The sequence below is a fragment of the Actibacterium naphthalenivorans genome (assembly GCF_014196965.1).
GTDB lineage: Bacteria > Pseudomonadota > Alphaproteobacteria > Rhodobacterales > Rhodobacteraceae > Actibacterium_A > Actibacterium_A naphthalenivorans.
Genome location: NZ_JACIEQ010000008.1, coordinates 1 through 52115, shown reverse-complemented (window position 1 = coordinate 52115; position 52115 = coordinate 1). Strand labels below are relative to the sequence as shown.

Below are 52115 nucleotides of genomic sequence, written 5' to 3'. Positions count from 1 at the left end.
TAGGTGCCGAGGACAACGACTGCGCTGCGGTTGCAGTCGCCATCTCGCCCGGATTCGTGCTGTCGTGCATACCGTACATCGAAGACGCGGATGGACCGCACGAAATTGAACTCTGGCCCGCTGATATCGATGTCCGCGCGGTCCTGAACGAGCCGCAGGGCGAGGTCGGTGGGAACGAGATTATCTACTGGCAAGGATTGAAGCGGTCGACGGCTGTCGGTTCGGTACAAGGCTTCAAAGATGCCGCCAGCGTTGTTTTGTAACCGATCGTTCTCGTAGGAGGCGCCCATGGGACAGCGCCAGATTTGCAGCGGTGGTTCGACCGGCCAAGGTGTAATCCGCCGGATAAATTCGGCGCGGGCTCGGGCGCAAGGGACGGAAGCAGGCCAGCCGCCAGACAGGCACAAGAGGATCGCGCAATCGATCGGGTATGTCTGCGCGCGGGCGGGTATTGGCAGCGAAGAACCTGTCACGGTCAAAGCGACTGCGACCGAGGGGAGGAGCTTCTTGAGTAAATGGCGCATGCTGTGGAGCCTCCGTGATAGGAGTTCAGCATACATACAATAATATACTATCGCAACGCTAAGTATAAATTCGCATAATGAAGTTTATGTTAACCAACTGGCGCCCTGAGCCGCTAAAACATTACGATTTGATAATGCCCCGGCAAGGGCAGTGCCACCGTACCAAAGTTACTCCTTTGCGAAAGGAGCGACCATGTTCAGAACTTTCGGATTGCTCTTGGGTCTCGCAACTGCTGTAGTTCTTTTGTTTATGGTTTCGAACAGATGCTGTCTTCTGCGAAGGCATCTGATTGAAAGCTACTCTACCTTTCACTTGCCCAGGCGATTGCCGCCTTCATTTCCGCCGGGTCGAACTAACGGAGTTCTGCCGTGGTCAGCACGTCGGCGAACCTGGTTCCCCACTCCAACAAAGCCCCTTCGCCCACCACAGCGACGCGGCGGAAGTCATTCCTATGGGCTGTGTCGATTTTCAGATCTTCGAGCAGAGCGGACGGCCCATCGTAGCCTTCGAACCTCGTGAGATCGAGAACCAGGCCGGGCTTACTTGTCTCTTGCAGGCGCTCATGAAGCAGGGCGTGCATCCGTTTCAGGTCGCTTTCGCTGAGCTTGCCCTCGCAGGCGAGGCCAATCGTGTCGTCATGAGCTGTCAGTGTCTCGGTGAACATGGTTTTCCTCCTCTTTTTCCGGTTTGCCGTGACCGTAAAGGTCAGCGTTTTCGTGTGCGCGGTCTTCGTGCTCAAATTCCAGACTCGAATGACCGATGCTGAAATCGTCCTTCAGCCGGTCCTTGATCGCGGCCTTGATCTTTTCGATTTGACCCCAGCCGTCCGCTGTCAGCACGACGTGGCAGTCCAGAGCCGCCTCGTGCTCCTGCATCTGCCACAGATGCACGTGATGAACGTCCGCGACACCATCCACACCCCGCATCGCCTGAACGACGGTTTCATTATCGATGTCCGGTGGACTGCCGAGCATCAGCGTCCGAATCGGACCGCCGATCTCGGTAAATGCGAGGTAGAGGATGTAGAGAGCGATGCCGATGGTGATCGCCGGGTCGACCCACCGCATGTTGTAGAGGAGGATGAGCGAGCCGCCGATGATGACCGCCACGGAGGCCAAAGCGTCCGATAGGTTGTGCAGGAAGAGCGCACGGATGTTCACGCTGCCTTTCTGCATCGAATAGGTGAGCAGCGCCGTCAACGTGTCGACGACCAGTGCCACACCGCCCAGGATCACCACCGTCCAGCCCTGTACCTCTGGTGGGTCGATCATGCGCATGCCACCCTCGTAGATCAGGTAGAAGCCGATCAGGATAAGTGTCGTGTAGTTGATGAGCGCTGCGACGATTTCTACCCGCCCATAGCCGAAGGTCATGCGCTTGTCCGCCGGGCGGCGAGCGATCTTACGCGCGAAGAAGGCGATCACCAGCGACGCCATGTCCGAGAAATTGTGGAGGGCATCCGCGATCAGCGCGAGGCTGCCGGAAAGGATCCCGCCGACGATCTGCGCGACCGTCAGGAGGCCGTTGGCCCAGATGGCGATGGAGACGCGACGATCACCGGATTGAGGATCGATGTGGGCGTGGCCGTGATCATGCGGCACGGTTCGTCTCCTCATGGCGGTGGTTCGGCCGATCGAATCCGGGGACCGGCGGCAAGATTCCGCGGCGGATGCGGCGAACCCTGGCATTCATCCAGTGACGGATGACGTGGCGATAGAGCAAGTCGCGCACAAATCCGAAGTTCTGGCGGTGATTGACCCATCCGTCGCCCAAGTCCACCTCTACCCAGGAGTGGAGGATTTCGGACGGCGCGAGGGGATAGACGAGTTCCGGAACGACGCCTCTCTGAAGCGCCTTGTGGATTGTGAACCCGTGCAGTCGGCAGCGAACTCCCACGCCACGCAGCAGGGCCATGAGGAGCGTGCCCTTGGTGTTGCACTGCCCGTGGCCATCTGCGAGGACCTCGGACGCCGGAATGTCGTCGGCGCGGTTGTAGCCGAAGGTAATCTCGTTCCTGACGAAATCGTAGATGGCCCCAATTCGGTCGTCGCTGGGAAGGTCTGCCCAGCCGCGCTCCTCGATCAGTTTTGCAATTGAGGTCGCGTCAAAATCCAGCAGCCGGGTTTTGGCCAAATGAGGGTCGGCGGGGTTCACGGGATACCTCCTCGAATCGTTCACGAGAATATGTAGTTGCTACAGTCACTGTAGCTTCAAGCCCCGATTTCAGGCCGAGTCCTTGGTTACCTGATCGTCATTGTGCACCGCCTTGTGGTGTTCACCATGCGCGTCTCTCAGGATTCCGACGCCACCCCAGGCCGCGATGCCGGCGACAATCACGCCCACGACAAGGTCCGGCCAATTCGTTCCGAGCCAGGCTACGAGCCCGCCTGCGACGACGATTCCGAGATTGGCCGCGAAGTCGTTCCAGCTGAACGTATTCGCCGCTCGGATGTTTACGTCTGGATCGCGAAGCCGTGCCAGCAGCCAGACGCAAAGTGCGTTGATGGCCGCCGCTACCAGCGCCATGACAATCATGATCGTGCCAAGAGGATCCGATCCGCCGACGTAGCGGCGCCACGCGTCATACAGGATTCCAAGGGCGAAGAGGATCAGCAGGCCGCCCGAAACGTTCGCCGCTCCGCGCTTCCACTTGGCGGAGCGGGACAGCGCGAAGAGGCTGATCGCGTAGACGAAACTGTCCGACAGATTGTCGAGGCCATTGGCGATAAGCGCGCTTGACTCGCCGAATGCGCCCGAGGCGAAGAAAGCGACTGCCAGCCCGATGTTGAGACCCAGCACGATCCAGAGTGTGCGTCTTTCCGTTGCGTTTCTCTGCTCCGCCATGCCGGGTATCCAAATTAGTGAATTGCCAATGAGTAACTAACACCGGGCTTTTTGCGTTCCGATCAAAGGTCGTCGAAATTGCTCAGGCGCCGATCTCTTCATGGTCGGTCAGGCATTCGGAATGGTCGCGCAGTACCTCGAGCACACGGCAATCAGAAGTCTGTCCGCCGCTGCACTCATGCACCATCCGCTTCAATTCCGTCCGCAGCGCCTCGAGCCGCGCCAATCGTTGCTCGACCTGTTTGAGTTGCCGACGGGCTATTGCATCCGCCTCAGCGCAGGACTTTCCCGGATGATCGCTGAGATCGAGGAGCTCACGGATCGCGTCCAACGAGAACCCCAGTTGCCGTGCGTGCCGGACGAATGACAAGCGGTCGAGTTCGGCGTCGCCATAGCGTCGTTGGCCCCCCTCGGTCCTGCCGGGCTCAGGCATAAGTCCGATCTGCTCGTAATACCGGATGGTCTGCACCTTTGTTCCGGTCTTCTTCGCCAGCGTCCCAATCGTCAGCATTTCCGCTCCCCACATTACCTACAGTGGGTGTAGCTTTATGCGGTGCGCATCACAAGCTTCACCCGAGTTTCACAGATCGGTGATTGTTGGCCGATCGATGACAATCACGCTTGAACCTACAGTAGCTAGAGGATGTAAACGCACACAAAATATAGAATCAGGTTCGGGCGGAGCGGCGTGAGGCTTTCAGGTCTTCAGAAGGTATTGTGGGTGTTGGCGGGCGCGGCGGCGTTCGTTTTCATCTGGCTGTTGCTATGGTCCGACTACCGTGCCGATCTTGCCCGCACCGAGAGTGAACCACCGTTTCTTGCTGATTTCGAACTGACCGATCATCGCGGCATGGTCCAAACGGACGAAGATTTCGCAGGGCGCTGGATGCTGGTCTTCTTTGGCTTCACCAATTGCCCCGACGTCTGTCCGACAACACTGTCCGAAGTCGCGGCCGTGATGGAGGGCCTGGGCGATGAGGCAGCAATGGTTCAGCCGATTTTCATAACGATTGATCCGGAGCGGGATACGCCGACTGCACTTGCCGAGTATGTGCCCCTGTTCGACGCAGGGATCATCGGGCTGACCGGTACACCGGAGCAGATCGCCGCGACATCCGAAACCTTTCCGATATTCTTTGAGCGGATCGAGCAGGCGACTGCGCCGGGCGGATACACGATGGGTCACACGTCGCATCTTTTCCTTTTCGACACGCAAGCAGGCTTCGCGGACTCCTGGCCCTACGGCACGCCCGCCGAAGAGATCCTCGCCGATCTGAGACAGAGGATCTGATCGTCATGACCCGACTTTCCGGAGAGACGGCCCTTGGCCTGGCCTGGATCATCGCGCTCACCGCGTCGCTTGCCGTGCTCTTCATCGGCGAGGTTCTGGGGCAGACACCTTGCGTGCTCTGCTGGTTCCAGCGTGCCTTCATGTTCCCCTTGGCCATCATCCTCGGGCTTGGGCTGTGGTGGCAGGATCGGCGCGTGGGTCGCTACGGGATCGCGCTGGCTTTGGGCGGTGCCGCCGTCGCGCTTTGGCACTTGGGCCTCTATGTCGGCGTTATCCCCGAGCGTATCCAGCCCTGCACGGCGACCGGCCCATCCTGTACCGACGACAATCAACTGGTCTTCGGCATTCCGATTCCTTTGATGGCGCTCGTCGCCTTCGCGATGATCGGTCTGCTGTCGGCTCTCTCACTGAAGGAAACACAAAAATGAAACGACGCGGCCTCATCCTGTCCGTTCTCGCGCTCGGGGTCGCCGGTTTCGGCGGTGCCGCCTGGTATGCCACCCGCCCCGACCCGATTGCCGCGTCCGATCCCATCGACCCTGAAATGGCCGACGCGCTGATCCGACCCTATTCCCCGATCCTCGGGCCCGAGGATGCGCCCGTAACCATCGTTGAATTCTTCGACCCGGCCTGCGAGGCATGCCGCGCTTTCTATCCGGTCGTCGAGGATATCATGGCGGAGCACGGAGACGCGGTGCGCGTTGTAATCCGCTATACGCCTTTTCACGGCGAGGCGTCGGTAGAAGCGATCCGTGTGCTCGAGGCGGCGCGCATGCAGGACGTGTTTGAACCTGTGCTCGAGGCAGTCTTGCGAGAGCAGCCCAGATGGGCGTCTCACGGGACCCCGGCACCCGGATTGATCCTTGAGATTGCAGCAAGCGGAGGTCTGGATGTCGAAGCTGCCCGGACACAGATGCTGGCCCCCGGTGTTGTGGCGGTGCTCAACCAGGACCGCGCCGATGTCGAGACAGTCGGGGTCCGCCAAACGCCCACGTTCTTCGTGAACGGCAAGCCTCTCGATCCGTTCGGTGAGGCCGAATTGCGGAGGCTGGTGGCAGTGGAAGTTGCGGCAAGCCAAAGCTGATTTGCGGAGGCAGGAGAAACGAGTGGTGAAGAAGTTGAGATATACCAATGCATTGGCCGTGCTTTTGACGGTTGCAGGGCTGTCGGCCCCCGCACTGGCCGGTTCGGAGGATGTCGTGGTCGAGAATGCGTGGTCCCGCGCCTCGATCGGCGTCAACAGGCCAGGTGCCGCCTATATGACCGTGCGCAACACGGGTGAAGACGCCGTTACGCTGACCGGACTTGCGACACCGCTGGCAATGATGCCCGAGATCCATGAGTCGAAAACCAACTCCGATGGCGTCAGTTCCATGGCGCCTGCAGGCGAGATCACGATTGAGCCCGGCCAAAGCGTGGCATTGGAGCCGGGCGGGTTGCACGCCATGCTCATGAAGCTGCAAGAGCCGATGACCGAAGGCGAGAATTTCCCGCTGACACTGACCTTCTCGGATGGCGGCAAGGTGACGGTCGAGGTCCCAATCCTCGGAATCGCCGCGCGTGGACCGGAGGGCTGATGCAACGTCGGCAGCTCCTTCTATACGGCGCAGCCGGTGCCGGCGTTCTTGGCCTGACGCTCTTCGTGGGCTGGTGGCGGGTGGACGGGCCCGGTGCGCCTGAACCAAAAGGGCAGCGGCCCCTGCCCCTATCGGCGATGGAGTTCCGGCTGACCGACCACGAGGAAAATGAGGTAGGGCCTGGCAACCTGATCGGTCGTCCCACAATGGTGTTTTTCGGGTTCACCTACTGCCCGGACGTCTGCCCGACGACCCTATCGGATATTTCCGGCTGGCTTGAGGAACTGGGCGACGAAGCATCAGAGATGAACGTGGTCTTCATCACGGTCGACCCGGAGCGGGACACGGTCGAGGCCATGGCCGAATATGTCGGCTATTTTCATCCGGTCATTCGTGGCTGGACGGGGCCGGAAGACCAAATTGCCCGCGCTGCAGAAGGGTTTCGTGCCTCATTTGAGCGCGTCCCGACTGAGGGCGGCGGCTATACGATGAACCATACGGCAAGCGTATTCCTGTTCGATGCCGAGGGTGAGCTCGTCACCATGATCGACTATCACGAGCAAAGAGAATTCGCGGTGCCGAAGATCCAGCGCGCACTGACAGAAGACGTAGAGGGGGCAACATGAAGATAAGAACTGTCTTGGCGGCCGTTGCGGTCGCAGGCGCATTTTCGGTGACCGCCATCGCCATCTCTGGCGTTCTGTCCAAAGAACCGGTGCCCCCTGCGATTGCTGAAGCGACCCTCTGGACTCCCAATCCGCTTGCGCCGCCTCGGATTACCGAAACCAATTCGGTCCGCCCTACACTCGCCCAGGCGGATATCGCATTCGAGTTCAGACCCCGGCCGCTCCTGACCGTTTCCCCCGCTGATACCTCCTTGCCATCTATCGAGCCCCCGCTGGTCACCTGGTCGCGGGAGATTGCGTCCGGCGAGACGCTTGATGCGGTCCTTTCCGATGCGGGGCTGGATGCTTCGGATCGCGCCGAAATCGCCTTGGCGATTGGCACGGAATACGATCTGCGCCGTCTGCGTCCGGGTCACATCATTACGGTGGTTTCCACAACGGACGACAACCCGCGTCGTGTAGAGCTCGCCGTCGAAGACGGTGTCCGGATAGAGGCGGTCTTCGGCGAACAGCTTGCCGCCCGCGTGTTGGACCCGGATCCCGAATTGGTGACTTTCGCCGGCGAGGCGGTGATCGAGAGCTCGATTTTCGCCGCCCTGAACACGGCAGACATCCCCGCCCGTTTTGCGGTGGACCTGGCGCAGATGCTGGGCGGCACCGTGGATTTCCGTCGTGATCTTGCGGGTGGCGAGACGATGCGCCTCCTTTGGCGCGAGGCCCGAGACGGGAACAAGAGGATTGGTCAGTCCGAGCTTGCCTTTGCCGCACTGGATATCGATGGCTCGGTCTATGAAATCGTCTGGCCGAACGACGGCAGCGGCCAAGCGACGATCTATGTCGACGGAGAAGTCCTGCGCGTGTTTGCGCAACCGGTCGAAGGTGCACGGCTGAGTTCTGTGTTCGGGCGCCGCACCCATCCGGTCTACGGCAATGTACGGATGCACACAGGAGTCGACTTCGCGGCGGCGCGCGGCACGCCGGTACAGGCGACGGCGCCGGGCCGCGTTAGCTTCATCGGCCGACGCGGTGGGTATGGCCGGGTCGTCGAGATCGCTCATGGCTCCGACACCCTGACGCGCTATGCGCATCTGAGCGCCGTACCGGACGGGCTCACACAAGGGCAACGCGTGATGGCCGGAGATATGATCGGGCGGGTCGGTGCGACGGGTACCGCGACAGGCCCCAACCTACATTACGAAGTGCTGGTGGACGGTCGCCCAACCGACCCTCTCTCTGACGACCGATTGGCAGAGGCGGCCGAGCGTGAAGCGGACGACACGGCCGCGCTTGAGCGACTGCGTGAGGCGCGTTCACTTCTTGCTGAGAGGCTCGCCAGCGAATTTGCACAGACGACAACCGAAAGGCTTTGATCCATGAAACGATTTACTCCCGCCCTTGCCATCGCATTTGCCTTGCTTCCTGCGGCGCAGGCCGTCGCAGAGGCGATTCAGATCGACGTCCGGAAGACAAACGGCTGCGGCTGTTGCCTGTCCTGGATGAAGCACCTCGAGGAGAATGGCTTCGCGCCGATGGGCGAGGACATGTTCGGAGGATCTCTTGTGCGCTTCAAACTCGACAATGGCGTGCCGCAGCGCATGGTCTCCTGCCATACGGCTTTGGTCGACGGCTATGTGATCGAGGGCCACGTGCCGGCGGCTGACATCCAACGCCTGCTGGAGGACCGGCCAGACGCGGTAGGCCTGGCGGTGCCGGGAATGCCCTACGGGTCGCCCGGCATGGGACCGGAGGACGACCGGGAGGCTTACGATGTCTTCCTGATCCACGAAGACGGATCGACCGAGGTCTACACCAGCTACTCGGCTCCTGACTGAACTCGCGGCAGAACCTTAACAATTGGAACCCCTCTCCCCCATAGCGCTTGGCTTTCTTGGAAGCCTGGCCGCCGGATCGCTGACCGCGGTCGGGGCGGTCCCCGTTCTTTTTGGGCGCATCCCGTCCCGGGCCACGCGCGATCTGCTGCTTGGCTTCGCGGCGGGTGTCATGCTCGCGGCTTCGTTCTTCTCGCTGATCATCCCGGCTCTCGACGCAGCTGAAGGACAGTTCGACAACGGTGCTCTCCCGGCGGCCATCGTATGTGTTGCGATCCTGCTTGGCATGGGCGCGGTCGCTCTGATGAACGAACGGCTACCGCATGAACATTTCAAGACGGGGCGGGAAGGTCCCGACGCCGCATCGCTGCGGCGCGTCTGGCTTTTCATCATCGCGATCACTATCCACAATTTTCCCGAAGGGCTTGCCGTCGGCGTCGGGTTCGGGGCTGACGGTTTGTCGGGCGGGTTGCCACTTGCGATCGGTATTGGATTACAGAATGCCCCCGAAGGTCTGGCGGTGGCGGTTTCGTTGCTCGGCGAGGGCTATTCCAGGCTTCGCGCCTGGGGCATCGCCGCTCTGACCGGTCTCGTCGAGCCCGTCGGTGGACTTCTCGGCGCAGGGATTATCAGTCTTTCGCAACCGCTGCTGCCCTGGGGTCTCGCCTTCGCAGCAGGTGCGATGCTCTACGTCATCAGCCACGAGATCATTCCGGAAACCCACCGATCCGGCCATCAGAACAGGGCGACGCTCGGCCTCGCCGTTGGTCTTGTGATCATGTTGTTCCTCGACGTCTGGCTGGGATAAGCTGATGAGAACTTGCCTCTTCGTCGGTCTGCTTGCTGCGCTGATCGCCTTTCTTGTCGATCAGGCAACGAAGGCAATCGTTGTGTCCAATGCGACTGTTCTTAGTTCCGGCGTATCGGTCTTTCCCGGCTTCAATCTCATCTACCTGCGCAATGACGGAGTGACCTTCGGGCTTCTCGGCGGCGCGCCGTGGTGGAGCCTTGTCTTACTGGCGCTTGGCATCTGCGTCTGGCTGGCGTTCATGCTGGTCCGTACCAGCAGCCGGGTCGAGGCCATTGCCTATGGTGCGATCATCGGCGGTGCACTCGGCAATATTCTGGACCGCCTGCGCTATCGTGCGGTGACGGATTTCCTCGATTTCTACATCGGGACGGCGCACTGGCCTGCCTTCAACATGGCCGATGTTTTTGTGGTTGGCGGCGTGATGCTGCTGCTCATTGCGCCGTGGGTTGGCGCTCGACTTCAGACCGATTCATGAAGCCGGGATTGCCGCAGTTCGTTAGTGAGGACCTGAACCTGTTCCAGCGCATGGGTCTTGCCCTTGCTGCCGGCGGATTGACGGTTTTGACTCTTCCGCCGTTTTCTTGGCTCATCGCGGTCCCTGTCGCCTTCTCCGTGCTCTTTATCGTTCTCCGGAACATCTCAACCTCGCGCGCTTTCCTTGTCGGTTGGGCTTTCGGACTGGGCCAATTCGGGATTGGAATTTCCTGGATCGCCGAGAGCTTTTACGTCGATGCCGAACGTTTCGGCGCACTGGCGATTCCGGCGGTCGCGGGTCTGTCCGCCGGACTTGCCATCTTCCCGGGCATGGCGGCGATGCTTTTTGCCGCCATCATGCAGCGCCGAGCTGTCGGCGGCATTGCGGCGGGCCTGCTGTTTGCAACCTGCTGGGTGGCCACGGAATGGCTGCGGGGTCATGTCCTGACAGGGTTTCCCTGGAACCTTGCCGCTTATGCCCTTGTCGACTATGCCGCCCTGCGCCAACCCGCCGCCTGGGTCGGAAGCTACGGTTTGGGCTTTCTCACGGTCTTCATCGGCATATTGCCAGGTGTGTTGACTGTGGCGGCGCCAAAGAGACGCGCGCCTGTTCTCGTGCTCTTCGCCGTTGCTGTGGCGGGTTTCTGGGTTGGCGGTGCGCTTCGGTCAGGGCAGGACGTGCCGCCGACAGACGTTGCTTTGCGCATCGTCCAAGGCAATGTGCCACAAGTCGAGAAGTGGGTACCGGGCAGCCGCCAGCGAACCTTGGAAAAATACCTGGGCTTGTCCGCGCAACCCGGACGTTTCGATTTGCTGCTTTGGCCGGAAACGGCCTTCCCCGGCTTTCTGGACGAAGATGCTGCGGCACGCGCGCGGATATCTGCAGCTTTGCCAGACGGCAGGATCCTACTGACAGGTGCGCCTGACCGAGTGGAGGGCGATGGGGGAACCAGATATTTCAACACGGTTCAGGCCTATGACGGCAGCGGCGAGGTTCTGACGGGGTATGCAAAACATCATCTTGTTCCGTTCGGGGAATATGTGCCCCTGAAAGGCTGGCTGCCCATCGAGCGGCTGACCGAAGGGTTGGGCGATTTCACGCCGGGACCAGGGCCGCGCACGCTGGCGATCCCTGGCGCGCCTCTGGTCGCGGTGGCGATCTGTTACGAGATCATCTTTCCGGGCCACGTGGTCGATGACCTTTTCCGCCCCGACTGGATATTCAACGCCACAAATGATGCCTGGTTCGGAACCAGCATCGGACCCGAGCAGCACCTCGCCTCCGCGCGGATGCGCGCGGTCGAGGAGGGACTTCCCGTGGTCCGGGCGGCCAACACTGGGATATCCGCGATCATCGACGCCAATGGAAATGTCGTCGCGCGTCTTGATACCGGGGAAACAGGCACCATTGATGCCGGCCTGCCGGGCGCGCGTACTCCAACGCCCTATGCGCGGTTCGGCGACTGGACCTTGTTGGTTCTTGTTTTTGGGTGCTGGGTCTTCGGCTGGCTGGCCAGTTTGCTCGGACGAGATCCCGATGCGCGGCATTTTGGAACGGAGGTATCCTGATGCTTGTGATCGTGAGCGCTATCGGAGGCGCGATCTGGGGTGGCTATCTGGCACGACGGAGGAGGGGGAATCACCTGGATATCCTCCAATATGCGGTAGCGTCTGCGATCGCCTTCGGACTTGTCGCCCTGTTTGCAACCATCGTGCTGTCGCGGGTTCTCGGCTAGCGAGCTTCGAAATTGCGCAAACGTGTCAGCGGCTTGAAGACCTGATAGCTCGAGGTCCCGATAGAGAATCGCGCGAATGTGCATCTAGGCGAGCTCATTTCTGATTGAGCCGTCGCTCGAACGCCTCCAATGTCGTCCCGCTGACGTGATGCTCGATCCCTTCCGCATCGCGTTCCGCGGTCTCTTCGTCGATTCCCAGGCTCAGAAGAAAGGCGACGACGACCCTGTGGCGGCGTCGACAGATCTCCGCGAGGTCCTGCCCGGCATCGGTGAGGAATATCGCGCGGTATGGCTCCCGCCGGACCAGACCAGCAGCCTTGAGCCGCGAGATGTTCTTGGTCACGGTCGGCGGCTTCACGCCAAGCCGCTCGGCGATCTCGACCGGTCTGGCCTCCCCGCGCGTCTCGATCAGTTCCGCGATCAGTTCGACGTAATCCTCCGCCATCTCGCTTTCATGTGCCTGACGCACGGTCGCAAAGCCATCGGCCTGCGCCTCGGGAGCCCGGTCGACCGCTTCGAATGGCTCACGCCCTTGTGATTGTAGCTTTGTCATACTCGGGACTTTGCAGCGAAACAGCGGGATTGACAACTTGTTTGCTTCGGGTAGATAAGTTAGCCATGTCTAACTTTTTACTTTGGAGGCCGTGGTGATGCGAAATATTATGAGAGTGCTGCTCGCCACACTCGCAAGTGCGCTCCTCCTGTCCGGACCTGTCGCCGCGACGCCGGCCAAGGAGGCGCCTTGGCTTCCCGAGGCAGCGGCCTACCGTCTGACGCTCTTTCTTGGAAATCTCGAGCCTCTGCCCTGGGACGACATCGAGACCGCCTGGACGGAACCCTACCGGGGTTCGGAATTCTCTGTCGGGGCGCTGGCGTGGCTGGACCGCAAAAGCGATATCGAGCTACCGAAACCGCCGGATCAATGACCGTGCGCCAGTGCTCCTTTCGCCATCTGCTCGCCCACCGGTTCTCCGCCTGAAGGCCCGGCCTCAACCTGATGGCCGTTCAGGAGCCGAAGTGCGTTGGCGACCACCAGCAGAGACACGCCTACATCCGCAGCAATGGCGCCCCACATTGAGGCCATACCGAACGCGGTCAGCCCGACGAACAGCGCCTTGGTCGCCAGCGATATGCCGATATTCTGGTGGATGATCGTCATGGCACGGCGCGAATGGCCGATAAGCCAGGGTACCTTGCCGATGTCGTCGGTCATCAGCGCGATGTCGGCCGTCTCGATCGCGGCATCCGATCCGACAGCGCCCATGGCGATGGCATAATGCGCCCGCGCCATGGCCGGTGCGTCATTCACACCGTCGCCGATCATCGCCACCATGTCGTGGCTTTCGACGAGTTCCTCAATGGCCGTCACCTTGTCTTCTGGCAAAAGTTCGGCGCGCACCTCGTCGATGCCGACTTCGGCTGCCACCGCGCGCGCGGTGCGTTCGTTGTCGCCCGTCAACATCACGATGGTCTTCACACCCTGCGCATGCAGACGCGCAACGATCCCCTTTGCATCTGGGCGGATGCGGTCGCGAAGCTCCAGTACGCCGGTCACGCCGGTCTCGTCACCCACGGCAACGAGGGTGCTCCCTGCCCCTTCGATCCGATCCCGCAGATCCGCCGGAATGGCATTGCCGAACCCCTTCTCTTCGGCGAAGCGATCCGAGCCGAGCCAGATAGCGCGCCCGTCGGCGCGTCCTTCCAGACCGCGCCCGGGCACGGTACGGGTGTCCTCTGCGGCAGACACGGAAACACCATCGGCTTCGGCGCGCGAGAGGATGGCGCGTGCCAGCGGGTGTGAAGACCGCGCCTCCAGGCTTGCTGCCAGCGCCATGAGATCGCGTGCGGAAACGCCGACCAGTGGGTGAACCGCCGCCACCTCAGGCTCGCCCATGGTGATCGTCCCGGTCTTGTCCATCGCCAGTGCCGTGGTCCGCCCCGGCGCCTCGACATAGGCGCCGCCCTTGATGAGCACCCCCGCCCGTGCCGACGCGGTCAGCGCTGCCACGATGGAGACCGGCGTAGAAATGACCAGCGCGCAAGGACATGCGATGACCAGAAGGACCAGAGCATTGTAGAACCAGTAGTCCCAGGCGCCGCCGAGCAGCAGTGGCGGCACCAGCGCGATGGCGATCGCCAAAGCCATCACGATGGGTGTGTAGATGCGCGCGAACTTGGCCACCCACTGTTCGACCGGCGCGCGGCGGGCATGGGCATCGCCCACCATGCGAATGATTTTCGCGAGCACCGTGTCCGAGGCGGCCTTCGTCGCCCGCACCGTCAGTGTGCCCTCGCCGTTGATCGTGCCGGCATAGACCTCGTCGCCTGGTTCCTTGGGCACTAGCGCGCTTTCCCCAGTAATTGGGGCCTGATCGACGGCCCCTGCCCCGTCCACGACCTCACCGTCGAGGGGGATCCGGTCGCCGCCGCGCACGATAAACCTTGCATTGACTGCCACGGCCGCGGCCGGAACGTCGGATTCAGATCCGTCGTCGTAAAGAACCCGCGCCGTTGGCGGCGCCAGATCGAGGAGCGCGGAAACCGCATTACGCGCCCGCCCCACGCTCCAGCTCTCAAGATAAAGCGAAAGCGAGAAGAAGAAGGCGACCGTCGCGGCCTCAAAAAACTCGCCGAGGCCGATGGCGCCCGCGACGGCCACCACCATGAGCAGGTTCATGTCGGGGCTAAGCCTCCGCGCCGAAGACCAGGCCTTGGGCGCGACAAGCCAGACGCCAAAAAGAATCGCGACGGCGAAGATCCCTGCTTCCACCATAGGCATAGGCACCTCGCCATGGCCCGCAAAGAGCCCGAGCGCGCCGCCCATGCCGGTCTCGACAATGTGAAAAAGGAATCCCGCCGCCCAGAAGCCGCCGCTCAACGAGGTAAAGCGCTTCTGACGTGCCAGATGCGCCGCCTGGTCCTCTGCTGCGTTGTCGGCATCCCATGGCTTGGCGCTCATGCCGGTCGTTGCGACCAACTGCGTGACTTCGTCGTCTGGTATCCTCTCGGCGCTATCGAGGATGGTCATTCGCCCGTTGATCACGTCGAATGCCAGGTGTTCGGTTCCGCCCACTTTCGGCCCGACAACCCGGTTCAGGATCGCCACCTCTTCGGCGCAATCGAGCCCGGAGACCTGAAAGCTCCTTCCGCCAGACGGCGCTGGCGCCGTGGACGCGACGTCCTTGCTGGCGTCGCAACAGGAGTTGCCTCTTGGGTCAGAATGCTCTTGATCACCCGGATGGCCGTGATCGTTGCGGTTGCCGTCGGAAGACATGGATTGACCTCAGGATTCATTGATTCCACATTGACATAGCCCCTACAGTAACTAGAGCTTCAAGGGCAACAAGTGGATATTCGTCCAGCAAGAAAGGCGCCCTGCGGAGGCTTGAAGCTAGCCGCCCCCTTGAAACGACGCGGTTGGAGCAACGCTTGCCGGTACGAAGCGATCAGAATGAGTGAGGTAGACATGCAGAAACGAAACGCGCCGATTATCGCAGCGACATTGGTGCTTGCTGGCTGCGCGGTGCCAACGCTGGACGACGGCGGCGCTCGCAACGAAGTGGGAAGTGTTCCCGAGGCCGTCATTGCCCTTGCTGCGCCTGGTCAGGATCTCACCACGGCGCGGCTTCGTCCCGAGGATGGCTGTTATTGGTATGAACACAGCGGTCCGGTGGAAAACACCTTGGTTCCGCTACGCTCGGCAGGTGGCAACCCCATCTGCACTTCGCGCCAGTCCTGATCAGCCCATAGATGCGTCAAGCCCACGCGTAACACATGATGCGCCAGTCAACTTCTCGGGGTGACGCTGTCTTCCGCCGAGTACAGGAATGCCGTCGAGCCAATCTCGACGTTGGGATAGAGATCATTGATGTGTGCCATGACCATTCGGACGCAGCCGGAACTCGCACGGCCGCCAATGCTTCTTGGATACGGTGTCCCGTGAATCCTTAGATAGGTGTCTCGGTCGCCGACGAAGAGATAGAGGGCTCGCGATCCGAGCGCGTTTTCAGGTCCGGGTTCCATACCGTCAGCGATATCGGCGTAGAGCTCTGGGTCGCGGTCGATCATGTTTTGTGTCGGCTGCCAATGCGGCCACCTGACCTTGCGCTTGATCGTATAGGTGCCCGGTTCGTAAAGTTTACCGCGCGCGATCGCCACGCCATAGCGCATCGCCGTGCCGCCTTCTTCGATGTGGTAGAGATAGCGCGCAACAGCATCGACATGGATATCACCGGGTACAAGTCCGTCCTTCGCGAGGACCCGCTGTGGCAGGAAGCGAGGGTGAAGGCCCCAAGGGTTGGACGTGGCCGGGTCGTAGCCGGGAGGTGTAACCTGTGCGTCCCAAGCTGCCTTCTGCGCATCGGTAGGCCACGTGTCTGCAAGGAGCGGGCTGGATATCGATGCCGAAAACAGCGCGGTGGTCGTCTGGATGAAATGTCGTCTTGTCAGCATATAGATTGCTCCGTTCACGCATTGGACGGCAAACCGAACCTTACCCCGAACGCAGTGTTGTTCGCCCGGGAAGGAGTGAGGCGTTATTGGCAACTTGCTCCATGGTGCCGTTCTTTGTCGGTGGCTTAACTCCTAAAGCTACTAGAGGTTCAAGAAAATTTTCTGTTATCAATAGACGCTGCTACTAATGGAGCTATCCGATCCGTCCCAGAACCGGAAATACGTCGAGCATCCAGTATGACAGCGCGCTCAACTGCCCTGTCATCATCGCCAGCCCCATCAAGATCATCACTATGCCCGCAAGCTGGTGGAGGCGGCGGCCAACCCGGCCGATGGCCCGCAACCGTCCCGCGATCTGGTCGGTGAATCCGGCCACGATCAGAAACGGTATTCCAAGGCCGGCGGAATAGACGGCAAGCAGCATGATACCTTCGCCCATCGTGGCACTCGCCGCACTGGCTGTCAGGATCGCGCCGAGGATCGGGCCGATGCACGGAGTCCAGCCGAAACCGAAGGCAAGACCGAGGACATAGGACGCAGCGGGTTGGCCCCCGGGGATGTTGAGATTGAATCGGAAGTCGCGTTCCATGACCGAAACACGCGCGGCTCCTATCATGAAGAGCCCGAAGAAAATGATGATGCCGCCCCCAACGAGGTTGAGTTCATACCGCCACCGAAGCAGGGCCTGACCCATTGCAGTCGCGGATGCGCCAAGTCCCATGAAGATGGTGGAGAAGCCGAGGACAAAACACAGGCTTAGCCAGACCGCGCGCGACGGCGAAGCGCCGACCACCCCGCCCTCAGCGGCTGTGCGCCCGGTTACGTAGGAGACATAACCTGGCACAAGAGGTAGCACGCAGGGGGACAGAAATGATATCGTGCCGGCTAGGAGGGCGGCGGTGAGGGCGCGCGCCAAGTGATGTCTTCGTCGACCCAGATCAGCAGGGACCCCCGCTTGCGCAGCGATGCGTTGTAGCTGGACCAGTTGGTCGTACGATAGCGGGCGGGAGATGGGTTGCTCATGGAATGCGGCTAACAGCATGGGTTCGCGAAGGGAATCCTGAGGCGTCAGACTTGTGCAACAACGCCCCGTATCATCGACCTAGTGGTGCCCACATGGCAGGCTATTTCAATGGATAGATTTTTCTCTATCAGTATGCCCGCGGCTCAGTTTGTTAGAAATGTCCTGCTGTTCAGCTTCGCTGCATTACTGCCGGTCCTGTTGTTCTACGTCTTACTGGCTCCGGGCTTTGCTCCGGCTCTTGCTGCCGGCGGACCGGCACTCATGCGCTTTCTAAGGCAGGTTGCGACCAACGGTTTGCCCGTGGTTTTTGCCGTCAACTATGTCAGTTTTTTCCTTTTCGCTATGACAAAGCAACCAAAGGCGGGCTCAAGAGACACGGCGTTTTTCGTGCTGGTCGATGTCTTGCTCAGAGCCCTTCTCTTTCCAGGTCTCCACGTGCTGATATACGTTCTATCTGCCGACTGGTTCGGGTCATTCGGCGGCAATCGTTCAACCGCTTTGGCGGTTGTATCCCCGACTCTTGCGCGTTCGGCGTTTTTCGAGAACATCTCCGGCGTTTACCTCTATGCGACTATGATAAGCGCGTTGCCGCTCTACGTCTCGGCTTTCGGGCGGTCGGAATTTCTTGGACCGGTTGTACGTCGCTTGCCCATGAACACGGGCGTGATGCTGCTTGCCCTGGCTGCGTTTGCCTTGTCGGTCGGGCTGATCACGATCGGCGCACAAGGCATCGCATCTCTTCAGGCCAGGTGATGGCAGGCTAATCACCGTGGGCGTGGGCGGGGGCGGGGGCGACTTGCGGTGCCACCCATTGCGACAAGTAAACGCGCTCGAAGGCGAACACAGCGATCATCCCGACAGCGGCGTAGAGAACGATCATCGGGTCGCTTTGAAGCTTCATCACGGTGAAAGCTGCCAGTACTATCGCATCGAGCGCCAGGGCAGTCAAAAGCACGATACCGAAGGCGCCGACGTCTGCTCGACGATAGCGGAACACGCCCCAATGTATGATCATGTCCATGACGAGGTAAAAGAAAGCACCGAGGGATGCGATCCGGCCTAAATCAAAGAGCACGGCCAACGTCGCGGCGATGACGACAGTATAGACCAGGGTGTGGCGTTGGATGGGACCTGGCATACCGAAGTGGCTGTGCGGGATCATTTCCATGTCGGTCAGCATCGCCAGCATACGCGACACCGCGAAGACGCTGGCCAGAACGCCGGACGCCGTTGCGACAGCGGCCAGGATCACCGTGAGTATGAAGCCGGTTTGTCCAAGGGCGGGCTGCGCCGCTTGTGCCAGCGAATAGTCACGCGCTGAGATGATCTCCTCGATCGTGAGACTCGAACCGACCCCGTAGGCGACCAACAGGTAGACGACGACGCAGATTCCGATAGAGAACATGATCGCTCGGCCAACATTGCGATTTGGTTCAGTGATCTCGGCTCCGCTGTTGGTGATCGTGGTGAATCCCTTGAACGCAAGGATGGCCAGCGCCGTAGAGGCGATGAACCCCGTGAGCCCGTAGGATTGTGAGGTCTCGGACGCCGCGGCGAACGCAAAACCACTGGACCACAGGGCCGCGATGCCAAACAGAGCTATGCCTCCGATCTTGATCGCGGCCATGATCAACGAGAACAGCCCGACCGAGCGGTTTCCGGCCATGTTCACCAAAAAGGCGAAAACGATCACGGCCACAGCCAGAGCGGGGACCAATGGGCCACCTTCGATATCGAAAGGGCGCAGGACATAGGTGGCGAAGGTTCGCGCGACGAGGCTTTCCGCGATCACCATGCTGAGCGCCATCAGCAGTGCGGCCCCGCCCGCGATGGCTCCGGGGCCATAGCATTTCTGCAGGATCATGGCGATGCCACCCGAGGACGGCCATTTGTTCGACATCCTGATGTAGCTGTAGGCGCTGAAGCTTGTGACGACCGCGCCGGCGATGAATGCAAGCGGGAAAAGCGGGCCGGCGAGCTGCGCGATTTGCCCCGTCAACGCAAAGATTCCAGCGCCGATCATCACGCCTGTCCCCATCGCAACGGCTCCGCCCAGACTGATGGAATTTTCGCGGTACGTTTCTTTTTCGCTCTGCATAAATGGCCCCCTTTTAATTTTGGTTCATCCGAACGCTGTTGCGCGCTTCTAGATACGAACGCCGCGAAGGCGCAGCGAATTGAGCACCACCGAGATTGACGACGCGCTCATGGCGAAGGCAGCAAACATCGGACTGATGAGGATGCCAAAGAAGGGAAACAGAACTCCCGCCGCGACCGGCACGCCGGAGGCGTTGTAGATCAGCGCGAAGAACAGGTTCTGGCGGATGTTGCGCATCGTGGCCCGGGCGAGCCGCCGCGCACGCACGATACCATCAAGGTTGCCCTTGACCAGCGTGACGCCCGCGCTTTCGATGGCCACATCGGCGCCGGTGCCCATGGCGATGCCGACATCGGCCTGCGCGAGCGCGGGGGCGTCGTTGACGCCATCCCCGGCCATGGCGACCTTGTGGCCCGCCTCTTGCAACTCAAGGATGATCCGCGCCTTGTCCTCCGGCAGCACGTCGGCCCGGATCTCATCGATTCCGAGCCGCGTGCCGATGGCCTTGGCCGTGCGTTCGTTGTCGCCGGTCGCCATGATGACGCGGAACCCCAGTTCATGCAGATCCTCGATGGCTTCTGGCGTGGTCTCCTTCACTGGGTCGGCGACAGCAACTAGACCGGCGATCTCGCCATCCAGCACAACGAACATGACCGTCTCGCCTTCGTCGCGGCGGGCATTGGCCTTGGCGGTCAACGCGCCCGCCTCGAGCCCCAATTCGCGGATCATCGCCAAATTGCCGAGCGCGACCGCTTTGCCGTCAACGACCCCCTTGACGCCCTTGCCAGTGACCGCCTCGAAGTCCCGTGCCTCGTCCATTTTGACATCTCGCTCCTCCGCACCCCTGACGATCGCTTCGGCCAAGGGGTGCTCCGATCCGCGCTCAAGCGATGCGGCGAGACGCAAGACCTCGGCTTCGTCGTGGCCGGGTTGCGGGAGTACGTCGACAAGCCGCGGCTTGCCTTCGGTCAACGTGCCGGTCTTGTCGACGATCAGGGTATCGACTTTCTCGAACCGCTCCAGCGCCTCGGCGTTCTTGATCAGCACCCCTGCCTGAGCGCCCCGTCCTGTCGCTGTCATGATCGACATCGGTGTCGCCAGGCCAAGCGCACAAGGACAGGCGATGATCAGAACCGCCACCGCCGAAATCAATGCGTAGGAAAGCGCAGGCGCGGGCCCCCAGATCGCCCAGGCGATGAAGGACAGGACCGCGATACCGATGACGGCCGGAACGAAATATCCCGCCACCTTGTCGGCGTATTTCTGGATCGGGGCGCGCGAGCGCTGCGCGTTCGACACCATCTCGACAATTTGAGCCAGCATCGTGTCGGACCCGACACGCGTCGCCTCCATCACCAGACTGCCGGTGCCATTGATCGTCGCGCCGGTCAGCGGGTCGCCCTCGGTCTTCTCGACCGGCACGGGTTCACCGGAGATCATGCTTTCGTCGACCGAGGACCGGCCGTCCAGAACCACGCCATCGACCGGCACCTTGTCACCGGGCCGCACGCGCAGCCGGTCCCCGACTTGCACGTCCTCCAGCGGGATTTCCTCCTCGGATCCGTCGTCCCGGATGACCCGCGCGGTCTTTGCCGCCATGTCGAGAAGCGCGCGGATCGCCTTGCCGGTCCCCTCGCGGGCGCGTAGTTCCATCACCTGGCCGAGCAGCACCAGCGTCACGATCACCGCCGCCGCCTCGAAATAGACGCCGACATGGCCTTCGGAGTCTCGGAACCCATCAGGGAATATGTCCGGTGCGAGAACGGCAACGACGCTGAAGAGCCAGGCGGCAAGAACGCCCATGCCGATCAGGGAGAACATGTTGAGGTTCAATGTGCGGAACGAAATCCATCCGCGTTCCAGAAACGGCCAGCCGCACCACAAGACCACTGGCGTTGCCAGGATCAATTCGATCCATTGTGTGGTGCTTTCGCCAAAAAAAGTCCGGACTGCGGGGAAACCGACGAATGGCCCCATCGTGAGGACAAGGAGCGGGATCGTCAGGACTGTGCCGACCCAGAACCGCCGTGTGAAATCCACCAGTTCGGGATTTGGACCTTCATCGCCCGGCACACCGGATTCCAGTTCCAATCCCATACCACAGATCGGACACGCGCCCGGATCAGGCTGCCGCACCTGAGGGTGCATCGGGCAGGTGAAAATGGGACCATCATGTCCTGTAGGAACCAGATCATATCGGCCATCGGCCGGCGTGGCACCCGCGTGGTGTTCGTGATGATCATGTGCTGAATGGACCTCGAGCTCCGATTCCGGCACGAGGTGCATCCCGCATTTCGGACAATTGCCGGGCTCGTCCTGCCGCACCTCAGGGTGCATGGGGCAAACGAATACCGAAGAAGCTGCTGTGGTTTCAGAACTGTCGGGAGTGCTCATTTTGCGGTCCTTTCCGAGAATGCTTCTCTTGCCTAGGGCTTCCATCCGCGGGAGGGTCAAGAGAGATCAGTACGGCGATTACATTGCGGCTCTGCGGGGTGGCGCTGTCCGGCCCCGTTCCCGCCGGGCGAACACGATCAACGCCAGCCCGACCAGCGCCATTGGCATGGAGAGCAACTGGCCCATGGTCAAACCCCACTCACCAAAATGAAGCGCATGGCCGATCGGGTTGTCCGCCGTCACAAATTGTTGGTCCGGTTGCCGGAACATCTCGACGAAACTTCGGGCAAGACCATAGCCGGTCAGAAACACGCCAGCCAAGGCACCGGGCATTTTCAGCCAGCCCCGGCCCCAAGCGAGATAAATGAGCAGTATTCCAAGAATGAGCCCCTCCAATACCGCCTCGTACAGCTGGGACGGGTGTCGGGCGCAGAGGCCGCTAACCCCTGGGCAGGCCTGCGCGACTTCGCCGGGAAAGATCACCGCCCAGGGAACGTCCGTTGGACGCCCCCACAACTCATTGTTGGTGAAGTTCGCCAGCCTTCCAAGAAACAAGCCTGGTGGTGTTGCCAAAGCCAGCAAGTCGCCAGTGCTGAGCAATGACGCGTTCTGTCTAAGGCAGAACAGCAAGGCCGCGATGACAACTCCCGCGAACCCCCCGTGGAAAGACATGCCGCCTTGCCAGACCATCAGAATTTCCAAGGGATTGGCGAGATAATATGCGGGCTGGTAGAACAGTACAAAGCCCAGGCGACCACCAGCAATCACGCCGATGATGATCCACGTCAGAAGATCTTCGATCTGCGTTCGGTCAAGCGGCGGTCCAGCTGACGTCCAGAGCGCGGGACGGCTTATGGCACTCGAACAAATGCGCCAGCCAATCAGGATACCGAAGATATAGGCTAGCGCGTACCAGCGGAGTGCGAATGTGACCCCCCCGATGTCGAAGGAGAAGAGGTCGGTTCCAATATCCGGAAATGGCAATCCCGCTGGCAGCACTGGGTGAGTTCCTCATCAGGAATTTACGTGGGGATTAGATGGCATTGATCGAGCACCGCTAAAGGCGCTCGATCTGCGACAGGGCATCCAACGCCCATCCCGCCATCACGCGGTGTCGAGGGCGTCCCGAAGGAGATCGCGGACTTCGCCGGCGACCGCGTCCAGGTCTTGGTTCTGCACCGCCTGCATCGAAGCGACAGGATCGACCGCGCTGACCTCGGTGTCGCCGTCCAGTTGCCGCAGGATAACATTGCAGGGAAGCATCGCACCGATGCGAGGCTCGATCTCGATGGCTTTGTGCGCCATGCCCGGATTACAGGCCCCCAAGATGCGGTAAGGCGGCATGTCCGCATCAAGTTTCTTTTTCATCGTCGCTTTGACGTCAATCTCAGTCAGAACGCCGAAGCCCTTGTCTGCCAAAGCATCCCGAACACGCATCTCTGCGTCATCGATTTTGGTGTCTTTCAGGACGCGATCATAGGTATAGGCCATGGGAATTTTCCTTTCCGTGTCTCTATTTGTTGGCATACCGAGGCTAAACGGTTCAGGTCGCGGTTCGGTTCAATGTCCCGACCGCGAATGGTTTTGGGGTTGTGAGGACGGGTGCCGGAAAAAAACCGGCACCCATTGGCTCAGTTGTCCTGCATCATGGAGCCGTTGCCCATGCCCTGACCGTTGCCAGGCCGCGCAGGCGCATCTGCCATATTCGACCGCATCATCTGCATCCGCTCCATCCTATCGGCAGGAGCGGCCATCTCTTCCGGCGTCACCGCGCCGTCGCCATCGGCATCGAGGTGTTGGAAGCGATCCACCATCATTTCGCGGATCATCGCGCTGTGGAGAGCTTCAAATTCAGTAATCGAGAGGTTTCCATCCCCGTCGCTGTCAAACTCGGAAAGCTTGGCCTCCAGCTGCGTGCGCATTTCTTCCGGCGTCGTTGTGCCGTCTCCATCAGTGTCGAACATTTGCATCATGCCGCCAGCCATGCCTGGGCTCATCATACCACTGCCCATGCCTGCGCCCATCATGCCTGCGCCCATCATGTTTCCGTGCATGCGCTTCATCATGTCCATCATTCCGCCCATGTTCCCCATCATACCGGGACCACCGTTCTGCATCATGCCTGGTCCGCTCTGGGCGCCAAATTGTCCCCCACGCCCGTGGTTGGCGTCCGCGAATGCGGCACCGCCAAGGGCGGTTGCAGCCAGGGTCATTGCAGCGAGTAAAGTGTTGCGTTTCATTTCGATCACCTCGTGTCAGTGTTGCGATACCCAGCATATGGGGGGCACCTGCAGATGCGGAATGCCACGCGAGCCGGTGTTTTGTATCGCGAGGTCACAAAGGCGGGGTCTGTTACAAATTGCGACAAATCAATTCGGGGCGAACGCTCCTCTTCATCTGAAACATGCGATATCCAGAAAAAAAGGTGTCGAGGATCCGTATACCAACCGAAACCGAACCCATGTTTCGGTAGAGGTGAAATCCGGAAGAGTTGATGTCGAGATTGCTAGAGGCCCTGAATATCCCGAAAATTCAATCATTCAACTCATGGCAGGAGGCTGCAAGGTGCGCTTTTCCAATCGCATTTTCTCAGTTCTAACCGTGGTGATTTTGGCGGGGTGCGGTGCAGGAAACGACATGCGCCCTGATGCTTCAGCCGAAGTCATCAGTAGTGCATCCTACCGTCACGACGGACCGGCCGCGCTGACGCTGTACACCATGATCAGCAACAGATCCGGGGCGGGTGCGCATAGCAGCGTCATGATCAATGGGTCGCAGCGCGTTATCTTCGATCCGGCAGGAACGGTCCGGCTGAGCGCGGTACCGGAACGGGGAGATGTGCTTTATGGCATTACTCCACAAGTGGCCGATTTTTACGCACGGGCTCATGCACGGGAGACCTACCACGTCGTCATACAAGAGATCGATGTGTCCCCCGAAGTCGCGGAGCAGGCCTTGCGGCTTGCAATTGCCAGCGGCCCAGCCGCTTCCGGTTTTTGTAGTGCCAGTACCTCCGCGGTACTCAGACAATTACCAGGATTTGAATCCATCGGACGCACATTTTTTCCAAAGCGCCTGATGGCGGATTTTGGCAAGTTGCCGGGCGTGCGAACCACAAAGCTGTTCGAGAACGATGAGGACGACAAATCCGTAGCGATCGCACAGTTCGAAAGTTCACTTGCGACACAGCCGTGAGTGTTCGTCCAACAATTCATTGGAAGATGTCCCTGCACGACGCAGTCCTCGGCGTGTGAGCCAAAGATGCAATAGGTTAGCTTCGAGCGGTAACGCTGTCTTCGGCCGAGTAAAGAAACGCCGTCGATCCGACAGCGACATTCGGATAGAGATCATTGATGTGGGCCATCACCATGCGCACGCATCCCGAACTGGCCCGGCCGCCAATGCTGCGAGGGCTCGGCGTTCCGTGAATTCGAAGGTACGTATCCCGATCTCCGACGAATAGATACAAAGCCCTGCTGCCCAAGGCATTGTTGGGGCCGGGCTCCATACCGTCGGCAAACCGCTCGTAAGCCTCCGGATCGCGTTCGATCATCGACTGCGTTGGCGTCCAGTGCGGCCATTCGACCTTTCGGCGGATCGTATAGGTGCCGGGTTCATAGAGATCGCCCTTGGCAATCGCCACCCCGTATCGCATCGCGGTGCCACCCTCCTCGATATGGTACAGATAGCGCGCGATCGCATCGACGTGAATGTCACCCGGGCGCAAACCTTCATTCGCCAACACGCGTTGCGGCAGCAGCCTGGGATGCAGCCCCCATGGGTTGGTTGTTGCCGGGTCATAGTTGGCGGGCGTGACCTGCGCATCCCAAGCTGCTTTTTCGGCTGTTGTCGGCCAGGTCTTTGCGAACGCGGGTGAACTCAGAGACGCTGAAAACAGCGAACCGGAGAGTGCAAGAAAGTGTCGTCTTGTAACCATGAAACGAAGCCCTATGTTTGTTTACGATGAATGCGGGACGATTCAAGAAACGTCCGCGACCCCATGCCACCGAACCTTTTGATGTCTTGCGATCGCGACCAACCAGAGGCAAGCAAGGACACCGCTCAGGATCGCGTTCCAACTCGCCATGGACAACGTCAGAAATTCCCAGACAACCTCATCGCACAGAACAAGAGTGGACGCATTTGAACTGGCAGAGGGCAGCAATTCCGATACCGACATTTGGGAGACATCGAGGCCGGATCCCGTGCAAGAAGTCGGTCCCTCCCACCAGCCGCGCTCGACACCGGTATGAAACACTCCCAACGCGGATGTGCTGAGTGCCGACAGGGCACCGATTATCAGGATTGGCAAAATCGGCAGAGCAAAGAGCAACATAGCGCCCGTTCCAATGGCGATTGCGTGTGGGTAGCGTTGCCAGATGCACATTGCGCACGGCGCGTAGCCAAGAGCCTGGAAAACGAAGGCCCCTAACAGCAAGGCGGCTGATCCTGCCGCCGCAGTCATGCCGAGAGATTTTGGTGTCAGGGTCAATGAACGCTCCCGTTGGCAATCGATGGACCTGTTTCTCGCTTGTCAGGTTACGTAAACGGCAGAAGGGCTGTTATCATTCAGAGATTTGTAACGGTATGTATCCGTCGCGACCCTCAGCCGACTCTGATCCACGTTGCCATACCGTCGGCTTGATGGCTCAACATGTGGCAATGAAGCATCCAGGATCCCGGATTGTCCAGGACGACGAGAATATCCCGCGTCTCGCCGGTATCCAGATAGGTCGAGTCCCGGTATGGACCGGCTTCACCCGCCGCATCGAGTTCCCAGAAATGGTGGCCATGCAGATGCATGACGTGTGGAAATCCGGTTTCGTTGCGGATCGAAATGCGCGCGGTCGTCCCCTGCGCGACAGATAGGAAAGGGGTTCGAGGCAGGCCCGATACGTCATTGAGCGCCCACGTCCCTGTGCCGTTGTGGGACGCGCTTCCCGCACCTCCCTGAAGCACCAGCTCCGCGGTTTGGCCGGGGTCTTGCGGGGCGGGCATTCGGTTGGCGGGCAACGCGGTGATGGGCGCTTTCGCAGGCTCACGAGAGCCGGAAACAGCGATTTCGCCAAGGCTCAACGTCCGCTCTCCAAAGCTGTCGTCAAATCTAATAGGCCCGGTCGCATCACCAATCACATCGCATCTTTGCCCCGGAGCTAGGAGGATGGGTTCGAGTGTCTGTGGCTGCGCCAGGGGCATACCATCCAGTGCAACGATCTTGCCTGCCAGACCGTCCAGCCCGACACGGTAAACCCTGTCGATAGAGGGATTTATCAGGCGCAAGCGCAGGCGGTCGCCTTGTCTCACATTCTTGCTGGTTCCATTGGAAACAAGCGCCGTGACCGTATTGCCGATACGGCCCTCGGTCGCGAAATGAGCCGGGTTGAACCCTTCGTCGTACTGTCCGGACTGATCCAACAAGACATCGAAGAACTGAACAACGATGTCATGGTCGACAGCCGGCGCATTTTGCTCCTCGACGATGAAGGCGCCGAAAAGACCGCGGCTGACCTGATCGTAAGACAGGTAATGCGAGTGATACCAATACGTGCCGGCATCCGGGACGCCGAATTGATAACGATACGAGTCGCCCGGAATGACCACATCCTGAGTGAGGACGTTGACACCATCCATCCGATTTGGAACCCGCAACCCATGCCAGTGAACGAGAGCGCCCTCCTCCAATCGGTTATCGAGGGTGATGCGGGCGGTTTGTCCTTGTCGCATTCTGACTTCTGGGCCCGGCAGACCACCGTTGAAGCCCAACATCGACACGTCGTACCCAGCAAGGTGCGCCTTGATCGATTGGGGCGCGAGGATCAACTCGTGTGTCGCTGCTGGCAAGCGGGTACCAGCCAGCGCAACGGTCATCCCGCCAAGGAAAGACCTCCGGCTCAAAGACAATTCCGTCACCTCATGAATGATAGACTGGCTTTCGCCAACTGCCGCACTTGTGCCATTTCCGGAAGAGGAACTTCAAGGCGACAGAACACTCCTCACGCCGTTGTCACTTTGGGATACAGGAAGACGCGGGCGCCGATTTCAACGCGTTCGTACAGATCCTTCACATGTTCATTCGTCAACCGCGCGTATCCATTCGACACGGCAGACCCAATTGTCTCCGGGGCGTTCGTTCCATGAATGCGAAGATAGGTATCGCGTCCCTCGGCATCGTAGAGATAGAGCGCGCGGGCCCCGAGCGGGTTGTTTGGCCCGCCTTTCAGTCCATCCTTGTACTTTGCGTATTTGCGTGGCTCGCGCCGGATCATGGCGTTCGTTGGCCGCCACCATGGCCATTTGGCCTTGCGCGCTACCGTGAACTCTCCGGGTTCGTACAAACCTTTGCGCCCTACCCCGACCCCGTAGCGGATCGCCATCCCGTCCTCGAGCATGAAATAAAGGAAAAAATCGTCGGGAACGACGTGGACATCGCCTTTAACCCAGTCACCACGACGGGTGTTTACCAATTGTGGTTCAAACCGTTCGGGCAATTTGACTTTGTGGGCCCAGGCAGTTGTGGGCAGAAAGCAACCCATCGCTCCGGCACAAATCAATTCTCGTCTCGTGAAATTCTGCATGGCGCGATCTCCTCGGACCCATGAAAATTCAGTGCGCGTCAGGGGCAAAGAAAAGAAGCCGTGAACCGGGGCAAACGACGCGCCTTTGTTGCCTTGAAACTACGAAAATTCGTGCTTTTGGAACTCTCCAGCGCTGGAATGTTGTTGTTTTACAGAGAACTGCAAGGAGGTGACTGGAAATGCACTACTCACGATTCTTTATGATGATCGGAACATCGACCGTGGTCATGTTCGTTCTGATGTACCTGAACACCTATCTTTGGGGCCATATCTTCTTTTCGGAGACACGCCTTTACATGGCCATCCTGATGGGGGCGACCATGGCCGTGATCATGTTGGCGTACATGTTGTCCATGTATCAGAACACCAAAGCCAACATCGCGATTTTCGTTGGCGCAATAGTCCTTTTCGCGGCGAGCCTCTGGCTGGTTCGCGGGCAATTCACGGTGCAGGACAGGTCCTACATGCGCGCCATGATCCCGCACCACTCGATCGCCATCATGACGTCGACTCGTGCCGAGATCACCGACCCGCGCGTCCGGGGGCTCGCAGACGACATTATCTATGCGCAGGACAAGGAAATCGCCGAAATGCGCTACCTTATTGCTGACATTGGAGCAAACGGCGAAGCATCGGCCACGCGAAGCGAAACGCCGGCGCAGGTTGTGGATGCGCAACAGGCGCTTCAAACGGAGGTCGTGTCGAAGGTCGATCCTGAGTTTCTGACGGAAGACGAAATCGCTGCGGTGTTCCCGAATGGCGGAAATTGCCGCTTTGCTTACACCTCGGACAGTCCGGCTGTACTGGTGACTGGTGAAACCGGCGAAGGGTCTGCAGCCGCAATGAAGATCAGCGGTGATCTGGTGCGCCTGAATGCGCAGGGCGAAAATGCATTTTCTGAAGGCCCGCTGTCGGCCGAGATCGCAGAGACGAACGGTGACCTGACCGATCTGATCGTCAGCGCGGGAACCGACTACGAAGCCGGGTTCCGTGGTCAACTTACGTGCAGCGGATAAGGAGGAAAGGACATGCCCCGCGACACAGACAGCAAATCCGCGCAGCTTTATCGCATGGTCATGCCGGGCCATGTCTGCCCCTACGGTCTGAAATCGAAAGACCTGCTGGAGCGGCAAGGCTTCGAGGTGGAAGACCATCCGCTTGACACCCGTGAAGACACCGATGCTTTCATGGAGAAGCACGGGGTCGAGACGACGCCGCAGACTTTCATCGGGGACGAACGGATCGGCGGTTACGATGATCTCAGGGTGTTTTTCGACATTGACCCACCCGAGGAAGAGCAAAGCGACACGACCTACCAGCCGGTCATCGCGATCTTTTCTGTCGCCGCGCTGTTGGCATTGGGCCTGTCTTGGCACCAGTACGGGTCGGTCCTTACCTTGCGGGGGTTCGAATGGTTCATTTCGCTGTCCATGACCATTCTCGCGATCCAGAAATTGCAGGATGTCGAAGGGTTTTCGACGATGTTCCTCAACTACGATCTGCTGGCGCGCAAATGGGTGCGATACGGCAAGGTCTACCCGTTCGGCGAAGCGTTGGCAGGTATCCTGATGACTGCCGGCGCGCTGCTGTGGCTCTCGGCTCCGGTTGCCTTGTTTATCGGCACGGTAGGCGCTGTCAGCGTGTTCAAGGCTGTTTATATCGACAAGAGAGAGCTGAAATGCGCCTGCGTCGGCGGTGACAGTTCCGTCCCGCTGGGGTTCATTTCGCTGACGGAAAACCTGATGATGATCTTCATGGGTATCTGGATGCCGGTCCGCGCGATCTGGTTCTGAGGTACAGCCCCTTCTTGCCTGTCACTTGGCCAACCGCTCCGGCGACAGATCCTCGATGATGGGGCAGTCGGGCCGGTGATCCCCGGCACATTTTTCCACCAGTTCGGCGAGCGTCGCGCGCATGGATTGCAGTTTCGCGATCTTTTCCTCGATCTGGCGCAGATGGTCTTCCGCAACCGCCTTCACTTGCATGCTTTCGCGGTTTTCATCCTCGTAGAGCGACAGGAGCGTCCTGCAATCTTCGATGGTGAACCCCAAGGCCCGTGCGCGACCGAGAAACGCCAGCTTGTGAACGTGGTTCTCGGTGAACGCGCGATAGCCGTTCTCGCTACGGTTCGGGCGGATCAGACCGATGTCCTCGTAGTAGCGGATCGTCTTGGCGGGCACACCCGATTGTCGGGCAACGTCTCCGATGTTCATGTCGGACCTCCGTTATTCTGCTGGAGCAGGAGTGGCGGCTGCCATCTCTGCCGGGATTGCGCGCTGCTCGTCCATCGCAGGCGCGATGCGCCGCAGCCGCAGGGCATTGGTCAGGACAAACACCGAGGACAACGCCATCGCACCCGCCGCAAGGATTGGTGACAGGAGCAACCCAAAGGCCGGATAGAGCACCCCGGCAGCGACCGGAATAAGTGCCACGTTGTAGGCAAAGGCCCAGAACAGGTTCTGCCGGATGTTGCGCATGGTCCGCCGCGATACTTCGAAGGCGTTCACCACGCCGCGCAAATCGCCCGACATCAGGACGACATCCGCAGATTCGATGGCCACATCGGTGCCGGTTCCAATGGCGATGCCCACATCGGCATGCGCCAGCGCCGGGGCGTCATTGATCCCGTCGCCGACAAAGGCGATGCGCTTGTTCCCTTGGCGCAAACTGTCGAGCGCCGCAACCTTGCCGTCCGGCAGGACGCCGGCGATGACGTGGTCGATACCGGTTTCGCGGGCGATGGCTTCGGCGGTTTCGCGTTTGTCGCCGGTGATCATCGCAACCGCAAGACCCTTTTCGTGCAGCGCTGCGATGGCTGCGCGGCTTGCCGGTTTGACCGGATCGGCCACGCCGATCACGGCGGCGACACGCCCATCTATGGCAGCGTAAAGCGCCGTGCGACCCTTGCTTGCGATCTTCGTTTCCTCTGGAGACAATGCCGAGACGTCAATGCCTTCGCGCGCCATGTAGCGGTCGGCCCCAACCAACACCTCCACGTCTTCGACCACGGCGCGCACGCCGTAACCTGTGACCGATTGAAAGCCTTCGGCCGCCACAAGAGGTGCGCCCTCGGCCCGCGCGGCCCGCACGATGGCGTCCGCGACAGGATGCTCGGAGAGCGACTCTACGGCGGCCATCTTCGAAAGCGTTGTTGTACGATCGAACCCTTCCGCCAGCACAAGGTCAGTCAGTGCGGGTCGCCCCTCGGTCACCGTGCCTGTTTTGTCGAGGGCGACCACATCAACGGAATCGAGCTGCTGCAAGGCGTCACCTTTACGGAACAGGACACCCATTTCCGCAGCACGTCCCGTCCCGACCATGATCGAGGTCGGCGTCGCAAGCCCCATCGCGCAGGGGCACGCGATGATGAGCACCGACACACCGGCGACCAGCGCCATCGTCAGGGCCGGATCAGGCCCGAAAAACAGCCAGACCAGCACGGTCGCCGCCGCGATCGCCATCACGGCAGGCACGAACCACAAGGTGATCCGGTCGACCAATCCCTGGATCGGCAGTTTGGCGCCCTGGGCCTCTTCGACCATGCGAATAATCTGCGCCAGGGTCGTGTCGGCGCCGACCCGCGTGGCGAGGAACTGCAGGCTTCCGGCGCCGTTGACCGTCCCGCCGGTCACCGTATCTCCGGCACCTTTTTCAGCGGGGATCGGCTCGCCTGTCAGCATGCTTTCGTCGACGCGGCTGGTCCCCTCGATGACCTCGCCATCGACCGCGATGCGTTCACCAGGGCGCACGATGACGATGTCACCCTGAACCAGCGCATCGATCTCGATCTCGACGCTTTCTCCGTCCCGCATCACGCGTGCAGTCCGCGCCTGAAGCCCTAATAGCTTCTGGATGGCCGCGCCCGTTCTCCCCTTGGCGCGCGCTTCAAGAAACCGCCCCAGAAGGATCAGAACGACGATGACCGCTGCCGCCTCGAAATAGACGGTGCGCAGCGTGTCAGGCAGGACCGACGGTACGAATGTCGCAACCACGGAATAAAGGTAAGCCGCCCCGGTGCCGACCGCGACGAGGCTGTTCATGTCGGGGGCACCCCGGAACAAGGCCGGGAAACCCTTGGTGTAAAACGTCCGGCCTGGGCCGAAGAGAACGATTGTCGTCAGCACGAACTGAAGAAGCCAACTCGTCTGCTGGCCAATCGTGGTCTCGATCAGCATATGAACGGCCGGAATGACGTGGCCACCCATTTCGATCAGGAAGACCGGCAAGGCGAGGATGGCCGCAAAGGTGACCCGTTTGGCAAGCGCCTGAGCCTCTTCCTCCTTGCGCGCAACTCTGTCGTCACCGGCCTGGGCCGTTGCCACGGTTGCTGGATACCCTGCCGCGCCGCTTGATTCGATCAGATCGGATGTCGTGACAAGACCTTCGACGTAAACGACCGTCGCCGTCTCTGAGGCGAGGTTGACGTTCACCTCGACCACCCCGGGCACCGCGGCAAGCGCCTTATCGACCCGCCCGACGCAAGAGGCACAGGACATCGCTGCAATCGTGAGTTCGGCCCTGGCCTTCCGCGCGGGGTAGCCCAGCTCGCGAAGGGATTCGATGATGTCGGGAATGCGCTTGAGCGCGTCCACGCTCATGCGAGCAGTTTCCGAGGCAAGGTTCACCGACACATCCTCTACGCCGTCGATTGCATTCAATGCGCGATCGACCCTGCCAACGCAGGACGCGCATGACATGCCTTCGATCGGCAGGCTGATCTGTTTGGGTTCGGGCATATGTGTCACCTGTTTTTCCATTCGAAGTGGAATATGAGGCTTCCAGTTACTGGAGGGTCAATGGGAGGGCGCCAAATAAATTTCTTCACTTGACCTTCCAGCGGGGGGAAGCCCCATGTCACCGATAGAAATCAGATCAAGGAGTGGTTCCGATGAAGTTCAGCGTTCCGGACATGAGCTGTGGGCATTGCACCGCAGCAATCGAAAGCGCGGTGAAGAGCGCAGATCCGAATGCAGGCGTGGAATGTGACCTTTCTGCCCGACAGGTGCATGTCGACAGCGTGTTACCAGCCGATCAGGTCCAAGCGATCATTCGGGATGCGGGCTACAACGTGGAACCTGCGGCCGCTTGATGCAGTGCCTGGACCACCCAAGGGTGGTCCGGGCACAGAATTTCAGTCTTCGACTTTGCGGGCTTCCTCGACCAAGTCGGCAAGCTGCGCCTTTTCGACGAAGCCCGGGACCAGCGCATCCCCGATCACGAAAGACGGCGTGCCGTTAAAGCCCAGAGCTTGGGTCAGTTGCATGGAGGTCGCAATGTGCTCTTCGACCTCGGGGGCCTCCATGTCCTTGCGCAACTGCGCGATATCCAGGCCGATCTCCTCGGCCACGCGCAGCACGGAGGCCTCTTCCGCGCGGCCTTCCAGCCCCATCATTGCCCAGTGAAACTCTTCGTATTTGTCCTGCTTGCGCGCTGCCAAGGCCGCTTTCGCGGCAAACACCGATCCGTCTCCGAGAATGGGCCATTCACGATAGACGAGGCGAATGTTGGGATCGTCTTCGATCAAAGCCCGCACCTCGGGTTTGACCCGCCGACAATAGGGACAGTTGTAGTCGAAAAATTCCACAACAGTGACGTCCCCTTCCAGGTTGCCGAGAACCGGCGCATTCGGATCGTTCTCGATCAGATCGCGCTGGTCATTCAGAACTTGGGCCTGACTGAGCTCCTGCGCTTGCGCCTGCCTTTGTTCGAGGATCGCCACGGCCTCCATGACAATCTCCGGGTTCTCGCGGATTGCCTCGAGCACAAGTTCCTTGACCCGGGACTCTGACAGTTCGTCCGCGAGTGCCGGTATCGGAAGCAAGGCAGCTATCGCGACCGTCGTGAAGGCTTGTCTGAAACGCATTTTAGTTCTCTCCCCGTTGTTCGTCGGCTTCTGTCCGCGCGGCCTGGACTTCGCGGATGCGGTCTGGCCAGGTGGACCGGATGAAGGCCAGGATGTTGTGAATTTGCTGGTCGGTCAGCACGTCTGCGAAACCGGGCATGCCACTGTCGAATTCGACGCCCTGACGCGCCAGAAGCGCCGCACCCCCCAGTTTTGTGTAATCGAAGAGCAGGCTGTCAGGATGATGCCAGGTGTGACCCGTCTCATCATGTGGTGGTGCTGGCAGGCGCCCATCCGCGCCGGGCGTTCGCCATTCCGGCTGGCCTTCCAGACCCGCGCCATGACAAGACGCACAGTTTTCTGCGTAGAGCAACGCGCCTTCTTCGATGTCGTAGCTCTCCGCCCTGGACGCGCTGCCGACATCCGAGGATGCACTGGTCGAGAGCCAATACGTGAAGGCGGCTGCTGCGACAGTGATCGGAAGGGACCAAACGAGATATCTCATGTGACCCGTATCCAGGTTGTCATGCCAGATGCGGCGTGGCTGAGCATGTGGCAATGGAACAGCCACTTGCCGGGATTGTCTGCCGTAAAGGCGATCTCCCGGGACTCGTTGCCGGCCAACAGGATCGTGTCCCGCATCGGCCCGAACGCGCCGTCGGGGCGCAGCTCGCGGAAATGCATCCCGTGCAGGTGCATCGCATGTGGGAAAACGGTCTGGTTCTCGATCTTCAGGCGCACCGGCTCGTTCAGGGATAGATCGGCCAGTGGCGTGTAGGTCATTTCGGCGACATCATTCAGGGCCCAGAATTTGCCCGCTTGGGCAAGCTGACGGAATCCAAGACGTTCCCCGCCAAGCAATGCGGACTGCATTCGCCCCATTGCCCCGCCGGACATGACCAGTCGCAAATCACGCGCATCGGCAAGGTCCGGGGCGTGTGCCGCGGGGTTCGGCGGCAACGGCAGTGGCTTGCCTCTTGGTACTGAACTGGCTGTGCCGTTGACCAGAAAACTCACCAACGGGGTCAGTTGATCATCATCGCCGATGCGAAGCAATTGGGCGGTGCCGCCTTCGCCTTCGGTCACATCCACAATTAAGTCGACGCGCTGTGCCGGGCCGAGGATCAACTCGCCGTCAACCGACTGGGGTTGGCCGGTTGGCATTCCATCCACGGCCACCGTCCAGCCACTGAATCCAGAGAGCCTCAGCGGGAAAATTCGAGCGCTTGCTGCGTTGATGATCCGCAAGCGAATGCGTTCGTTGCGCTTCGCGGGCAAGGTCAGGTCATAGCGCCCATTGGTCGTGATAAAGTTGCCGATGCGTCCACCGTGGCTCATCATCATAGGCTGTTCGAAATTGTCGAACAGCTGCCCGCTCTCAGGGTCGAGCAACCAGTCCTCCAGAACGATGACTTCCTCGCGGTCTATGTCCGGTCCATCGACCTCTTCGACGATCAAGGCACCGCGCAAACCACGCGCGACTTGCTCGTATGAGCGATTATGCGCGTGATACCAATAGGTGCCCGCGTCCGGTACGACGAAGTCGTAGTCAAAGGTTTCACCTGGTGCCACGGCTTTCTGGGTCAGTCCTGAAACGCCATCCATCGCGTTATCGATCCGGATTCCGTGCCAGTGAACCGAACTGGGATCGGGTACCTCGTTGCGGAACCTGCGACGCACCCGATCGCCTTGTGCAACCCGGATTTCCGGGGCCGGAACAAGACCGTCATAGCCCCAGATCTCTGTTTCCGGGTAGGTGTCCGGAAGAAGTTGTCGACGCGCAACCTTGGTAACCACGTCCTCGAACGGGGTTGCGGCATAAGCCGACCGCGGGATGGCGGCCGCACAGGCCGCCAGAGTTGCATTGCGCAAGAAATCCCTACGTGTTTGTTTCATTTCGATCCTCGAGAAAGCGGGGGCGTGTCGCCCCCGCGTGATGTTAGTTCGAAGCGGAGTTCTCCGCCTCGACCGTGTCCTTGTTCAGTAGGAAAAGCGCCATCGCTTCGCGATCGGCAGGTGTCAGAAACCGAGTTCCGTCGCGAACGACTTCCGCCATGCTGCCGCCGAACGCATCGCCCGAAGGGGTGATGCCGGTCTGGAGCGCATAAGCGAGGTTTGAAACCGTCCAGTCATTTTTGGCCAGGTCTTTTGGCCGTATCGCGGGTGCCTTGCTGCCACCGGGAAGCTGGGCGTTGCCTGCAAAGGAAGCACCGATATCGCGGCCTCCCGCAAGATTGCGCGGCGTATGGCAGGCTCCGCAATGTGCCGCACCGCGCACCAATTCCCGTCCGCGATTCCATGAGTCGCTTCGCCCTTCAACCGGTTCGGTATCCGGATCGTAGAAGAACGCCGCTCGCCAGAGCTTCAGCCCCCATCGTTGGTCGAATGGGAAGCTGACATCGTTTTCTGGTGCAGGCTTGTCCACGGGCTGCACGGTTTGAAACGCCGCCCAGAGGTCAGCGATATCCTGGTCAGAAAAATCCGCATAGAACGTATATGGGAAAGACGGATAGTAGGGCGTTCCATCGGGGCCGATACCCTGCCGCACGGCTTTTGCGAACTGTTCTGCCGTCCATTCGCCCATGCCATGTTCGGGGTCTGTCGTCAGGTTGGGCGGATAGAACGTTCCGAACGGGGTTTCGAGCGGCGCCCCTCCGGCAAGTGGCGCGCCGCCCGCTTCGAAATTGGTATGACAGGCAATGCACCCACTGGCGCGCGCCAGATACGCGCCCCGGTCGACATTGCCCGCTGATGCGATCGGCGCCACCGCACTGCCGACAGGCCATGCAATCACCGCGCCGAGGCCGGCCGCGCCCAGCACGGCGACCCCGCTGACCAGTGTCAAAAACCGTCGCATGGTCAGTCTTCTTCCGCCCGGAAGCGTTCATGGCACGCGGAACAGACCTGGGTCGTCATCGCGAATGCCGCGTCGGCGGGCATTTCGGCAATGGCGGCAGCATCCATCATGCCGCCTCCGCCCATCATCGTGCTCCCGCCCATCATGGACCCACCGCCCATCATCGAGGTGCCACCCATGGAGGTATTGCCGCCCATGCCGCCCAATCCATTGTCGGCTGCGCGTTCCAGGCCTTCGGAATATTCTTCCAGCTGACTCGCCAATGCTGCGAAGCGGTCCCAGTCGGTCCACACCTCGTCTTTGGCTTCCGAGGGCATGCCCCCTGTGCCCTCAGGGAACAGGTTCGTCATGCTCTCACCGGCGTGCTGCTGGAACAGGCGCGCGGCATCGCGCACTGTTTCTGCGTCATAGGCCGTTTCGCCCCTCATCATCGGGGCCACGGTCTTGACCGCCTTCCCCATTGCAAGCATGGCGTCCATGCGCTCTTTCACGATGCCGGTGGCACCGCTATGCGCGAATGCCGTGACCGCAGTACCTGCAATCAACACTGCCGCTACGATAGTCGTCTTTTTCATGTCTTCGATCCTTCTTTGGGTCTGCTTTTCGAGCGATGTGAAATCAGACCCACCGTCGTGGCGGTGGAGGATCGCTGGCGGAGCGCAACTCGGTTCGTTGGGTCGCGACGTCTTGCATGACTGCCGTCAGAAACTGCGGCTCGTAAACCACGTTTGGCTGGAGAAACACCACCGGCGTGACAGAACAATCGAGTCCCGGATGACAGTGGCCAGAGGCCTCGTTCGTCGATGACCCTACATCTTCGTGAGCGTGAAATTCTTGCGCCAAGGACGCTTCACCATGAAAAGCTGGCGCCTCAGGCACTCCGAGAACCACTAGGAAAAGGCCGAAAACGGCCGACAGAATCCATCGGTTCGTCTTCGACCAACGCATCAGTTGATCCCGTTGGCCCGCTGCAATTCGCGGACATAGGCGGCCACCATCTTGACGTCTCCTTGGGTCAATCCCTCGATCTTAGGCATATTACCGAAATTCCAGTGATGTGCACGGACGCCGTTTTGAGCTGCCAGAACAAAAGCCATGTCCGAATGGTGGCTCGGTTCGTAGATCTTGTGCACGAGAGGCGGCGCAACACCGTTGCGACCGGCGGCATTTTCGCCGTGACACTCGGAACATTTTGCCTCAAATATGTTCTTCCCAAGCGCCGCCTGCTGCGAGAGTGCGTCAGGCAGCTGGACCTGGACGATCGGGCCGCCTTCAGCGATCTCACTTGTGTCGGGTGGCGTCATGGAGTGGCCAACCGCTGTATCTTCCGCTCCAACGAACTGCCAAACGGCAAAACCCCCGCCGATAACAAAAACGGCACCAATCAGCGCAGTCAATTTGTCCATGCCTGTATCTTCCGCCTTGCCCGTTGGGTCAGATGAGTTTGACTTGAGTGCCGACAGGTGCCCGCTCGTAGACTTCCTCGATCTGTGCGTTGAACAGGCCGATGCAGCCGTTTGACGACCGGCGGCCGATCTTGCGCGTATCCTGTGTCCCGTGAATACGGTAGTACTGCCACGACAGGTACAGTGCACGAGTACCCAATGGGTTGTCCGGATCACCCCCCTCGACACGAGCCGGCCATTCCGGATTGCGTTCCCGCATGGAGGGCGTTGGCGCCCAGCTGGGGTTTTTGCGTTTTTCCACCACTTCGGTGTAACCGCGTTTGGTGAGTTCGTCGGTCAGCGGAACGGACGTTGGGTAGATCCGCATTTCGCCATCTGATGTCCAATGCTGGAGCGCCTTCGTCACGGTATCGGAGATGATGATCCCCTTTCCGAGTGCGTCGAAGTGATCTTGCCAGTCATGAACTCGAAAAGAAGAGATGTTGCGGCGAATGGTTTCGGCTCGAACCACGCTTGGTGCAACCAAAGCGACAGCCGCATATCCCAATAGGCTTCGTCGATTAACCTTGTTGTTTCGCAAAATTGTCATGACACACTCCTAGCCTCGGATTTGTTGCATCTCTTTTACGGGAGACCCGGCATCAGGCAACCTGACAAGGCCGCGAGAAGTGTATCCATTTGTATCCTTGACCTTACCCTGCTGGAGGGCCGCAAATGACGCCGGGAACGAGACAATGGGGGTGTCATGGACCACCGGAACCACAGAAAAAAGCCGATCACGGACAGGCTCATGCATTACGGAATGATGGCGTGTTGCGTCGTCATGCTGCTGCCCATTGCGGGATTTTTTCTTGCCGGCGGCACATTGGCGGGCATGTGGGGCAATGCAGCGGCTTTTGCCCCGCTCCTGCTGTGCGTGGGGGCGCATCTCGTGATGCACAAATTCATGGGAAAATCGTGCCATTCCGACAAGGCAAAGGATACTATCGAGGAAACGACCGAGCCCATAACCTCCGCGATTCCAGTCGTGGTCCGCGACAGGCCGTGATGTGCGCGGGAAGGTACGCGTAGGCGCGTTGCTGTTGTCGGGTTTCATGCTTGGGGGATGTGCCGGAAGTCTTGAAGACTGCTCGGATCGCGGCGCTATCGTGTCCACGAAGCAAGCGTCAGACCTTCTGCCGGATGGGTGTCGAACCCTTTCATCTTCTGCGACTGGCGTTGCGCGAATTGTCTGTGCGGACGGTCGTCAGGGTTTTGCCACAGGTGGACTTTGACGCAATTTCCGCCGTCCTGGCGAAATCTGCGGAAAATATGGGAAGGAAGCAGGTATCTTGATCGATTGCCTTTTGATCCTGCGACGGGTTTTGCTTATTCCCTTCGTGCTCTTGGCCCTTGTCTCTGGAAGTGTCTCGGCAGCAACCTCTGCTGAATACCAAAGTGCGCCACTTACCGCGTATCTCTTCAGTGTACAGGACGGCGTTCCCGAGAACACACGGACTCTGTCAGCCGGGCTTCATCTTCAACTGAACGAAAACTGGAAGACCTATTGGCGGTCGGCGGGCGAGGTGGGAATACCGCCTTCGGTCGAATGGAGCGGTTCCGAAAACGTCGCAGATGTCGAATTCATGTGGCCCGCCCCAACGCGCTTCACCGCCTTCGGCATCGAAAATTTTGGTTATGCGGGTGACGTCGTCTTTCCGCTGCGCATAACGCTCAAAGATCCCGGCGCACCTGTGACTCTTTCCGCGCAGGTCAAACTGCTGGTGTGCTCCAATGTCTGTGTCCCGGAAGAGTTTGACCTGTCACTTCGCCTCGGACGGGGCAACGTCATCGACAGCACTTCGGCTGGGCTGATCGGTACGTTTTCCGAGCGCGTCCCCGAAGGGGCCAAGACGAGCGGCGTCAGCGAGGCAAATGCCTTCATCGACGAAGACCTCACGGAGTTGATCGTCAGCCTTCGCGTCGATGAACCACTCCAGTCGCCGGATGTGTTTCCCGAACTGGGTATGGGTGTTGCGCTTGGCAAACCCGATATCCGTTTGGGAGAAGAGGATCGTTTGCTTTGGGCGCGCTTGCCGATCCTCTCGTCGAATACGGATGTGACAGTGGCTCCGTCGATTACCGTCACCGACGGCGAGAACCGGGCGTTTACCGTGATTGCGGATCGCGTGGCGCAAGGCATCGCGCCGCCTTTCGAACTGGCCGCCACGACACCGGACATGATGGAACTGCTTTGGATTGCCGCGATCGCGCTGCTGGGTGGATTGATCCTGAATGTGATGCCCTGCGTGCTGCCGGTGCTGTCCATCAAGGTGTCGTCTGTGCTCAAACACACCGATCACGACACAACCCGTGTCCGGTTCGGTTTCGTCGCTGCCAGCGCCGGCATCATGACGTTCATGTGGGGTCTGGCGCTCGTCCTCTGGGCGCTCCAGACGGCAGGCCTCAGCGTCGGGTGGGGTTTGCAGTTTCAAAGCCCGCTGTTTCTTGCGGCGATGATCGCTGTCCTGCTCGTCTTTTCGGCAAATCTGTTCGCAGCGTTCGAGTTCGCCCTTCCACACGGCATGCAGACGCGGCTTGCAGGGGCCGGAGGACGCAACGGGTATTCCGCCGACTTTTTCACTGGCATGTTCGGTGCCGTCATGGCGACGCCTTGTTCGGCACCGTTCCTCGGCACCGCGGTGGCCTTTGCTTTGGCCGGGCGTGGCGTGGACATCCTCATCGTCTTTACGAGCCTCGGGCTCGGCCTCGCCCTGCCCTATCTCGTCATCGCCGCGTTCCCGCGTCTGGTCGCATTCATGCCCAAGCCTGGTCGATGGATGCTGATCATCAAAAGCGTCATGGGGGTTTTGTTGCTTGCAACCGCCGTGTGGCTGTTCTGGGTGCTCGACGGTGTCGCCGGGCTTGCGTCTGTCATCGCGGTCGCGGCGTTGTCCGGTCTCGCCGTTCTGATCTTGTCCCTCCCGAATGTGCAGTCCCAATTCAGGTGGTCTATTGCCACAGCCAGCCTTGTCCTGGCTCTTGCCGCAGGTCCTGTCCTGCAGCAATCAGCGCCGGCCCGTTCAGAGTCGCAATCGGCATTGGCTTGGATCGCATTTGATCGTTCGGACATAGCGAAACGCGTGTCCGCAGGAGAGGTCGTCTTTGTCGATGTGACCGCTGACTGGTGCCTGACGTGCAAAGCGAACAAGACACTTGTCATCGACCGTGATCCGGTCCGCAGTGCGCTGGACACGCCGGGCGTCACGCCGATGCAGGCAGATTGGACACGCCCGGACGCGCGCATTTCCCGTTACCTTGAGAGTTTCGGCAGATATGGCATCCCCTTCAATGCCGTCTATGGACCGTCGGCACCAAACGGCATTGTGCTGTCCGAATTGCTGACGACCGAGGACGTGATGAACGCCTTGGCGCAAGCCAGGGGTCGGGATATTTCCGCAAAGGTTGCCGGACAGGAGTGACCTGCCCGGGCGGGACACCGACCAGTAGTCAGCCGCCGAGCCGCTCAAGCGCGGCACGGACCGCCGCACGCCGAGGATCACTGGCAGGCTGCTGTTCCAACAGCGCTTCAGCCTTACGGTAGGCGGCGATGGCGCGATCGGGCTCCTGAAGGACGGTATAGGCGTTTGCCAGCCGCATCCAACCATCCAGATCGTCCGGATCATCCTCAAGACGCTCGGCCAGCCGCGAGACCATCGACCGGATGAACTCCGCGCGGTCCGCGTCATTCATCTCCGACGCCGCCGCAACATCTGCCGCACTCGGGCCGGGTTGTGATGTCGGCCCGCTGGGTAGATCGACGACCGGGAGGTCAGCTGCCGCTGCAATCCGGTTGATCTGCAAAACGTATGTTTCCATCCAGGGCACGAACGTCTTTTCCTGGTTCAGCCGGGAAACGAGCAGATCGTAGGCCTTACGCGTCTCTTCTTTTTGAAGATGGTAGAGAGACTCGAAATAGGTTGCCGCAGGATTGGATGGGTCAAGTTCCAAAGCGCGATCAATGGCCAATTTCGCCCGTGGAATAACAACGCCATCATTGGCAACCGCGACAGCCTCCGCCAGCATGGAGAATGTCGCGGAGGTGGCATCCTCCCGTTTGGCGACAACTTCGAATGCTTCGACAGCATCAACTGTTCTGCCCATGCGCTGATAGGTCTGGCCCAACAGCATCCACCCTTCGCTGGGGCCGCCGGTCGGATCGGATACAAGCCTTTCGCGAAGTTGTATTGCCAGCGCCGTCACTTCATCAGTCTGTGCGCGCTCCTCTGCACGGGCAGCGAAGGCCATTGAAGGCACCTCCGGCGATCCCATTGTCAGATAGTAGCCCGCGGCAATAACCGGCGCGAGGACCGCCGCGACAACAAGAGTGCCTCTGCCACCACTACGGGACGATCCGGCTTTTGCTTCCAAATTGCGGGTCGTCGCGAGGATCCGTTTCTTGATCTCGAGTCTGGCTGCTTGAGCTTCTTGTTCAGAAATCAAACCGCGGTCCATGTCTCGTTCGATTTCCTGCATCTGATCGGCGAGGATGGCCGGTACCGCATCTCCTCTGGTGAGAGTGTTCGATTTGGACAGCAGCAGCGGGTAGAGGACTATTCCGATCGCGACCAGCGTCAGAAGACCGAAAATACCCCAGATCATGACGCATCCCCCGCTTCGTTTTGTCTGAGAATTTCGGACACGGTGTTCTCATCCTCCGAGCCCAAGTCTTCAAATGCCTCTTGCTTTCGCCGACTCATCAGTAGCCCGCCACCAACGAAAACCCCGATCAGAACGAAAGCGATCGGAGCGAACCAAAGCGCGTAGGTCGCAGGCTCCAGAGGCGGTTTCAGCAGCACGTAATCCCCGTACCGCGCCCGTATGTATTCGATCACCTCGGTGTCACTGTCTCCGGCGACCAAGCGCTCGCGTACGAGCAGACGCAAGTCCCGCGCCACACCCGCGTTCGAGCTGTCGATGTCCTGATTTTGACAGACGACACATCGCAGATCCTTGGAAATCTCCCGCGCACGCTGTTCCAATACCGGGGCGGTCAGCATTTCGTCCGGTTCCACCGCATTGGCGGCAATGGGAAGGAGCCCGATGCAAAACGCGAAAATCAACTGTCTCATGATGCTGCTCCATTTGGCAGTGCGCCTGCCTGCTTCAGGGCTTGCGTGAACCGTTCGACGGCGTCCGGACCCACGACCGGCCCGACATAGCGAAACAAAACGGTGCCATCGCTATCGACGATGAAGGTTTCCGGCACGCCCGACAGGCCCCATTCGATCCCGGTCCGGCCCGACAGGTCGGACCCGATCCGCTCGTAGGGATTGCCGAGGTCATTGAGCCACTTCACGGCATCCTCAGGTTTGTCTTTGTAGTTTATTCCGAACAACCGCATGCCGTCTCGTTCGACAAATCTTGTCAACACGGCATGTTCCGCGCGGCAGGGCACGCACCAGGACGCAAAGACATTGACCACGACCGGTCGTTCGTTGCCGACAAGATCGCTTCGGGCCAGGCCGGGTGTCTCCAACCCCGGCACGGGATCGAGGTCGAACGCCGGGGCCGGTTGCGAGATCAGGACGGAAGGGATCTCGTTGGGATCCCGGTCGGGATTGAGCCCCCAGAGAAAAAACCCCCCGAATATGACCGCCGCAATAAACGGCAGCCCGGCAATGAGACGTTTCATCTTCTCTCCTACTCGGCAGGAACGGCATCGGTGGCTGGCTGTTTGGCACGGCGCGGCGCCCCGACCCTCAAACGGCGATCCGACAAGGACAAACAGCCACCGATCACCAGCAGGATCGAGCCGATCCAGATCAGGTTGACGAGCGGTTCATAGAGGATCCGAAGGGTCCATGCTCCGGCGTTGTTCACTTGATCGGAGGCTGGCGTTGCAATCGACGTATAGAGATCACCCGCCAATGTGGAGCGGATGGCCGACTCCGTCGTCTGGCTTTCCGCGACCGGGTAATACCGCCGTTCCGGGAAAAGTGTCGTGACCAATTCGCCATCCCGACGCACCACAAGGGTGCCGCGATCCGCGATGTAGTTCGGCCCTTGAACCTTTGCGGCCCCTTCGAAGGTGATGTCGAACCCGGCGATCGTGACTTCGGTCCCGGGGGCGGCAAAGACGATCTCCTCACTCTTCCATCCGGTCGAGCCGATCATCCCCATCATCAACACAGCGACGCCGGCATGGGCAAGCGTCATACCGTGAGAGGCGCGTGGCAGGTTGCGCACGCGTCTCGCGCTCTCTGCAAGGGAAACCTCGAACAGACGGATGCGTAGCGCCCATTCCCGCAGGGTCGCAAAAAGCAGCCACGCTGCGCCGAGGATGGCAAGATAGGCCATGATCGGCCCGCCATACAGAAGATACCACGCGGCCAAGGCGGCGACGACCGCCAGCACGGCCACGAACCGAATGCGATCGAGCAAACCGGCGAAATCAGCCCGCTTCCACGACAGGAATGGACCAAGACCCATGAACACGACCAGCGCCAGCATCATCGGAATGAAGGCCGCGTTGAAGAAAGGTGGACCCACCGAGATCTTGTCCCCCGTGACAGCCTCGAGGATCAGCGGATAAAGCGTCCCGAACAGGACCGTTCCCGTAGCGGCGGCCAGAATGAGGTTGTTCACGAGCAGCCCGGCTTCGCGGCTGATCGGGCGAAACAGACCGCCCGGCTCCATTTCGGGTGCCCGCCAGGCGTAGAGCGCCAGCGACCCACCGATGGACACGGCCAGCAGACCCAGAATGTAAAGCCCGCGCTCCGGATCGACGGCGAACGCGTGTACCGATGTAAGCAGGCCTGACCGGACAATGAACGTCCCGAGAAGTGAAAGCGAGAAAGTCAGGATGGCAAGCAGGATAGTCCAGCTTTTGAACGCATCGCGCTTTTCCGTGACGATGGCCGAATGCAACAGCGCTGTGCCCAGAAGCCAAGGCATGAAGCTTACATTCTCGACCGGATCCCAGAACCACCAGCCGCCCCAGCCCAGTTCATAATAGGCCCACCAAGACCCGAGGGCGATACCCGCCGTCAGGCTGATCCAGGCGGCCAATGTCCATGGCCGGACCCATCTGGCCCAGGCCGGATCGACGCGACCCTCTATAAGAGCCGCAACGGCGAAGGAAAACACGATGGAGAAGCCGACATACCCGAAATACAAGAGCGGCGGGTGCATGGCGAGACCCATGTCCTGAAGCAACGGGTTCAGGTCATTGCCGTCGAGCGGCGGCGGAAACACCCGCTCGAAGGGGTTCGACGTCAGCAGCAGGAAGGACAGGAAGCCGACACTGATCCACGCCTGCACCGACAGGGTGCGCGCCTTGGTCTCGGCGGGGATGTTCGATCCGAACCAGGCGACGCCCGCGCCGAACACCGCGAGTATCAGGATCCAGAGCAGCAGCGAACCCTCATGGCTGCCCCAGGTCCCGGCCACCTTGTAGAGCATCGGCTTGAGCGAATGGGAATTCTCGACGACGTTCCTGACGGTGAAGTCGCTGACGATGAAGGCCTGCATCAGCGCTGCGAAGGCTATGGCCACAAACAGCACTTGTCCTATTGCCGTCGCCTGGGCGGATTTCATCCAGACGGCGTTTCCACGCGACGCACCTGCAATCGGCAGAACGCTTTGAACAAGCGCAAGCGCAAGCGCGAGGGCCAGTGCAAAGTGACCAATTTCCGGGACCATGGCGTTCTTTCCGATCTAAAGTTAGTGACGTCGCGTGGGACGGTGTTCAAATTCGTGATGTGGACTACTCGTCCAGTGTTGCTTTCAGGCGACGAAACTCTTCTTCGTCGATTTCCCCATTCGCAAAGCGACGCCTCAGCGTTTCCCGCGCGTCCGATTCCGGCGGGGGAGTGCCATTGTCCCGCAGCCTGAGCACCAGAAACACGATCAATGCGATCACGGCGCCCCAGAAGGCGAGCATCATGAAGCCGCCCATAAAGCCATAGCCACTGCCCCACATGTGCCCCGTCCAGGAGCCTGGTCCATCAGCCTGCGCCATGCTGGCGGGCAAGCTGGCCAGCAACGTTGGAATGAGCGTTTTCAGTTTCATCTGTTTCTCCTTCGATTAGTTCGCTTTCATCCAGTGGGATGGTGACAACAGCGCGCAAACCCGCGCTGTTCTGGTTGACCAGCTGGATATCGCCGCCATGGGATTGGACGATTGTCCTCGCGATCGAGAGCCCAAGCCCATAACCGCCCGTTTCCAGAGACCTCGATTGCTCGAGGCGATAGAAGGGATCGAAGACCTTTTCCAACTGGTCGACGGGAATGCCGGGCCCATTGTCATCGATGTTGAGTACGAGGTTCGAACCGTGGGTCGCCCAGCTGACTTTTGCGGCACCACCGTAGCGAACGGCGTTCTCAAGCAAGTTCCTCAGTGCCCTTCGGAACGCGTTGGGTCGAAGCCGCACGGCAACATCATCACTCGGGGCAAAGGTGCAGTGTGCCGCCATATCGCTGCACAAGCTGTCCAGAAAATTGCGCAGATCGACCACTTCGGCACCCTCGGATCCGGTAAGGCCGCGTGCAAAGGTGAGCGTCGCTTCGACCATACTCTGCATCTCTTCGACCGATGCGATGAGGCTGTCCCGCGTCTCTTCTTCGTCAACCAGCTCCGCGCGGACACGCATGGCGGTCAACGGCGAGCGCAGATCGTGACCAAGGGCTGCGAGCATCCGTGTCCTATCACTGACAAACCGGGTCAGCCGTCGCTGCATGCGGTTGAAGGCGACGGTCAGATCCCTGACCTCGGTCGGCCCTGTGACCGCCAATTCGCCCACATCTTCGCCCCGGCCAAGATGGTCCGCGGCCTTGGAGAGGTGCCGCAAAGGACGCGTCAGGCGCGTCATGACAAACCAGAAGATCGCCACCAGAAGCAGTCCGGCGGAAATTCCAAAGGTCAGCATCGAATAGAAAGGCCATTGGATTGGCGGACGCTCGAACCGCGTTCCGACATTCAGCCAACGCGCCCCCTTGATCGCGATCGACAGGTTCATTTCAACCGCTGTCAACTCTCCGCGCATCATCGCTAGATGCATTTCCGTCATCTCGTCCGAGAGATTGGGAAGAGGCCGCAACTCGCCCTCGATCTCGTGCAATTCAACGCGAATGTCCCGGCTGTAGCTGTCGTCCATCAGGGCGCGTATTCGCGCTTCCACGATGCCGCCGTCCGAGTGACCGGTGTGATCCACGATCGGAGCGTCCGACAGATCGAACCGGATCAGAGGCGAATTTGCCGCGCGAAGGATCGAGTCCTGCAGATCCAACGGAGCCTCCTCGATCAACCGCGCGACATTTGCTGCGCGACCCGCGGCCTCGAACCCCAATGCGGCACGAATCGCAAGGCTGCGCTCGTCAGCGAACAGGAACAGGCTGATCGCCTGGGCCACGACAAGTGCCGCGACCACAAGCAGGATCAACTGGCCGCTCAGAGACCTCATCGCACGGCGCATCACGGCGCATCCTCGACATCGGCAGCCAGACAGTATCCGCCGTTCCGCACCGTTTTGATGACACTGGGCCTAAGTACATCCGGCTCGATTTTGCGGCGGAGGCGGCTGATCTGATTGTCGATGGTGCGATCCATCGGGCCTGCCGTCCGACCAGCGGTCAGGTCAAGCAACTGGTCACGGCTGAGCACCATCCTCGCACGTTCCAGCAGGACCGCCAGCAATTTGAACTCGGAGGTCGTCAATGGCGTCTCGGTGGTGGACTGGTCAATCAGCACCTGCCGGTCGGTATCCAGTATCCAATGCGCAAAAGAGACTTTCCTCCCCGCGAGCCTTCCGGCCACGGGTTCGTCACGGTTGCTTCGCCGAAGAACCGACTTGATGCGGGCGAGCAGTTCTCGTGGATTGAACGGCTTGGCGAGATAATCGTCCGCACCGATTTCCAGCCCCACGATCCGATCCGTTTCCTCACCAAGCGCCGTCAGCATGATGATCGGAAGATCACCCTCTGGCGCAAGTCTGCGGCAAACCGACAAACCGTCCTCGCCCGGCATCATGACATCGAGCACGAGGAGGTCGAAGTGACCGGTGGCCAGTTTGGCATCCATCTCCACGGCATCCCTGGCGACGGTCGTGCGCATTCCGTTCTTCTCCAGAAAGCGCGCGACGCTTTCGCGTATCTGAGCGTGGTCGTCCACGATAAGGATATGAGGTTGCGGTCCCATGGCGTCCTTCCTAGATCATCGTTGCATCGTGTTTCATGGGCAGAATTGTAGCCGTTTGTATCAGGTCAGTCCCTTGCTACAGATGGATACAAATCTGTGCCTGCACCGTGTCGTGCTCCCGGGTAGCGTCGCGCGTATGTTATGTGACCTTTGGGATCGCAACCGATCAAAGGATGAGGTTTTCGAATATGGCTCTTGATTTGAACCGGCGCCGTTTCGTTCTGGGTGCTCATATGACGGTGCTGACCGTCACGGCGTCACCGCTTTTGGCGCAGAGCCGATCTGTCTGGTCGGCAGAGAATGCCTTTGACGCGCTTCTATCGGATACGGCGCGGATCATCGATGTCAGAACGCACGAAGAGTGGCAAGAAACCGGCGTAGGTGCTGGTGTATGGCCGATAAGCATGCACGCGTCCGGTTTTCCGGACCGCTTGTTCAGGGCGAAGGAACTGAGCGGTGATCGCACTGTTGGACTGATCTGCGCCACTGGCGGACGCTCCGCATCGCTGCTTCGAGCGTTAAGACAAGCTGGTTACTCGGGCTACGCCGATATCTCGGAAGGGATGTTGGGATCAGGCGAAGGGCCTGGCTGGATCGCATTGAACTTGCCGACCGTTCCGGTGGATGTCGCCCTGAACGGGTTGCCCCCCGCGTTGACCTGACCTGTGAAGAATCAATCGGTTCCGTTGTGCTAAAAGCCTGATGTATGGTCAAATTGACCTGTTTGAACAGGTAGACGGGTTTGGGTGTATGACCGAGTTGATGGCCATGTTTGTCGGAATATGCGCGGCGATCCTGATGGGAATTGTCCATCATTATGCGTTGTCGGGCATTCTGAAGTTTTCCCCGCAGCGGTCGGATGGCTCCGGCTTTCGGATCATCCTGACGTTTTCCGCGTTGCTGTTGCTGCACGTATTGGAACTTGTGACGCTCGCCGTGTTCAACACGATGGTGGTGGCAAGCGTTCTGCCGCAATCGTTCAGCAACAGCCCGCCGATGTTTCAGGATGTTCTCTATGTTACGGGCATCTCGTTCTCGACCCTTGGCTATTCGTCCATAGAGGTGGTCGGGCCCTTTCGACTGTTGCTGATGCTGCAATCGCTTTTGGGCTTCATGTTGCTGACCTGGTCAGCGACGTTTCTTTACTCAGCCTGTCAGCAAGTCTGGCAGAAGGCGAAAGATGACTGAAAATCGCCACGCGCGTCGGACATGAGCTTGGCGTCAGCGTCAAATACGTCCTGATATCGGTCCTTTGACCTCACCGTGGAACGGTTGAGTGAGCGCTGCGTTGCGCGCGTGGATGAATAGCCCTTGACCTTCCAGTTGCTGGAATCCCTAGGTACAAAGCCATGGCACAGATTTTCGAAAAGACAGGCGATCACGTATCGCACCATCGACACGGGGATATCTTGAAATCTCCCGTATGGGTTGGCGTGTTGCTTGTCGTTCTCACATTGCCGGCTCACCTTTTTTTGGATGAGCAAAGCTCGATAGCTCTTGCTTCGATCACGCTTGCTTTGATTGGCGGTGCCTATATCGGCTTTGGCGCTGCGGACGGCAGAGCGCGCGTGTTCTGGGCAGAGCTCGCGGTCGCCCTTTTGTTCGGCTTAGCAGCGTTCCTGGGGCTGATATGGCATTGGGCCTTCCTCCCCTTGGGCTTGGCCCTTCACGCCCTTTGGGACATGTCACACCACAATTCTTATCGTCTCGCCCGGATTCCGAACTGGTATATTCCATTCTGCGTGGCCTTTGACCTTTTGGCAGCGACGTTCTTCGTTCTGCTCTATGCCGTGTTTTGATCCATGATGATGCGCATCCTTCTTATGGCGGTGTTCCTGATGGGAGTCGTCGCATTGGCCTTCCCGGACGTCCTTGGCGTTGACATTCGCCTGCCGGATCGCGCGGAAATTGACCGCTGGATCGAGGCGGCAGGTCTTGCCGGACCAATTGTCATCGTGGCGCTCATGACAATCGCTATTGTCGCAAGCCCCCTGCCCTCGGCGCCAATCGCACTCGCCGCCGGAGCGGCTTATGGACACACGTACGGGACGCTCTTCGTCGTTCTAGGTGCGGAACTCGGTGCGCTTGCCGCCTTTGGTCTGGCCCGCGGCTTGGGTCGTCCCTTCGTTGAGCGTCATCTCGGTCAGAAGATTAACGCAGGCCTGTTCGGGTCCCAGAACACTCTGACCTTCCTGGTCTTCGGCAGTCGCCTGCTGCCGTTTCTGTCCTTCGATATGATCAGTTACGCCGCAGGTCTGAGCAAGCTGCATCTTTGGAGGTTCGCGCTGGCCACGATGGCCGGGATTATTCCAGCGAGTTTCTTGCTCGCTCACATGGGCAGCCAGGCGATGAACGGCGATGCCCGCACTGCCACATGGACCGCACTTGCGCTGGGTGGCTTTACCGGCCTGTCGGTTCTCTTCGCCGCGACGCGAAAGACCGGTACGAAACGGAAGGAGAGCTGATATGGCCAGTCATTCCCACGCCGGGCATATGCCGAGTTCCGGCAAGGCCCTTGTGATTTCGGCCTGGCTCACCGGCGTCTACTTCGTGATTGAACTGGCCGTCGGGCTCTGGACTGGCTCGATTGCCGTCCTGTCGGATGCGTTTCACACCCTGTCGGCGGTTGGCGGCGTTCTGGTGGCCATCATCGCGCAGCGCATTGCGCGCCGCCCGGCGGATTCGGCGCGGAGTTTCGGCTGGTACCGCGCCGAGATCATCGGGGCACTGGTGAATGGCGGCTTTCTTCTCGGTATGGCGCTTCTGGTGATCTGGATGGGCGCGATGCGGCTCGGGAATCCGATTCACCTGGCCACGGGTCCCATGCTCTGGGTCGCCTTCGGAGGCCTGGTCACCGAAGTGATCTCGCTGGGGCTGATGTGGCAATCGAGCAAGGACGATCTGAATGCCCGTGGTGCGCTCTGGCACATCATCCAGACCTTTGTCGGCAGCCTCCTGATCATCGTCACCGCTCTAGTGATCGAGTTCACCGGCTTTCTGGCGATTGACCCGATCCTCGGCATGGCGTTCGGGGTGGTTCTCCTCTGGGCCTCCGTCGGCGTCATCAAGGAAGCGGTCCACATCCTCATGGAAGGCACGCCAGAGGGAACGGATCTCGAGGCTGTGACGACGGACCTGCGCGGCCAGGACGGGGTTCTGGACGTTCACCATGTGCATGCCTGGACGCTGACCAGCGGCAAACACGCATTTTCTGCCCATATCCGCCATGGTGAGCCCGCAGAGGCCGCGGACCTGCTGAACCGGGCCTATCGGCGGCTGACGGAACAGCATGGGTTTCACATGGTCACGCTGCAGCTCGAAACAGAGTGTCTCGACGAGCGCCACGCGCGGGATCTTGATATAGTCCAGATAGCGGCTGCAAAGGCTGCGCAAGAAAAGACTGATGTGCGAGATGCGCATCCGCACCCAAGCCCTAACACAGAAGGGCCGTAGACTGTGATGGACATAATACTAGCCGCAGAGCCGGTGTCGCGTTGCCCTTAAATTCGGCACACGGCGCGTTGGGCAGCGTGTGTTGCCCTTAAATGTGGTCTTCAGACGCCAGCTCGTCGGAGTT

Annotated in this window: 60 protein-coding genes and 1 pseudogene; 25 read left to right on the top strand and 36 right to left on the bottom strand. The window is 60.0% G+C overall.

Going from position 1 to position 52115, the window contains the following annotated elements; translation table 11 throughout:
- The 6 genes from GGR17_RS20645 to GGR17_RS17520 form a co-directional block, all read right to left on the bottom strand.
- A partial coding sequence (locus tag GGR17_RS20645) for a hypothetical protein (RefSeq protein WP_235974533.1) occupies positions 1 to 524 on the bottom strand: 524 nt, incomplete at its 3' end.
- A 353-nt stretch (positions 525 to 877) separates the two neighbouring features.
- Positions 878 to 1189: a SpoIIAA family protein gene (locus GGR17_RS17540; RefSeq protein ID WP_007803481.1), complete on the bottom strand. Its 312-nt coding sequence runs from the start codon at positions 1187 to 1189 to the stop codon at positions 878 to 880.
- Complete coding sequence (locus GGR17_RS17535; RefSeq protein ID WP_007803480.1) at positions 1161 to 2126, bottom strand: cation diffusion facilitator family transporter; 966 nt, start codon at positions 2124 to 2126, stop codon at positions 1161 to 1163. The genes GGR17_RS17540 and GGR17_RS17535 overlap by 29 nt, the downstream gene beginning before the upstream one ends.
- Positions 2116 to 2679 carry a transglutaminase-like domain-containing protein gene (locus tag GGR17_RS17530; protein WP_007803479.1) on the bottom strand — a complete coding sequence of 188 codons (564 nt, stop codon included), beginning with the start codon at positions 2677 to 2679 and terminating at the stop codon, positions 2116 to 2118. The genes GGR17_RS17535 and GGR17_RS17530 overlap by 11 nt, the downstream gene beginning before the upstream one ends.
- 69 nt (positions 2680 to 2748) lie before the next feature.
- On the bottom strand, positions 2749 to 3369 hold the full coding sequence (locus GGR17_RS17525) for a cation transporter (protein ID WP_008327361.1): 621 nt from the start codon (positions 3367 to 3369) through the stop codon (positions 2749 to 2751).
- Positions 3370 to 3451: 82 nt separating this feature from the next.
- Positions 3452 to 3880, bottom strand: a complete 429-nt coding sequence (locus GGR17_RS17520; protein WP_007803476.1) for a MerR family transcriptional regulator — start codon at positions 3878 to 3880, stop codon at positions 3452 to 3454.
- A gap of 213 nt (positions 3881 to 4093) precedes the next feature.
- Here GGR17_RS17520 and GGR17_RS17515 point away from each other — a divergent pair, with 213 nt between their 5' ends.
- Genes GGR17_RS17515 through GGR17_RS17465 form a run of 11 tightly spaced genes read left to right on the top strand, consistent with a single transcriptional unit; the run spans position 4094 to position 11713 of the window.
- Positions 4094 to 4660, top strand: a complete 567-nt coding sequence (locus GGR17_RS17515) for an SCO family protein (protein ID WP_007803475.1) — start codon at positions 4094 to 4096, stop codon at positions 4658 to 4660.
- A gap of 5 nt (positions 4661 to 4665) precedes the next feature.
- Entirely contained in the window at positions 4666 to 5088 is a 423-nt protein-coding gene (locus tag GGR17_RS17510) for a disulfide bond formation protein B (protein WP_007803474.1), read from the top strand.
- Complete coding sequence (locus GGR17_RS17505) at positions 5085 to 5744, top strand: DsbA family protein (RefSeq protein WP_054540605.1); 660 nt, start codon at positions 5085 to 5087, stop codon at positions 5742 to 5744. Before GGR17_RS17510 ends, GGR17_RS17505 begins: the two co-directional genes overlap by 4 nt.
- Before the next feature lie 22 nt (positions 5745 to 5766).
- A complete protein-coding gene (locus tag GGR17_RS17500; protein WP_008327335.1) occupies positions 5767 to 6237 on the top strand; it encodes a copper chaperone PCu(A)C in 471 nt (156 codons plus the stop codon).
- Positions 6237 to 6863, top strand: coding sequence for an SCO family protein (locus GGR17_RS17495; RefSeq protein ID WP_007803468.1), 627 nt, complete (start codon positions 6237 to 6239; stop codon positions 6861 to 6863). Before GGR17_RS17500 ends, GGR17_RS17495 begins: the two co-directional genes overlap by 1 nt.
- The gene (locus GGR17_RS17490; RefSeq protein WP_054540604.1) at positions 6860 to 8233 is read left to right on the top strand and encodes a M23 family metallopeptidase; all 1374 of its coding nucleotides are present in this window, start codon (positions 6860 to 6862) and stop codon (positions 8231 to 8233) included. The genes GGR17_RS17495 and GGR17_RS17490 overlap by 4 nt, the downstream gene beginning before the upstream one ends.
- A gap of 3 nt (positions 8234 to 8236) precedes the next feature.
- A complete protein-coding gene (locus tag GGR17_RS17485) occupies positions 8237 to 8695 on the top strand; it encodes a DUF411 domain-containing protein (protein ID WP_007803465.1) in 459 nt (152 codons plus the stop codon).
- 22 nt (positions 8696 to 8717) lie between these two features.
- Positions 8718 to 9500, top strand: coding sequence for a ZIP family metal transporter (locus GGR17_RS17480; RefSeq protein WP_054540603.1), 783 nt, complete (start codon positions 8718 to 8720; stop codon positions 9498 to 9500).
- Between the two features lie 4 nt (positions 9501 to 9504).
- Positions 9505 to 9978 carry a signal peptidase II gene (lspA, locus tag GGR17_RS17475; protein ID WP_007803461.1) on the top strand — a complete coding sequence of 158 codons (474 nt, stop codon included), beginning with the start codon at positions 9505 to 9507 and terminating at the stop codon, positions 9976 to 9978.
- Entirely contained in the window at positions 9975 to 11546 is a 1572-nt protein-coding gene (lnt, locus tag GGR17_RS17470; protein WP_009807490.1) for an apolipoprotein N-acyltransferase, read from the top strand. The genes lspA and lnt overlap by 4 nt, the downstream gene beginning before the upstream one ends.
- Complete coding sequence (locus GGR17_RS17465; protein ID WP_007803456.1) at positions 11546 to 11713, top strand: hypothetical protein; 168 nt, start codon at positions 11546 to 11548, stop codon at positions 11711 to 11713. The genes lnt and GGR17_RS17465 overlap by 1 nt, the downstream gene beginning before the upstream one ends.
- A 94-nt stretch (positions 11714 to 11807) precedes the next feature.
- On the opposite strand, the gene mntR is transcribed toward GGR17_RS17465, so the two are convergent.
- Positions 11808 to 12266, bottom strand: a complete 459-nt coding sequence (gene mntR, locus GGR17_RS17460) for a manganese-binding transcriptional regulator MntR (RefSeq protein ID WP_008327326.1) — start codon at positions 12264 to 12266, stop codon at positions 11808 to 11810.
- A gap of 97 nt (positions 12267 to 12363) precedes the next feature.
- Between mntR and GGR17_RS17455 the strand changes: the two genes are divergently transcribed.
- Positions 12364 to 12639 (top strand): hypothetical protein, encoded by a 276-nt coding sequence (locus GGR17_RS17455; RefSeq protein ID WP_012187175.1) that lies wholly within the window; start codon positions 12364 to 12366, stop codon positions 12637 to 12639.
- Here the strand turns inward: GGR17_RS17455 and GGR17_RS17450 are convergent.
- On the bottom strand, positions 12633 to 14987 hold the full coding sequence (locus GGR17_RS17450) for a heavy metal translocating P-type ATPase (RefSeq protein WP_207287124.1): 2355 nt from the start codon (positions 14985 to 14987) through the stop codon (positions 12633 to 12635). The two genes, GGR17_RS17455 and GGR17_RS17450, sit on opposite strands and share 7 nt — an antisense overlap.
- A 177-nt stretch (positions 14988 to 15164) precedes the next feature.
- Here GGR17_RS17450 and GGR17_RS17445 point away from each other — a divergent pair, with 177 nt between their 5' ends.
- The gene (locus GGR17_RS17445) at positions 15165 to 15452 is read left to right on the top strand and encodes a hypothetical protein (protein WP_369817429.1); all 288 of its coding nucleotides are present in this window, start codon (positions 15165 to 15167) and stop codon (positions 15450 to 15452) included.
- 47 nt (positions 15453 to 15499) lie between these two features.
- Here the strand turns inward: GGR17_RS17445 and GGR17_RS17440 are convergent, their stop codons facing one another.
- From GGR17_RS17440 to GGR17_RS17430, 3 genes and pseudogenes are all read right to left on the bottom strand, one after another.
- Positions 15500 to 16165 carry a L,D-transpeptidase gene (locus GGR17_RS17440; RefSeq protein ID WP_007803448.1) on the bottom strand — a complete coding sequence of 222 codons (666 nt, stop codon included), beginning with the start codon at positions 16163 to 16165 and terminating at the stop codon, positions 15500 to 15502.
- Positions 16166 to 16358: 193 nt separating this feature from the next.
- Entirely contained in the window at positions 16359 to 17081 is a 723-nt protein-coding gene (locus GGR17_RS17435; protein ID WP_007803446.1) for a cytochrome c biogenesis CcdA family protein, read from the bottom strand.
- Positions 17069 to 17188, bottom strand: a pseudogene (locus GGR17_RS17430) (IS5/IS1182 family transposase); the annotation flags it as partial. The gene GGR17_RS17435 and the pseudogene GGR17_RS17430, both read right to left, overlap by 13 nt.
- Before the next feature lie 109 nt (positions 17189 to 17297).
- On the opposite strand from GGR17_RS17430, the gene GGR17_RS17425 reads away from it, so the two are divergent.
- Positions 17298 to 17942 (top strand): hypothetical protein, encoded by a 645-nt coding sequence (locus GGR17_RS17425; RefSeq protein ID WP_054540602.1) that lies wholly within the window; start codon positions 17298 to 17300, stop codon positions 17940 to 17942.
- Positions 17943 to 17949: 7 nt separating this feature from the next.
- Here the strand turns inward: GGR17_RS17425 and GGR17_RS17420 are convergent, their stop codons facing one another.
- The 5 genes from GGR17_RS17420 to GGR17_RS17400 form a co-directional block, all read right to left on the bottom strand.
- Entirely contained in the window at positions 17950 to 19287 is a 1338-nt protein-coding gene (locus GGR17_RS17420) for an APC family permease (protein WP_007803442.1), read from the bottom strand.
- A 48-nt stretch (positions 19288 to 19335) separates the two neighbouring features.
- Positions 19336 to 21624 carry a copper-transporting P-type ATPase gene (locus GGR17_RS17415; protein ID WP_222864283.1) on the bottom strand — a complete coding sequence of 763 codons (2289 nt, stop codon included), beginning with the start codon at positions 21622 to 21624 and terminating at the stop codon, positions 19336 to 19338.
- A gap of 135 nt (positions 21625 to 21759) precedes the next feature.
- Positions 21760 to 22680 carry a prolipoprotein diacylglyceryl transferase gene (gene lgt / locus GGR17_RS17410; RefSeq protein ID WP_007803438.1) on the bottom strand — a complete coding sequence of 307 codons (921 nt, stop codon included), beginning with the start codon at positions 22678 to 22680 and terminating at the stop codon, positions 21760 to 21762.
- Between the two features lie 105 nt (positions 22681 to 22785).
- Positions 22786 to 23172, bottom strand: a complete 387-nt coding sequence (locus tag GGR17_RS17405; protein WP_007803435.1) for a DUF302 domain-containing protein — start codon at positions 23170 to 23172, stop codon at positions 22786 to 22788.
- Positions 23173 to 23312: 140 nt separating this feature from the next.
- Entirely contained in the window at positions 23313 to 23921 is a 609-nt protein-coding gene (locus GGR17_RS17400; protein WP_235974531.1) for an EF-hand domain-containing protein, read from the bottom strand.
- 343 nt (positions 23922 to 24264) lie between these two features.
- Between GGR17_RS17400 and GGR17_RS17395 the strand changes: the two genes are divergently transcribed.
- Entirely contained in the window at positions 24265 to 24876 is a 612-nt protein-coding gene (locus tag GGR17_RS17395; protein WP_054540624.1) for a hypothetical protein, read from the top strand.
- A gap of 76 nt (positions 24877 to 24952) precedes the next feature.
- On the opposite strand, the gene GGR17_RS17390 is transcribed toward GGR17_RS17395, so the two are convergent.
- From GGR17_RS17390 to GGR17_RS17375, 4 genes are all read right to left on the bottom strand, one after another.
- Positions 24953 to 25618 (bottom strand): L,D-transpeptidase, encoded by a 666-nt coding sequence (locus GGR17_RS17390; RefSeq protein ID WP_054540601.1) that lies wholly within the window; start codon positions 25616 to 25618, stop codon positions 24953 to 24955.
- A 42-nt stretch (positions 25619 to 25660) separates the two neighbouring features.
- Positions 25661 to 26173 carry a disulfide bond formation protein B gene (locus GGR17_RS17385; protein ID WP_425445208.1) on the bottom strand — a complete coding sequence of 171 codons (513 nt, stop codon included), beginning with the start codon at positions 26171 to 26173 and terminating at the stop codon, positions 25661 to 25663.
- 113 nt (positions 26174 to 26286) lie between these two features.
- Complete coding sequence (locus GGR17_RS17380) at positions 26287 to 27549, bottom strand: multicopper oxidase family protein (RefSeq protein WP_054540599.1); 1263 nt, start codon at positions 27547 to 27549, stop codon at positions 26287 to 26289.
- 125 nt (positions 27550 to 27674) lie between these two features.
- Positions 27675 to 28256, bottom strand: coding sequence for a L,D-transpeptidase (locus GGR17_RS17375; RefSeq protein ID WP_082386781.1), 582 nt, complete (start codon positions 28254 to 28256; stop codon positions 27675 to 27677).
- Positions 28257 to 28435: 179 nt separating this feature from the next.
- Between GGR17_RS17375 and GGR17_RS17370 the strand changes: the two genes are divergently transcribed.
- Positions 28436 to 29272 (top strand): DUF305 domain-containing protein, encoded by an 837-nt coding sequence (locus GGR17_RS17370; protein ID WP_012187184.1) that lies wholly within the window; start codon positions 28436 to 28438, stop codon positions 29270 to 29272.
- 12 nt (positions 29273 to 29284) lie between these two features.
- Positions 29285 to 30049 carry a MauE/DoxX family redox-associated membrane protein gene (locus GGR17_RS17365; protein WP_173585990.1) on the top strand — a complete coding sequence of 255 codons (765 nt, stop codon included), beginning with the start codon at positions 29285 to 29287 and terminating at the stop codon, positions 30047 to 30049.
- A gap of 21 nt (positions 30050 to 30070) precedes the next feature.
- On the opposite strand, the gene cueR is transcribed toward GGR17_RS17365, so the two are convergent.
- Both cueR and GGR17_RS17355 read right to left on the bottom strand, forming a co-directional pair.
- Positions 30071 to 30469 (bottom strand): Cu(I)-responsive transcriptional regulator, encoded by a 399-nt coding sequence (cueR, locus tag GGR17_RS17360; RefSeq protein WP_038008399.1) that lies wholly within the window; start codon positions 30467 to 30469, stop codon positions 30071 to 30073.
- A gap of 12 nt (positions 30470 to 30481) precedes the next feature.
- The gene (locus GGR17_RS17355) at positions 30482 to 32992 is read right to left on the bottom strand and encodes a heavy metal translocating P-type ATPase (protein WP_054540621.1); all 2511 of its coding nucleotides are present in this window, start codon (positions 32990 to 32992) and stop codon (positions 30482 to 30484) included.
- 152 nt (positions 32993 to 33144) lie between these two features.
- Between GGR17_RS17355 and GGR17_RS17350 the strand changes: the two genes are divergently transcribed.
- Positions 33145 to 33345: a heavy-metal-associated domain-containing protein gene (locus tag GGR17_RS17350; RefSeq protein ID WP_007803412.1), complete on the top strand. Its 201-nt coding sequence runs from the start codon at positions 33145 to 33147 to the stop codon at positions 33343 to 33345.
- A gap of 42 nt (positions 33346 to 33387) precedes the next feature.
- On the opposite strand, the gene GGR17_RS17345 is transcribed toward GGR17_RS17350, so the two are convergent.
- The 7 genes from GGR17_RS17345 to GGR17_RS17315 all read right to left on the bottom strand — a co-directional run bounded on the left by GGR17_RS17345 (position 33388) and on the right by GGR17_RS17315 (position 38950).
- Positions 33388 to 34119 (bottom strand): DsbA family protein, encoded by a 732-nt coding sequence (locus GGR17_RS17345; RefSeq protein ID WP_009807488.1) that lies wholly within the window; start codon positions 34117 to 34119, stop codon positions 33388 to 33390.
- Between the two features lies 1 nt (position 34120).
- Positions 34121 to 34603: a c-type cytochrome gene (locus GGR17_RS17340; RefSeq protein WP_007803408.1), complete on the bottom strand. Its 483-nt coding sequence runs from the start codon at positions 34601 to 34603 to the stop codon at positions 34121 to 34123.
- Entirely contained in the window at positions 34600 to 35994 is a 1395-nt protein-coding gene (locus GGR17_RS17335) for a multicopper oxidase family protein (protein ID WP_038008397.1), read from the bottom strand. The genes GGR17_RS17340 and GGR17_RS17335 overlap by 4 nt, the downstream gene beginning before the upstream one ends.
- Positions 35995 to 36037: 43 nt before the next feature.
- Positions 36038 to 36955, bottom strand: coding sequence for a c-type cytochrome (locus GGR17_RS17330; RefSeq protein ID WP_054540598.1), 918 nt, complete (start codon positions 36953 to 36955; stop codon positions 36038 to 36040).
- 2 nt (positions 36956 to 36957) lie between these two features.
- Entirely contained in the window at positions 36958 to 37530 is a 573-nt protein-coding gene (locus GGR17_RS17325) for a c-type cytochrome (protein ID WP_054540597.1), read from the bottom strand.
- 372 nt (positions 37531 to 37902) lie between these two features.
- Entirely contained in the window at positions 37903 to 38361 is a 459-nt protein-coding gene (locus GGR17_RS17320) for a c-type cytochrome (protein WP_054540596.1), read from the bottom strand.
- Positions 38362 to 38389: 28 nt separating this feature from the next.
- Complete coding sequence (locus GGR17_RS17315; protein ID WP_054540595.1) at positions 38390 to 38950, bottom strand: L,D-transpeptidase; 561 nt, start codon at positions 38948 to 38950, stop codon at positions 38390 to 38392.
- Positions 38951 to 39106: 156 nt separating this feature from the next.
- On the opposite strand from GGR17_RS17315, the gene GGR17_RS17310 reads away from it, so the two are divergent.
- On the top strand, positions 39107 to 39409 hold the full coding sequence (locus GGR17_RS17310) for a DUF2933 domain-containing protein (RefSeq protein ID WP_054540594.1): 303 nt from the start codon (positions 39107 to 39109) through the stop codon (positions 39407 to 39409).
- 283 nt (positions 39410 to 39692) lie between these two features.
- Positions 39693 to 41822: a protein-disulfide reductase DsbD family protein gene (locus GGR17_RS17305; protein ID WP_054540593.1), complete on the top strand. Its 2130-nt coding sequence runs from the start codon at positions 39693 to 39695 to the stop codon at positions 41820 to 41822.
- Positions 41823 to 41850: 28 nt separating this feature from the next.
- Here GGR17_RS17305 and ccmI read toward each other — a convergent pair whose 3' ends face one another.
- The 7 genes from ccmI to GGR17_RS17270 all read right to left on the bottom strand — a co-directional run bounded on the left by ccmI (position 41851) and on the right by GGR17_RS17270 (position 48538).
- Complete coding sequence (gene ccmI, locus GGR17_RS17300) at positions 41851 to 43002, bottom strand: c-type cytochrome biogenesis protein CcmI (RefSeq protein WP_054540592.1); 1152 nt, start codon at positions 43000 to 43002, stop codon at positions 41851 to 41853.
- Positions 42999 to 43472: a cytochrome c-type biogenesis protein gene (locus GGR17_RS17295; RefSeq protein WP_054540591.1), complete on the bottom strand. Its 474-nt coding sequence runs from the start codon at positions 43470 to 43472 to the stop codon at positions 42999 to 43001. The genes ccmI and GGR17_RS17295 overlap by 4 nt, the downstream gene beginning before the upstream one ends.
- Entirely contained in the window at positions 43469 to 44035 is a 567-nt protein-coding gene (locus tag GGR17_RS17290; protein ID WP_054540590.1) for a DsbE family thiol:disulfide interchange protein, read from the bottom strand. Before GGR17_RS17290 ends, GGR17_RS17295 begins: the two co-directional genes overlap by 4 nt.
- Positions 44036 to 44043: 8 nt before the next feature.
- Positions 44044 to 46044, bottom strand: a complete 2001-nt coding sequence (locus tag GGR17_RS17285) for a heme lyase CcmF/NrfE family subunit (protein ID WP_054540589.1) — start codon at positions 46042 to 46044, stop codon at positions 44044 to 44046.
- 64 nt (positions 46045 to 46108) lie between these two features.
- Complete coding sequence (locus GGR17_RS20400) at positions 46109 to 46414, bottom strand: SHOCT domain-containing protein (RefSeq protein ID WP_235974530.1); 306 nt, start codon at positions 46412 to 46414, stop codon at positions 46109 to 46111.
- Positions 46350 to 47816 (bottom strand): ATP-binding protein, encoded by a 1467-nt coding sequence (locus tag GGR17_RS17275; RefSeq protein ID WP_054540588.1) that lies wholly within the window; start codon positions 47814 to 47816, stop codon positions 46350 to 46352. The genes GGR17_RS20400 and GGR17_RS17275 overlap by 65 nt, the downstream gene beginning before the upstream one ends.
- Positions 47816 to 48538 (bottom strand): response regulator, encoded by a 723-nt coding sequence (locus tag GGR17_RS17270; RefSeq protein ID WP_054540587.1) that lies wholly within the window; start codon positions 48536 to 48538, stop codon positions 47816 to 47818. Before GGR17_RS17270 ends, GGR17_RS17275 begins: the two co-directional genes overlap by 1 nt.
- Before the next feature lie 188 nt (positions 48539 to 48726).
- Between GGR17_RS17270 and GGR17_RS17265 the strand changes: the two genes are divergently transcribed.
- The 5 genes from GGR17_RS17265 to GGR17_RS17245 all read left to right on the top strand — a co-directional run bounded on the left by GGR17_RS17265 (position 48727) and on the right by GGR17_RS17245 (position 51991).
- Complete coding sequence (locus GGR17_RS17265; RefSeq protein ID WP_054540586.1) at positions 48727 to 49200, top strand: rhodanese-like domain-containing protein; 474 nt, start codon at positions 48727 to 48729, stop codon at positions 49198 to 49200.
- An 88-nt stretch (positions 49201 to 49288) separates the two neighbouring features.
- Positions 49289 to 49726, top strand: a complete 438-nt coding sequence (locus GGR17_RS17260; RefSeq protein ID WP_040104431.1) for an ion channel — start codon at positions 49289 to 49291, stop codon at positions 49724 to 49726.
- 161 nt (positions 49727 to 49887) lie between these two features.
- Positions 49888 to 50337, top strand: a complete 450-nt coding sequence (locus GGR17_RS17255) for a DUF6010 family protein (protein WP_054540584.1) — start codon at positions 49888 to 49890, stop codon at positions 50335 to 50337.
- Positions 50338 to 50340: 3 nt separating this feature from the next.
- Complete coding sequence (locus GGR17_RS17250) at positions 50341 to 51003, top strand: TVP38/TMEM64 family protein (RefSeq protein WP_008327266.1); 663 nt, start codon at positions 50341 to 50343, stop codon at positions 51001 to 51003.
- 1 nt (position 51004) lies between these two features.
- A complete protein-coding gene (locus GGR17_RS17245; protein WP_054540583.1) occupies positions 51005 to 51991 on the top strand; it encodes a cation diffusion facilitator family transporter in 987 nt (328 codons plus the stop codon).
- Positions 51992 to 52115: the final 124 nt, after the last annotated feature.

Coding starts and splice junctions, on each gene's coding strand:
- GGR17_RS17540 (WP_007803481.1), bottom strand. CDS start 1,189: ATGTTCACCGAGACACTGACAGCTCATGACGACACGATTGGCCTCGCC.
- GGR17_RS17525 (WP_008327361.1), bottom strand. CDS start 3,369: ATGGCGGAGCAGAGAAACGCAACGGAAAGACGCACACTCTGGATCGTG.
- GGR17_RS17520 (WP_007803476.1), bottom strand. CDS start 3,880: ATGCTGACGATTGGGACGCTGGCGAAGAAGACCGGAACAAAGGTGCAG.
- GGR17_RS17510 (WP_007803474.1), top strand. CDS start 4,666: ATGACCCGACTTTCCGGAGAGACGGCCCTTGGCCTGGCCTGGATCATC.
- GGR17_RS17505 (WP_054540605.1), top strand. CDS start 5,085: ATGAAACGACGCGGCCTCATCCTGTCCGTTCTCGCGCTCGGGGTCGCC.
- GGR17_RS17495 (WP_007803468.1), top strand. CDS start 6,237: ATGCAACGTCGGCAGCTCCTTCTATACGGCGCAGCCGGTGCCGGCGTT.
- GGR17_RS17490 (WP_054540604.1), top strand. CDS start 6,860: ATGAAGATAAGAACTGTCTTGGCGGCCGTTGCGGTCGCAGGCGCATTT.
- GGR17_RS17485 (WP_007803465.1), top strand. CDS start 8,237: ATGAAACGATTTACTCCCGCCCTTGCCATCGCATTTGCCTTGCTTCCT.
- lspA (WP_007803461.1), top strand. CDS start 9,505: ATGAGAACTTGCCTCTTCGTCGGTCTGCTTGCTGCGCTGATCGCCTTT.
- lnt (WP_009807490.1), top strand. CDS start 9,975: ATGAAGCCGGGATTGCCGCAGTTCGTTAGTGAGGACCTGAACCTGTTC.
- GGR17_RS17465 (WP_007803456.1), top strand. CDS start 11,546: ATGCTTGTGATCGTGAGCGCTATCGGAGGCGCGATCTGGGGTGGCTAT.
- mntR (WP_008327326.1), bottom strand. CDS start 12,266: ATGACAAAGCTACAATCACAAGGGCGTGAGCCATTCGAAGCGGTCGAC.
- GGR17_RS17455 (WP_012187175.1), top strand. CDS start 12,364: ATGCGAAATATTATGAGAGTGCTGCTCGCCACACTCGCAAGTGCGCTC.
- GGR17_RS17450 (WP_207287124.1), bottom strand. CDS start 14,987: ATGTCTTCCGACGGCAACCGCAACGATCACGGCCATCCGGGTGATCAA.
- GGR17_RS17445 (WP_369817429.1), top strand. CDS start 15,165: ATGAGTGAGGTAGACATGCAGAAACGAAACGCGCCGATTATCGCAGCG.
- GGR17_RS17440 (WP_007803448.1), bottom strand. CDS start 16,165: ATGCTGACAAGACGACATTTCATCCAGACGACCACCGCGCTGTTTTCG.
- GGR17_RS17425 (WP_054540602.1), top strand. CDS start 17,298: ATGGATAGATTTTTCTCTATCAGTATGCCCGCGGCTCAGTTTGTTAGA.
- GGR17_RS17420 (WP_007803442.1), bottom strand. CDS start 19,287: ATGCAGAGCGAAAAAGAAACGTACCGCGAAAATTCCATCAGTCTGGGC.
- GGR17_RS17415 (WP_222864283.1), bottom strand. CDS start 21,624: ATGCACCCTGAGGTGCGGCAGGACGAGCCCGGCAATTGTCCGAAATGC.
- GGR17_RS17405 (WP_007803435.1), bottom strand. CDS start 23,172: ATGGCCTATACCTATGATCGCGTCCTGAAAGACACCAAAATCGATGAC.
- GGR17_RS17400 (WP_235974531.1), bottom strand. CDS start 23,921: ATGAAACGCAACACTTTACTCGCTGCAATGACCCTGGCTGCAACCGCC.
- GGR17_RS17390 (WP_054540601.1), bottom strand. CDS start 25,618: ATGGTTACAAGACGACACTTTCTTGCACTCTCCGGTTCGCTGTTTTCA.
- GGR17_RS17380 (WP_054540599.1), bottom strand. CDS start 27,549: ATGACCGTTGCGCTGGCTGGTACCCGCTTGCCAGCAGCGACACACGAG.
- GGR17_RS17375 (WP_082386781.1), bottom strand. CDS start 28,256: ATGCAGAATTTCACGAGACGAGAATTGATTTGTGCCGGAGCGATGGGT.
- GGR17_RS17370 (WP_012187184.1), top strand. CDS start 28,436: ATGCACTACTCACGATTCTTTATGATGATCGGAACATCGACCGTGGTC.
- GGR17_RS17365 (WP_173585990.1), top strand. CDS start 29,285: ATGCCCCGCGACACAGACAGCAAATCCGCGCAGCTTTATCGCATGGTC.
- cueR (WP_038008399.1), bottom strand. CDS start 30,469: ATGAACATCGGAGACGTTGCCCGACAATCGGGTGTGCCCGCCAAGACG.
- GGR17_RS17355 (WP_054540621.1), bottom strand. CDS start 32,992: ATGCCCGAACCCAAACAGATCAGCCTGCCGATCGAAGGCATGTCATGC.
- GGR17_RS17350 (WP_007803412.1), top strand. CDS start 33,145: ATGAAGTTCAGCGTTCCGGACATGAGCTGTGGGCATTGCACCGCAGCA.
- GGR17_RS17345 (WP_009807488.1), bottom strand. CDS start 34,119: ATGCGTTTCAGACAAGCCTTCACGACGGTCGCGATAGCTGCCTTGCTT.
- GGR17_RS17340 (WP_007803408.1), bottom strand. CDS start 34,603: ATGAGATATCTCGTTTGGTCCCTTCCGATCACTGTCGCAGCAGCCGCC.
- GGR17_RS17335 (WP_038008397.1), bottom strand. CDS start 35,994: ATGAAACAAACACGTAGGGATTTCTTGCGCAATGCAACTCTGGCGGCC.
- GGR17_RS17330 (WP_054540598.1), bottom strand. CDS start 36,955: ATGCGACGGTTTTTGACACTGGTCAGCGGGGTCGCCGTGCTGGGCGCG.
- GGR17_RS17325 (WP_054540597.1), bottom strand. CDS start 37,530: ATGAAAAAGACGACTATCGTAGCGGCAGTGTTGATTGCAGGTACTGCG.
- GGR17_RS17320 (WP_054540596.1), bottom strand. CDS start 38,361: ATGGACAAATTGACTGCGCTGATTGGTGCCGTTTTTGTTATCGGCGGG.
- GGR17_RS17315 (WP_054540595.1), bottom strand. CDS start 38,950: ATGACAATTTTGCGAAACAACAAGGTTAATCGACGAAGCCTATTGGGA.
- GGR17_RS17310 (WP_054540594.1), top strand. CDS start 39,107: ATGGACCACCGGAACCACAGAAAAAAGCCGATCACGGACAGGCTCATG.
- ccmI (WP_054540592.1), bottom strand. CDS start 43,002: ATGATCTGGGGTATTTTCGGTCTTCTGACGCTGGTCGCGATCGGAATA.
- GGR17_RS17295 (WP_054540591.1), bottom strand. CDS start 43,472: ATGAGACAGTTGATTTTCGCGTTTTGCATCGGGCTCCTTCCCATTGCC.
- GGR17_RS17290 (WP_054540590.1), bottom strand. CDS start 44,035: ATGAAACGTCTCATTGCCGGGCTGCCGTTTATTGCGGCGGTCATATTC.
- GGR17_RS17285 (WP_054540589.1), bottom strand. CDS start 46,044: ATGGTCCCGGAAATTGGTCACTTTGCACTGGCCCTCGCGCTTGCGCTT.
- GGR17_RS20400 (WP_235974530.1), bottom strand. CDS start 46,414: ATGAAACTGAAAACGCTCATTCCAACGTTGCTGGCCAGCTTGCCCGCC.
- GGR17_RS17275 (WP_054540588.1), bottom strand. CDS start 47,816: ATGCGCCGTGCGATGAGGTCTCTGAGCGGCCAGTTGATCCTGCTTGTG.
- GGR17_RS17270 (WP_054540587.1), bottom strand. CDS start 48,538: ATGGGACCGCAACCTCATATCCTTATCGTGGACGACCACGCTCAGATA.
- GGR17_RS17265 (WP_054540586.1), top strand. CDS start 48,727: ATGGCTCTTGATTTGAACCGGCGCCGTTTCGTTCTGGGTGCTCATATG.
- GGR17_RS17260 (WP_040104431.1), top strand. CDS start 49,289: ATGACCGAGTTGATGGCCATGTTTGTCGGAATATGCGCGGCGATCCTG.
- GGR17_RS17255 (WP_054540584.1), top strand. CDS start 49,888: ATGGCACAGATTTTCGAAAAGACAGGCGATCACGTATCGCACCATCGA.
- GGR17_RS17250 (WP_008327266.1), top strand. CDS start 50,341: ATGATGATGCGCATCCTTCTTATGGCGGTGTTCCTGATGGGAGTCGTC.
- GGR17_RS17245 (WP_054540583.1), top strand. CDS start 51,005: ATGGCCAGTCATTCCCACGCCGGGCATATGCCGAGTTCCGGCAAGGCC.